Origin of the sequence: Sulfitobacter brevis, assembly GCF_900112755.1 — a bacterium.
Lineage (GTDB): Bacteria > Pseudomonadota > Alphaproteobacteria > Rhodobacterales > Rhodobacteraceae > Sulfitobacter > Sulfitobacter brevis.
Genome location: NZ_FOMW01000009.1, coordinates 113,872 through 171,542, shown reverse-complemented (window position 1 = coordinate 171,542; position 57,671 = coordinate 113,872). Strand labels below are relative to the sequence as shown.

Sequence of the window (57,671 nt, the reverse complement as noted above, 5' to 3'; positions counted from 1 at the left end):
GATCTCAATGCTAAAACGCGCACTGCCCCAATCGCCGCGCAAAAGCGCAGTGTCTTGCCGACACATCTGTGCAGCTGCGGCGCCAGTCACGGCCCATACAGCGATAGCGGCGCCTGCTAGATACCTTTGCCAGACGCGACTGTTAGAACTGTTTCCCATGCAAGCACCTCTGCGGCCATCTGACCCCGTTTGCCTTCAATGACGCGCATGGCAAGCGCCTCACCGGGTTGCAGGTCGGACAGGCCGGACTGGCGCAGAACCTCAACATGCACAAACACATCTTCGCGCTTGCCAAAGACATTGGCAAACCCGAAACCTTTAGACTTATCAAACCATTTAACACGTGCAGGCTCCAAGGGGGCCGCGGCCACAACGGCGGCGTCCAAACCTTCGATATCGGCCAGAGCAGCAGTATGCGCCCCCTCCGGCGGATGGATGGCACCCACTGAAACCGCTTGAATACCGCGCTCGGTTTTTTGCGCGTAAAGGTCGATCCGCGCGCCATCAGCGACGGAGCTTTGCCCGAAATTGCGCAGGACGTTGACGTGCAGAAGGATATCGGGCCCGCCCGTATCCGCCACAACAAATCCAAACCCTTTGACTGGATCAAACCACTTTACCACGCCCGACAGAAAAGACCCCAGAGCGGGCATCTGTGACTGTTCAGCTTCAATTTTCTCTTCTGTCGGCATTTCAACCTATGTCACTAATTCCGGACGGCGAGCGCCCTTATGTTAATATAATGTGTCGTTGCCGTCGATTCACGATGATGACGGCGATAAAATCTTAAGGATTAAGTCGTGTGACGCCCCAAGGCGCCGTTAGTGTTTCACGCCGCCACTGAAAACGGTCGTGTAGGCGAAAATCGCCATCTGCCCAAAACTCCACTTCAAGTGGCGCCAACCGGTATCCACCCCAAAATGGTGGGCGTGAAGGGTTGGTGCCATGACGCGCGGTGACCAATGCCACCTCCGCCAAAAGCGCCGCACGACTGGCCAAGGGGCGCGATTGTTGTGACGCCCAAGCCCCCAAGCGGCTCTGCAAGGATCGTGACGCGTAATATGCGTCAGCTTGCGGCCCGTTTTCGCGGCTGATCAGGCCCCGCACCCGCACCTGGCGGCGCAAGGATTTCCAATGCATTACAAAAGCGGCCTTTTGGGCTTGATCAAGCTCCGCGGCTTTTGCGCTTTCATAATTGGTGTAGAAAACGAAAGCATCCGCCTCGATTTCTTTCAACAACACCATCCGCGCATTTGGCATGCCGTCTGCATCTACGGTCGAAAGAGCAATCGCGTTGGGGTCGTTAGGCTCGCTACCCGCTGCCTCACCCAGCCAACGCTGCGCAATCTCGAAGGGATCCTGCCCTGCAAATATGCCCTTGCGCTGTTCCATAACCCGCATCGATACCAATTTTTGCACCATTCCAATCCCCTTATCCCGTCTTGCAGTGGGTTTCGCAAGCATGGATGCCGCATTTTGGTACCGACTTTTGCCTGTCTGTGCCGCATTTGCCATACGTCCATCATTTTGAAGCCGGTCTTGATGGTGCTAGAACTTTGCCATAAAGCTGAAAAACGGCGATAGAAATCAGGGGCGGACAGATGAGCAACCAGTTAATGGCAGGAAAACGCGGGCTCATCATGGGCCTTGCGAATGATAAATCTATCGCTTGGGGCGTGGCAAAGGCCCTCTCCGAAGCAGGCGCCGAGCTTGCATTCTCCTATCAGGGCGATGCGCTGAAAAAACGTGTCGATCCGCTGGCGGCCCAGCTTGGCAGCGATATCGTTCTGCCTTGCGATGTCGGTACCGAGGCGTCAATAGATGCCCTTTTCGATGGATTGAAACAGCGCTGGGACAGCCTTGATTTCGTCGTGCATGCCATTGGATTTTCCGACAAGAACGAACTGCGTGGCCGCTATGTTGATACCAGCCGCGCCAATTTCACGATGTCGATGGATATCTCTGTCTATTCATTCACGGCTGTGATGCAGCGCGCCGAAAAGATGATGGCCCCCGGCTCCGCCGCCGTGACCCTCACCTATTACGGTGCCGAAAAAGTCATGCCCCACTATAACGTGATGGGCGTCGCCAAAGCCGCACTTGAGGCTTCGGTGAAATATCTGGCCGAAGATCTTGGCAAAGACGGCATCCGCGTCAACGCCATCTCCGCCGGCCCGATCAAGACACTTGCGGCCTCCGGTATCGGCGATTTCCGCTACATTATGAAGTGGAACGAATACAATTCGCCCCTGCGCCGCAACGTGACCATCGAAGACGTCGGCAAATCAGCCCTATATCTGCTCAGCGATCTTAGCTCCGGCACCACCGGTGAAAACCTGCATGTCGATGCGGGCTATCATGTGGTCGGCATGAAGGCCGTCGACGCGCCTGATATGGCCAAAGAGTAAACCGCCGCTGCCCGCCGCCCCATCTGGCGCAACCCCTCTGCTGCAAAGGGACCATCATGACCACTGACAACCGCCTGCCCCACGAAAAAGGCTTTCACATCTCTTGGGATCAAATCCACCGCGACAGCCGCGCGCTGGCATGGCGTCTTGATGGCGAAGGTCCCGATAACGGGGCTTGGCGTGCTGTGGTCGCAATCACCCGCGGTGGCATGGCGCCGGCAATGATCGCCGCCCGCGAACTCGATATCCGCACCGTTGATACCATTTCGGTCAAATCCTACGATCATCAGGATCAATCCGAAGCCAAAGTGCTGAAAGCACCTGACGCGCAATTGATGGGCGATGGCACCGGCATCCTGATCATCGACGATCTGGTTGATTCCGGCAAAACCCTCGAAGTTGTTCGCGCTCTCTACCCCAAGGCTCATTTTGCCACCGTTTACGCCAAACCAAAGGGCCGCCCGCAGGTCGATACTTTCATCACCGAAGTCAGTCAGGACACCTGGATTTTCTTCCCCTGGGACATGGCCCTGCAATATGTCGAACCCTACCGCGGCAAGGACTAACCCGCCTGCCCGCACCTTTTGACTAGAAATATCCCCGCCGGAGGCTCCGATCCGCGCCACAAGGACCACAGTTATGACACTGCCGCGTACCGCTACGACCTTCGCCCCTCCGGTGATGGAGGCGCGGCGCTGGTTGTCCGACGTCACCTTTACCGCCGACCGCCCGCTGATCAACGTCAGCCAAGCCGCGCCCGTCGATCCGCCCCCCGCTGCCATGCGTCAAGCCATGGCCGAGGTGGCGCTGAATAATGACGAGGCACATCTCTATGGGCCTGTGCTTGGTTTGCCAGAACTGCGCAGCGAGCTGGCCCGCCAGACCTCGACCCATTACGCCGGAACCATCGCTGACGATCAGGTCTGCATCACTTCGGGGTGCAATCAGGCATTTGCCGCCGCCATCGCCACACTTTGTGCCGAAGACGATGAAGTCATCCTGCCAACCCCATGGTACTTCAATCACAAAATGTGGCTCGATATGTCGGGCGTCACAGCGGTGCCGCTGCCTACGGGCGATGACCTACTCCCCGATCCCGAAGCCGCCGCAGCGCTGATCACGCCGCGCACCCGTGCCATCGCCATCGTCAGCCCCAATAACCCCGGCGGTGTCGAATACCCCGCCGAGCTGGTGCAGGCCCTGTTCGATCTGGCGCGCAAACATGGCATCGCGTTGATCCTTGATGAAACCTATCGCGATTTTGACAGCCGCTCCGGCCCGCCGCATGCTCTGTTCCAGGACCCCGACTGGCAAGACACGCTGATCCATCTCTATTCCTTCTCGAAGGCTTACCGACTGACCGGTCACCGCGTTGGTGCAATGGTCGCCAGCGTGGCACGCCTTGCCGAAGTGGAGAAGTTTCTCGACACCGTGGCAATCTGCCCCGCGCAGATCGGCCAGCACGCCGCGCTCTGGGGCATGCAAAACCTTAGCCAGTGGCTCGCGGGCGAACGCGCCGAAATTCTCGCCCGGCGCGCCGCGATCACCGCGCAGTTTCCCCGCCTCGAAACACAGGGGTGGCGGCTCTTGGGGTTGGGCGGCTATTTCGCTTACGTCGAGCATCCCTATGATATGAGCTCGGCTGATCTGGCGCCGAAACTGGTGCGCGATGCGGCTGTGCTGTGCCTGCCCGGCACCATGTTCTGCCCCGACACCGACCCGCGCGGGGCCGCGCAACTGCGCATTGCCTTCGCCAATCTCGACGCTGCGGGCATCACGGTGCTGTTTGATCGCCTTGCGGCGCTGCGCCTGACCGCATAGACACACCAAAACGCGCATAAAGGAACGGACATGGCCAAAGGCTCCAGCATCACCAAAACCGCCGTATGGATCCTGATGGGCATGCTCATCCTCGGTCTTGGGGGCTTTGGCGCCATCAATCTGAGCGGGAGTGTCCGCTCGATCGGCAGCGTCGGCGACAAAACCCTTTCGGTCGACCAATATGCCCGCGAGCTAAGCCAGGAAATCCGCGCCATCGAAGCGCAAAGCGGCCAGCAGCTGCCCTTTGCGCGTGCCCAGCAGATCGGTCTCGATCGGGCCGTGCTGCAACGGCTGGTGCGCAACCGCGCTTTGGACAATGAGACTGCCCAGCTTGGTCTGTCGATTGGTGATGTTGCCCTGCGCGAAGAAATTTTGAAAATCAGCGCCTTTCAGGGGGTTGATGGCAAGTTTGACCGCGAAGGCTATCGCTTTGCCCTTCAACAGGGGGGCGTCAGTGAAACTGCCTTTGAGACCTCTCTGCGCGAGGAAGCGGCGCGGACCTTGCTGCAAGGGGCTGTGGTCGGTGGCGTGAAAATGCCGCAAACCTATGCCCAAACGCTGGTGTCCTACGTCGGCGAAACGCGCAGCTTTACTTGGGCGCTGCTCGAAGCTGACAATCTGACCGATCCGCTTGCCGCGGCTACAGACGAAGAACTGCAAGCCTATTACGACGCCAATACCGATGATTTCATGCTGCCCGCAGCCAAAAAGATCACCTATGCTTGGCTCTCGCCCGATGCGATGACCGATGAGGTTGACGTCCCCGAGGACGAGGTGCGCCGCGTTTATGAGGATCGCGCCGACCAGTTCAACCAGCCCGAGCGCCGTTTGGTCGAACGTCTGGTATTTGCGGATCAGGATGCCGCCGATCAGGCTGCCGCATCGCTCGAAGTTTCCGGCACCACTTTCGACGCATTGGTAGAAGAACGCGGTCTGAAGCTCGCTGATGTCGATATGGGTGATGTCGGTCAGGGCGATCTCGACAGCGCTGGCGAGGCGGTTTTTGCCGCCGAAACCGGCAATGTTGTCGGCCCGCTGCCGACCTCGCTGGGTCCGGCCCTCTTCCGCGTTAATGGCGTGCTGCCCGCACAGAGCACCTCCTTTGAAGATGCGCGCCCCGATCTGGAGGCCGAGCTTGCCTCCGCCCGTGCGGTGCGCGCTGTCGAAGCCCGCGCGCAAGACCTTGATGACCAGCTTGCTGGCGGTGCAACTCTGGAACAGCTGGCCAAAGAAACCAAGATGACGCTGGGCACCATCGAATGGACCCAGGACAGCAGCGATGACATCGCCGCTTACGCCGGCTTCCGCGTCGCGGCGGCTGCCTTGAAAGAGGGTGATTTCCCTAAAATTATTCAGCTTGATGACGGCGGCGTTTTTGCGATGCGTCTGGACGAAGCGCTCGACGCCCGCCCGGAGGCGTTTGATGCTGCCAAAGACGCGGTGCGCGACGCTTGGCAGACTGGGCAAACTGTCGAAGCTCTGAAAGCGCAGGCCGATGCATTGATTGGTTCACTGGCTGGCGATGCTTCATTCACCGAAGCGGGACTTGAGGAAAAGCTCGAAGAAGGCCAAACCCGCAGCGGATTCATCCAAGGGACGCCGGATGCGTTCATGTCGCGTGTGTTTGATATGGCCGAAGGCGAAGTGGCCGTCATCGAGGGTGAGACGTCGGTCGCAATCGTGCGTCTTGATGCGATCACCCCTGCGGCTGACAATGACGACAACGCCGCTTTGCTGGCCCAGTTGGGGCAGCAGCTTGATCAGGACCTCGCCGACGACCTCTTCGCCATTTACGCCGATCAAGTCGTGCGTGACGCGCGTCCGCAGATCGACCAGCAGGCGCTGCAGGCCGTGCATGTCAACTTTCCCTAAGGCACCGCCCGCATGACCCTGACACCGGATTTCGACAGCTTTTCGGCCGCCTATTCGGCCGGAAGAAACCAGATCGTCTATACACGGCTCGCCGCCGATCTGGACACGCCGGTCTCGCTGATGCTGAAACTGACGGGCACCGCAAAGAATGCCTTTGTGTTGGAATCAGTAACCGGTGGCGAGGTCCGCGGGCGCTATTCGATCATCGGCATGAAACCCGACCTGATCTGGCGCTGTCGCGGCGAGACCGCTGCGATTAACCGCGCGGCGCGATATGATGCCGATGCTTTCGAGGATGTGGCAGGCAATCCTTTGGATACCCTGCGCAGTCTGATCGCCGAGTCGCGAATTGACCTGCCCGACGACCTGCCACAAGCCGCCGCCGGACTGTTCGGATACCTCGGCTATGATATGATCCGGCTGGTCGAACACCTGCCAAACGTGAACCCCGACCCGCTCGGCCTGCCCGATGCGTTGATGCTGCGGCCTTCGGTGATTGCAGTACTCGACGGGGTCAAAGGCGAAGTTACCATCGTATCGCCCGCTTGGGTGTCAGACGGGCAGAACGCCCGCGCCGCCTATGCTCAGGCGGCGGAACGTGTGATGGATGCGGTGCGCGATCTGGAACGCGCCATGCCCGGCACCAGCCGTGATCTCGGCGATGCCACACCGGCAGCCGAGCCTGTCAGCAATTTTACCCCTGATGCCTACCGTGCCGCCGTGGAGAAAGCCCGCGACTACATCGTGGCGGGTGATATCTTCCAAGTGGTCCCCAGCCAGCGCTGGCACCAGCCGTTCGAGCTACCGCCCTTCGCGCTCTATCGCTCGCTACGGCGTACCAACCCCTCTCCCTTCATGTTCTATTTCAACTTTGGTGAGTTTCATGTTGTCGGCGCGTCGCCAGAAATCCTCGTGCGGGTTTTTGGCAACGAAGTCACGATCCGCCCGATTGCCGGCACCCGCAAGCGCGGCGCCACGCCCGAGGAAGACCGCGCTCTCGAAGCCGATCTGATGGGGGACGAAAAGGAGTTGGCCGAGCATCTGATGCTGCTTGATCTGGGCCGCAACGATGTGGGCCGCGTCGCAAAGATTGGCACCGTGCGCCCGACCGAGGAATTCACCGTTGAGCGCTATAGCCACGTCATGCACATCGTTTCCAACGTGGTGGGCGAATTGCGTGAGGATTGCGATGCGCTGGATGCCTTTTTTGCAGGCATGCCCGCCGGCACCGTCTCGGGCGCGCCAAAGGTCCGCGCGATGCAGATCATCGACGAGCTGGAACCTGAAAAACGCGGCGTCTATGGCGGCGGCGTTGGCTATTTCAGTGCGGGCGGCGATATGGACATGTGCATTGCGCTGCGCACGGCCGTGATCAAGGACGAGACGCTTTACATGCAGGCGGGCGGCGGCGTGGTTTACGACAGCGACCCGCAGGCCGAGTACATGGAAACCGTGCACAAGTCCGGCGCAATCCGCCGCGCGGCGGCCGATGCGTCGCGCTTTGGCGGCGGCGGGCGGAACTGATCATGCCAACGCGGCTCTCCTTCGAGATTTCCGGCCAGTCGGTCGCCCCCGGGTCCCGCAAGGAAATCGACATGCCAGTGTCGATCCTGCCGGATCACACGCCCGTTGGCCTGTCGATGGAAGTGCTGCACGGCAAGGTCGAAGGACCGACGATGTTTGTCTCGGCTGCCGTGCACGGCGACGAAGTTATCGGCGTCGAGATCGTACGCCGCCTGCTGCGCGCGCCCCAGCTCAAGTCGCTGCGCGGTACGCTGATGGTGGTGCCGGTGGTCAACTCCTTCGGCTTTCTCAATCGTTCGCGCTACCTGCCTGACCGCCGCGATCTGAATCGCTGCTTTCCGGGCCATCCGTCAGGATCGCTCGGCGCGCGACTTGCGCATATCTTCCTCAACGAAGTCGTGCTGCGCTGCGATTTCGGCATTGATCTGCACTCCGCCGCGATCCACCGTACCAACTTGCCACAAGTCCGCATCTCCCCCTCTGATGCGATGACCCGCCGCATGGCATTGGCCTTTGGCGCGCCTGTGGTGCTGACCTCGCCGCTGCGCGAAGGTTCGCTTCGGGCCGTTGCCTCGTCGCGCGGCACGCCAGTCTTGCTTTATGAGGCGGGCGAAGGCCTGCGGTTTGACGAAATGGCGGTGCGTGCGGGACTGGCGGGTATTCTGCGGGTCATGCACGACCAGCAGATGTTGCCTGCCAAAGGCATCGCACCTGCCCGCAAAATTCCCCATGTCTGCGCCTCGTCCAGCTGGCTCCGCGCCCCTGTGGGTGGACTGCTGCGAACCTTCCGGGGTGAGGGCGAGATGGTTGTTGAAGGTGATGTTCTGGCGACAATCTCGGACCCATTCGGTAAGGTCGAGCATGATGTGGTCGCCCCGTACGAAGGCATTTTGATCGGTCGCGCGATCCTGCCTATTGTGAACGAAGGCGACGCGATCTTCCATTTGGCCAAGCTGCTGCCTCGTGCGGTGACCGATACGGTCGAGACGATGATCGAACAGCTGAACGCGGACCCATTGTTTGACGAGGACGAGATCATCTGATCCCGTCCCTGCCATCGATCAATTGTCGCGCAGAAGCACCGCCGAGACCGGGACCAGCGCAACCTGACCGGCACGGTCTTGCAGACCCCATTGCAACAGCGCGGTGATGGTATCAGGGCGCAACCGGCCCAGCATGATGACAGCACCCTCTTGGCCCGCCTTGAAAGCCGCCTGATCCAGAAAACGCCGGATCACGGTGGCGGTCTGGCCCTTACTGTCAAAGTCGCGAAACACCGGAGCTGCTGGAACGCCGTCTTTGCGCGCCAGTTTCGGCATCGTATTCAAGCCCTTATCCTGCGTGACCAGCCCATGGCCCGATTGGGCAAGGATCGCCGTCACCTGATCGGACACCTGTTTAGAACCTTGGAAGCCACTATCGACCCCCTCCAGAACGCCGACAACTTCGGTGAATTTCGGCAAGGTGACGCCAAAGGTGGTTTCGGCATCCGAGGGCTGCGCACCGTTGGGCAGGTTGATCATCGCCAGCACTTCAAAGCCTTCGGCACGGTAGAGCGCCATGCGCTCGGCGGCATCGGCTTTTCCGGTGTCGACCGCGAAAGTCAGCGGATAGGGGAAGCTGCGCAGCGCTGCCAGCCCCGCCGCGCCCTGCGTAAGATTGCTACCGTCGTCGATCAGCACCACACTCATTAACGGCTTATCGCCCTCGATCTCGACCGGCTCGGAAAATTGTTCCAGCGGACGGCCCGTAGGGATTTCTGCTGCTATCTCTGGCGCGTCCTTGACAACAGCGACTTCAGCCGTCGCATCAGCACCGGGGCGGTTGATCGTCACGCCTGACGTACGCTCGGTCAGGGTCATCGCGGGGGTGCCGATCGCAGGACGGTCTGGAGCGTTGGGGACGACGGCGGAATATTCTGTCTGAGGCACCGGATCAGGATTATCGGCCTGCTTCAATACAATCGCCGGCGGCGGGGTCACGGAGGTTTCCGGCGCAGTCACAGCCTCGGAAACTTCCGGTTCGGGGGCGACATCCGGCAGAATTTCGAACGCCAAAGTGCCTGTTTCCTGCGTGGCATCGACCTGCGGCGCGGGCTCCTGAGCCAATACTTCTTGGTCCGGAGATGTCACATCCGTCACTACATCTTCAGTCGGGGCCATTTCAGGCGCGTCATCGCCTGCAGGGGCGTCCAAACTGTCCATAGCAACATCGGGCAGTGCCTCGGGCTGCGCGGGCGTTTCAAAGGCGCCTTCGATCTCGGCCACAGCCGGGGCTGGCGGCTGCGCAGGTTCGGTGCTGATCGACAGCTCGTCGGCGGGTGCAGGCTCCATCGGGGCCAGCGCTTGCGGGTTGGGTAGCACCGGTTCATCGCCCTGCAAGACCGTCGCGCCACTTTCGGTTGCCGCAGCGGGGGTCTCCAGTTTTTCGGCACTGCCGGTTTCCGGCTGGATCGCGGTGATGGTGGTCGCAGGATCAACGGCCAGCGTGTCACGCTCCGGTTCCGGCGCTTGCGGCGCGACCTGTCCCGTCACGGGCGCGCGGTCGCTCGCGCTGCCCGCCTCGCCGCTGTCGCCTTGGGTGATGCGGTCGGGTGCCTCTGCCGCACCGGGGGCGGCATCGCTTAATTCCGGCGGCAAGGGTGGCGGCGCCAGAATGGAAATCGCGCCCACGATGCTCAGGCTGGCAACGCCGCCCATCAATGCTCCGGTTAAAACTCCGCGTGCCATTCCGACGTCTCCTGCTGTCTTCCGCATAGGCTGCGCCTTGCGGGTTCTTTTGCGCGTCCAAGCTTGCGGGGATGCCCTTGACGCGCCGCGCCAAGCCTGAACATGTATGCGCTACATATACCTCGCGAAGGCGATGGTTCTCTAGACCTAATGCCCCGTTAAAAGACAAAGAATCTGCCATTGTTGCTGCTTATCGATAACTACGACAGCTTTACCTATAATCTGGTGCATTACCTTGGCGCACTGGGAGCGGATGTTGTCGTGCACCGCAATGATCAATTGAGCGTTTCTGACGCGATGGCGATGCGTCCAGATGGCATCCTGCTGTCGCCAGGTCCTTGCGACCCCGATCAAGCTGGCATCTGCCTTGAGATCACCCAAGCCGCAGCCCAAGCCCGCGTGCCCCTGCTCGGTGTGTGCCTTGGCCATCAGACCTTGGGTCAGGCCTTTGGCGGCAAGGTGGTGCGCGCAAAAGACATCGTGCACGGCAAGATGGGCCAGATGCACCACGAAAACACAGGCGTATTCGCCGGATTGCCCAGCCCGTTTGCCGCCACGCGCTATCACTCACTGGTCGTTGAACGTGAGAGCCTGCCGGATTGCCTGAAGATAACCGCAGCGCTGGAGGACGGCACCATCATGGGGCTGCAGCACCGCGAACTGCCGCTGCACGGCGTGCAGTTCCATCCGGAATCGATCCGCTCGGAGCACGGCTCTGCCCTGCTCCAGAACTTCCTGAACGAAATGAAAGTGGCTGCATGAGCGACGCGCTGAAACCCCTGATCGACGCCGCCGCCAATGGCCCGCTAAGTCGTGCTGATGCCGCAGTTGCCTTCGAAATACTGTTTGACGGCGAAGCCACGCCCAGCCAGATCGGCGGCTTTTTGATGGCGCTGCGAACCCGTGGCGAGACCGTTGATGAATACGCAGCCGCCGCCAGTGTAATGCGCGCCAAGTGCCACCCTGTCAAAGCCCCAGAGGGCGCGATGGACATTGTTGGCACCGGCGGCGATGGCAAGGGCACGCTCAATATCTCGACTGCGACCGCCTTTGTGGTGGCCGGAGCGGGCGTGATCGTGGCCAAACACGGGAATCGCAATCTCAGCTCGAAATCCGGCGCCGCTGATGCGCTTGGCAAGATGGGCATCAATGTCATGGTTCATGCCGATGTGGTGGAACGCGAGCTCGCCGAGGCAGGCATCGGCTTTATGATGGCACCGATGCACCACCCCGCCATTGCCCATGTCGGGCCGACGCGCTCCGAGCTCGGGACCCGCACGATCTTTAACATTCTGGGGCCGCTGACCAATCCGGCGGGCGTCAAACGCCAGTTGACCGGCGCTTATCGCCGCGAACTGATCCGCCCAATGGCTGAAACGCTCCAAGCTCTCGGCTCGGATGTTGCATGGCTTGTGCACGGCTCGGACGGCACCGACGAGCTGACGATCACCGGCGTAAGCTGGGTCAGCGCGCTAAGAGGCGGCGTCGTCACAGATAGCGAGATCCACCCCGAGGATGCAGGCCTGCCAGTGCACCCGTTTGAGAATATCGTCGGCGGCACACCGGATGAGAACGCAGTGGCCTTCAACGGGTTGCTGAACGGCGAACCGTCTGCCTACCGCGACGCTGTGCTGCTGAACGCCGCTGCCGCCCTTGTGGTCGCCGACGCCGCCCCCGATCTGAGGACCGGCGTCGAAATGGCTCGCACCAGCATTGATAGCGGTGCGGCGCGTGAAAAAATAACCGCCGTTGCGGCAGTGAGTCAGCGTAAATGAAATCAGCCTCCCTCTCCCAACTTGGCAATTGGGCCGATCTGCCGTTTTTCACCGATACATGGCCGAAGATCGACGCCGCTTTGAAAGCGGAAAAGCGTCAGATTTTCCCGCCCGAGAACCAGATATTCGCGGCACTCGAGCATGTCGCGCCAGAAGACGTGCGCGTGATCATTCTGGGTCAGGACCCCTATCCGACACCGGATCACGCGCATGGATATGCGTTTTCTGCCTCCGAAGACACGCGGCCACTGCCGAAATCTTTGGCTAATATTTTCAAAGAGTTGCGGACCGACGTTGGGTCTGCGCCCGGCAGTGCCGATCTGCGGTTCTGGGCCGATCAAGGGGTACTGCTGTTGAACACCGCGCTTACCGTGCCCGCGGGCGAGCCCAAAGGCCACGCGCATTTGGGGTGGCAGGAACTAACGCAACAGGTTCTTGCGCGTTTGGCAGATCGCCCCCGCGCCTATATCCTCTGGGGAGAGAGCGCGCAGAAGGTGGCCGCTGCGGTGGACGCCGATCGCAATCTAAAAATTCAGTCCGGCCACCCTTCGCCATTGTCAGCCAGTCGCGGGTTCTTTGGCTCGCGCCCGTTCTCGCAAGTGAACGACTGGTTGCACGCGCAGGGGTTGGCGACCATAAACTGGACCGACACATAAGGCAGCCCAATGACTATTCTCGACAAGATCAAGGCCTATAAACTCGAAGAAATTGCGGCAGACAAAGCCGCGAAACCACTCGCCGATGTGGAAGCAGAGGCAAAAGCCGCCTCGCCCGTGCGCCCCTTTGCCGAAGCCCTGCATGAAGCCTCCCGCGAGGGCTACGGATTGATCGCTGAGATCAAAAAAGCCAGCCCGTCCAAAGGCCTGATCCGCGCAGACTTTGACCCCGCGAGCTTGGCCCAAGCCTATGCCGCAGGCGGCGCTGCCTGCCTTTCGGTCCTGACCGACACACCTAGCTTTCAGGGCGCCAAATCCTTCCTCACCGAGGCCCGCGCCGCCTGTGATTTGCCGGTACTGCGTAAGGATTTCATCTATGATCCCTATCAGGTCGCCGAAGCCCGCAGCCTTGGCGCCGACTGTATCCTGATCATCATGGCATCGGTGTCTGACGCTCAAGCCGCCGAGCTTGAAGCGGCTGCGAGCGCTTGGGGCATGGACGCGCTGATCGAGGTGCACGATGCCGAAGAACTCGAGCGCGCAACCAAGCTGCAAAGCCGACTAATTGGAATAAACAATAGGAATCTCAATACCTTTGAGACCACTCTTGATGTAACCAAGAAATTGTCGAAGCGGGTACCAGCTGAAAAGCTTATCGTCAGCGAATCCGGTCTTGCGACCCCGGCAGATTTGGCAGATATGGCCCTCTATGGGGCACGGATTTTCCTAATTGGCGAAAGCCTGATGCGACAGTCAGACGTCGCGCAGGCGACCCGCGACCTGCTGGCTAATCCGCTAACGTCCGGAGGCATGTGATGGCGCTGACGCATTTTGACGCCAAGGGCGATGCCCAGATGGTTGATGTCTCGGACAAGGCTGTGACCAACCGCATTGCCACGGCTGAAAACTACGTGAAGATGCAGATGGAAACCTTTGATATTATTACAGAAGGACGCGCCAAGAAAGGCGATGTACTGGGCGTTGCCCGACTTGCTGGGATTATGGCCGCCAAGCGCACGTCTGATCTGATCCCGCTCTGCCATCCACTTCCGATCACGAAAGTAACGGTTGATCTGGTTCCTGACGCCACCTTGCCGGGGATCCGCATCACCGCGACAGTCAAGACTACCGGTCAGACCGGTGTCGAGATGGAGGCGCTCACCGCCGCCTCCGTCGCCGCGCTGACAGTCTATGACATGGCCAAGGCCGTCGACAAAAGTATGGAGATCGGCGGCCTCCGTGTTGTTTTGAAAGATGGCGGAAAATCAGGCCGTTACGAGGCGACATGATCAGCGTAGAGCAGGCGCTCACCCATCTGTTTGCTTTGGTGTCACCGCTCCCCCTTGAGGTAGTCTCGCTTGGCGACGCCCAAGGCCGTGTGCTGGCCCGAGATGTTGTCGCAAGCCGTACCCAGCCGCCTTTTGCCGCGTCTTCGATGGATGGCTACGCCTTGCGCCGCGCCGAGGTCGAACCGGATGCGATGTTCAAGGTCGTTGGCGAATCTGCCGCAGGTCACCGTTTCGAAGGCACCGTAAAAGCCGGCCAAGCCGTGCGCATATTTACCGGTGCCCCCGTTCCGGAGGGCGCTGATTTCGTGGTGATCCAAGAGGACGTCACCCGTCGCGGCACGCTCATCACGCTCGGCCATCGCATTGCTGACAAAGACAATATCCGCCCCGCTGGCGGTGACTTTATGCAAGGCGAAACCTTTCCCGCGCCACGCCGTCTGCGCCCTGCGGATATCGCGCTGCTGGCCTCGATGAATGTGTCAAAGGTGCCGGTCACGCGCAAACCACGGGTGGCGATTTTGGCCACCGGAGACGAGCTTGTTCAACCCGGTGAAACGCCGGGGCCGGACCAGATCATCGCCTCCAACAGCCATGGCCTTGCGGCGATGTTCGAAGCTGAAGGGGCGCGCGTGCAATTGCTGCCCATCGCACGCGACACCCGCGCCTCCTTGATGCAAGCTTTCGCATTGGCGAAAGACGCTGACATGATCATCACCATCGGTGGTGCGTCGGTTGGTGATCATGACTTGGTTGCTCCCGTGGCCGCAAAGTTGGGTATGGAGCAGGCGTTTTACAAAGTCGCGATGCGCCCGGGCAAGCCGCTGATGGCAGGCCGGATGGGTGATGCCGCGATGATCGGGCTGCCCGGCAATCCGGTATCTGCCATGGTCTGTGGTACGGTGTTTGTGGTGCCCCTGCTGCGCAAAATGCTCGGGTTGGGTGAGAAATGCACCCCTGTCAGGCACGCATCGCTCGGTGCGCCGCTTGCCGCAAATGGCCCGCGCGCACATTATATGCGTGCAGGATTTGTCGATGGACGCCTTATCGCCGAAGACCGGCAAGATTCGTCCCTGCTAACTGTTCTGGCCCGCGCTGACGCCCTGCTGGTGCGGCCTGTTGATGATCCGGCGCGCAAAATTGGTGATTTGGTAGATTATCTCCCGATTTAAGCGGCTTGGCATGATTTTGCCCTAACCGGCGGTTGACACAAAACAGGAACATCCCTAGAACAAAGCGAAACAAGCTGCGGAGGGACGGACGCGATGCTGACAAAGAAACAACTCGATTTGCTGGCTTTCATACATAAACGGGTGCAGCGCGATGGCGTCCCGCCCAGCTTTGACGAAATGAAGCTGGCGCTGGATTTACGCTCGAAGTCGGGCATCCATCGGTTGATCACAGCTTTGGAAGAGCGCGGCTTTATCCGGCGGTTGGCACATCGGGCGCGCGCCATCGAGGTTGTAAAACTGCCCGACAGCCTGAGCGGTAAGTCAGGTTTCGCGCCAAGGGTGATCGACGGCGACCGTCCTGATATGCCACCGCCCTCTGCCGCCCGCGAAGTTACAACCGCTGCGGCGATAGAACTTCCCGTGATGGGCCGCATCGCTGCCGGTGTGCCGATCGAAGCAATCAGCGAAGTATCCCATTCGGTAGCGGTGCCCAGTGGCATGGTTGCTGGCAAGGGCCAGCACTATGCGCTTGAGGTCAAAGGCGACTCGATGATTGATGCGGGGATCAACGATGGCGATGTTGTTGTGATCCGCGAAACATCTGTGGCGGACGATGGCGATATTGTCGTCGCTTTGGTGGAAGATGCCGAAGCCACGTTGAAACGCTTCAGACGGCAGGGCACGTCCATCGCGCTGGAGGCTGCGAACCCAGCCTATGAAACACGCGTACTGCCCGCGAGTCACGTCAAGGTTCAGGGCCGTTTGGTCGGGTTGATCCGCACGTATTGATCCGGTTGCGGCTTTGGCCATCGGGTCCAAAGCCGCTCTCCGGTTCTCTCGCGGGCAGTGGTGATTTGCCAACCTGTGTCGCTTTGCTTCATGGACAGTGCGCCCGTGTGTTTGAGACGGCTTGGATCGAACACCTCGCAGGTCGCTTGGGCAAGATGAGGCGCATCGACCGAAGCAATCACGATCTGAAGACCAGCGCATCCGGCAAACCCTGCCACTGCGCGTTTGCCGGATAAATGTATAACCGGCCCCTCGGACCAGCGCGCAGCCGCAATGTATTGCGGCGCGCCATCCCCGTCATTCTCAAGCCAGTTGCGGGCCACGAATCCCGCGCCTTTTTCTTTGCTAAGGGCTCTGCCTTGGGGTGTCATCAATCCAACTAGACCCCCTGTATCGGCAACCAAAACTTCAGGCCGCGCGGTTCCGTGCCACATCACAAAAGCTGCGGCCATCATCGGCAGACCGACAAACCGCAATCGCCCCTGCCACAATACCAGAACCAGGAATCCCAAGGCCAGCAGCGGTAGAACCCACCCCCCCCGGCCCCGCCACATAGCTTTGTGCGTCCTCCAATCCGGCGATGAATTCGGCCACCCCCAATATCCAGCGCAGGCCGAGCCCCATGAACCACAACGCGATCCAGTCGAGCCCCAAGGGCGCGAGCACCAAAGCAACTACCGCCGCCGGTATGACCAGAACACCCATAAGCGGCACCGACGCGAGATTGGCGATCAGCCCGTAATGCGAAATAGTGTTGAAATGTGCAGCCCCGACCGGTGCTGTTGCCATCCCCGCCACCGCAGAGGAAATGACGACGGCCAACACCGGCTTTAATAACCGCGGCACACGGTCCGTCTGCACGTTGCGCAGCCAGCCAAACACAGCGACAAGCGCTGTCGTCGCGGCAAAGGACATCTGGAATCCGGGACCCGTTAATGCTTCCGGCCTAAGCGCCAATACAATAATCGCTGCAATTGCCACCGCTCTAAGCGACAAAGCCCGCCGACCGATCATCAACGCGCCCAAGGCCACAGCAACCATAATATAAGCCCGCTCCGTCGCCACATTGCCACCTGACAGCATCAGATAGCCTGTCGCGGCAATGAGCGCTCCGACAGCCGCGATTGATTTGGTCGGGAGGCGCAATGCTGTGCCAGTATGGAGCGACAGCAAAATTCGCAATCCTCCTAGAACGACAGCCGTCAACAACCCCATGTGCAACCCGGAAATAGCCAAAAGATGGGCAAGGTTGGTGACGCGGAGGTTTTCTAACGCCATACGCGAGATGGCGCTGCGGTCCCCCGTGGTGATCGCTGCTGCGAAGCCCCCAATGTCGCCCGGCAAAGTACGTTGAATGCGCGCCGAGGCGGCCATGCGGATCCTGAAAACCCCCATGCCTGTGTGCCCCTCGCTGGCCTGCGCCATCGCCAGCAGCGGTACACGGGTATAGCCGACCGCACCGAGGCTGACAAACCAGGCATGGCGCTGAAAATCAAATCCGTCAGGTTCGACCGGACCTGAGGGCGGCGAAAGGTGGCCTGTGGTCATCACGCGCAAACCCGGCTCAGGGGTTACGCTGGCGCTCTGATCGCCGTGCAAGGAAATGCGGACATTTTTAGGGGTCCGATCGGGCGTCACCCTGTCCAGCCGGACCTGATCAAGGGTCAACCGCAGCGCGTCGGACTGGCTGCGGTCAATGGCGACAACGCGCCCCTCAATCGGGCCGTAATACCGCCAGCCCAGCACCGGACCAGCAACAGAATGGGCGCGCACACCTGCAAGTAAAAAACCGGTCAACCCCAGGGCGACGGCAATGGCGAGCGGTGAGGCCGCCTCGGGCAGGAGCTTCGCAAAGGCCAGCATCACGGCAATTATGCCCGCGACAGCAAGATAGAAGACCAAGCTCGGCTCATACAAGATTGAGAAATAGCTGCCGATCCCCAATGCCAGAAAAACCGGTATCCAGCCGACAAGTTCTCCGCGTTGCTGCAGCATGATCTGTGCGAGCTGCCGCATGCTTGCCCCCCCCTGCTGCACTGGCTAAATAGACTACAAAGTGTAGGTGGTTCGAGGTTATCAAATGATTAACCCGCCTTGTGACCGACCCCTCCGGCCTGAAAGAAAGACAACGCGCCCATGACAACTCCTGTAGTTACCCGATTTGCTCCGTCCCCGACCGGTTATCTTCATATCGGCGGCGCCCGCACGGCGCTGTTTAACTGGCTTTACGCCCGTGGGCGGGGTGGCAAGTTTCTCCTACGCATCGAAGATACAGACCGCGCCCGCTCCACCCCCGATGCGACTTCTGCAATCTTGCAGGGCATGAAGTGGCTTGGGCTGGATCACGATGGTGAGATCGTCAGCCAGTTTGAAAACGCGCCGCGCCATGCTGCAGTGGCCCATGAGCTGCTGGCAAACGGCAAGGCGTATAAGTGTTTTGCCACGCAGGAGGAAATCACTGCCTTCCGCGATGCCGCAAAATCCGAAGGCCGCAGCACGCTTTACCGCTCGCCTTGGCGTGACGCCGAATCTGCCAGCCATCCCGACGCGCCTTACGTGGTGCGCATCAAAGCGCCGCTGGAAGGCGAGACGAAAATCCGCGATCAAGTGCAGGGTGATGTGACCATCCGTAACGACCAGTTAGATGACATGGTGCTGCTGCGCTCGGATGGCACCCCGGTCTATATGTTGGCGGTGGTGGTCGATGATCATGACATGGCCGTAACCCATGTGGTGCGCGGCGATGACCACCTGAATAATGCCGCGCGGCAGATGATGATCTATGACGCGATGGGCTGGGACGTGCCGGTTTGGGCGCATATTCCGCTAATCCATGGTGCTGACGGCAAGAAGCTCAGCAAACGCCACGGTGCTTTAGGCGCGCAGGAGTATCAGGTGATGGGCTATCCCGCAGCTGGCATGCGTAACTACCTCGCCCGTCTGGGCTGGAGCCATGGGGACGACGAGTTTTTCTCCGATGCGCAGGCCCAGGACTGGTTTGATCTGGATGGCATCCGCCGCAGCCCCGCCCAGTTTGACCTGAAAAAGCTCGAAAATATCTGCGGTCAGCACATTGCCGTCGCAGATGACGCTGCGTTGCGGCAAGAATGTGAATCTTATTTGGATGCCGCCGGCCTGCCCGCCTTGACCAAGGACCAAGCCGAAGGATTTCAAAGAGCGCTATATTGTCTCAAAGAACGCGCGAAAACATTACCCGAACTGCTTGAAAAAGCTCATTTTGTTCTCACAAGTCGTCCGATTTATGTTGACGAGAAGGCTACAAAAAATTTGGATGAAGATGCACGTAATATGCTCGCCGAATTGACGCCGCATCTGCAAAATGTTAGCTGGGACAAAGAAACGCTGGAGACGGTGCTGAATGGTTTCGCTGAAGCCCAAGGCACCAAATTCGGCAAACTTGCGGGGCCGCTACGGGCTGCCCTTGCAGGGCGCGCGGTTACCCCTTCGGTCTTTGACATGATGCTGGTGTTAGGACAGGACGAAACGCTCGCCCGATTGAAGGATGCCGCAGCCTGAGCGGGGCGATACCCCCGCTGCAAGGCGCAACAGAATAATGAGACAGGTGCCACCCCCCGAGGGGCGCGCGCCGGATGCGGGAAGCCCCCGCGATACACACGGGAAGGGACCTTATGGCCGAGAGCACGAAATCCGCAAAGCTGATCATTGATGGCAAAGAATACGAACTGCCGATCTATACGCCGACTGCGGGACCCGACGTCATCGACATCCGCAAGCTTTACGCACAAGCGGACGTTTTCACCTATGACCCCGGCTTCACCTCGACGGCGGCGTGCGATAGCACAATCACCTTCATCGACGGCGAAGAAGGTGTGTTATTGCACCGTGGCTATCCGATCGATCAGCTGGCGGGTAAATCGCATTACCTCGAAGTCTGCTATCTGCTGCTTTACGGCGAACTGCCTTCCCCTGCAGAGCTGGAAGATTTCGAGCACCGCGTGACAAACCACACCATGCTGCACGAGCAGATGATGAACTTCTTCCGTGGTTTCCGCCGCGATGCGCACCCGATGGCTGTGATGGTCGGCGTCGTCGGCGCGATGTCGGCGTTCTATCATGACAGCACAGACATCACCGACGAATGGCAGCGCGAGGTCGCCTCGATCCGTCTGATTGCCAAGATGCCGACGATCGCTGCGATGGCCTATAAGTACACGGTCGGCCAGCCTTTCGTTTATCCGCGCAACGATCTGGATTACGCCTCGAACTTCCTGCGCATGTGCTTTGCTGTACCTGCCGAGGAATATGTCGTCGATCCGATCCTTAGCCGTGCGATGGACCGGATATTTACCCTGCACGCAGATCATGAGCAAAATGCCTCGACCTCGACCGTGCGTCTGGCATCATCTTCGGGCGCCAACCCTTTTGCCTGTATCGCTGCGGGTATCGCCTGCCTTTGGGGTCCCGCCCACGGCGGCGCGAACCAAGCCTGCCTAGAGATGCTCAAGGAAATCGGCACGCCGGACAAAATTCCGGAGTATATCGCCCGTGCCAAGGACAAGAATGATCCGTTCCGCCTGATGGGCTTCGGTCACCGCGTCTATAAGAACTTCGATCCGCGCGCGACCGTGATGAAGGAAAGCGCCGACGAGGTGCTTGAATTGCTCGGCGTTGAAAACAACCCGATCCTTCAGGTCGCCAAAGAGCTTGAGAAACAGGCGCTGGAAGATCCGTATTTCACCGAGAAGAAGTTGTTCCCGAACGTTGATTTCTATTCGGGCATCATCCTCGAAGCGATGGGTTTCCCCACTTCGATGTTCACGCCGATCTTTGCGCTGAGCCGCACAGTTGGTTGGATTTCACAGTGGAAAGAGATGATTGCCGATCCACAGAACAAGATCGGACGTCCCCGCCAGCTTTATCTTGGCGAGACCAAGCGCGACTACGTCGATATCGAAAACCGCTGAATTATCTGATGAGACAGCCAGAACGCCCCGCAGAGATGTGGGGCGTTCTGCGTTGAAAGCATTCTGGTCGTTGTTCGCGATAACGCAACAGTGGGAAGCGTTTCTGGGCTGTTGAAGGGCTTGCGAGTGGACTTCGGCGGGAGATTCTCACCTTAAAAGACCTCCAGTTAGCCGTTCAAATACGGTCATTTGGTTTGCATGCAAACAAATTGGACCGAATCAACTTTCCCGCCATCCTACAGCACTCCGTGCATAAATCCCCAAGAAGCCCCCCACTGTTTCCAACGCGAAATGCTCAATTCGAAACACCGAAGGCCGAAATCGGGCAAAACTGTGGCATTGTTTCTGCCAGCCTGACAATGGCACAGCCGACTTGACCGGCGCCTATACGAATGGATAGCTTGAAGTGAGTTCAGGTAAATAAGGGCATGGGTTGTTGGTAATTGTAAGTTTGGTTTTGTTTCTGGCAGGGGTCACACTTTGCTGTGTCGCCGCGCCTGCGCCATCGACCTGTGCCGCGTGCCGTAAGGGACCGACACCCCGCAATCGGGAGCTAAGCCAATGACCGAAAGACGCACCACCGGCCACCTAGACTGGACCTGCGCAGCAAGTCTGATGCCAGTCTCCGCACCTGCGCAGGCGGGCCCGCAGGGCGCATTGGTACCCGACACCCTGCACGACTGCGATCAGATCGCCGTGGTCTATGACAAGGGTGATACACCGCCAGAAATCACCATTCGCGAAGTTTCAGGCTCGGTGCATACGGTGCTGGCCAATGGAATCGCTGTGGCTGTGGTGGCGCGGGCCTCAGGCCCCGCGCCAACGGTAGATGATGTGCTGCTGGTTGAGCGGTCCTGCTAGGGGGTAACTCGAATGAAGCCGCTTACCTGCCTTCAAACTTGGCAGCACGTTTTTCGCTAAAGGCCAAAACGCCCTCTTTGAAGTCACGTGACTTGCCGCATTTGCCCTGCTCTTGCGCCTCCAGCGTCAGTTGATCTTCGAAGGAATTATCCCAAGATCCACGGATCGCTTTTTTCGCAGATGCGTAGGCAGCTGTGGGTCCAGCAGCCAGATGTGCCGCTTTGCCGCGCCAGTTTGCCTCGAAATCGGCCTCGGCCACAGCTTCCCAGATCATCCCCCAGTCATCCGCCTGGCGCGCCGAGATTTTATCGGCGAACAACGCCGCGCCCATCGCCTTGGCGGTGCCCATGCTGCGCGGTAAGGCGTAGGTGCCGCCGGCATCCGGAATCAGGCCGATGCGCGTAAATGCCTGCATGAAATAAGCATTCTCGCGGGCGATCACCACATCCGCTGCGAGCGCCAGATTGGCCCCGGCTCCCGCTGCTGGCCCGTTCACGGCTGCAATCGTCGGCACCGGACAATCGACAATGGCGCGCAGCATTGGGGCATATTCGTCCCGCAAGGTCCGCTCCAGATCGACCGACGCGCCCGATGCGCGGTCGCCCAGATCCTGTCCAGAACAAAACGCGCGTCCGGCCCCAGTCAGCACGACGACACGGCCCTCCTGCCCGCCGGTTTTGACAGCATGGGCGATTTCAGCCCGCATCTGGGTGGTGAGCGCATTCATCTTGTCGGCGCGGTTCAAAGTGATTAGGGCGACCCCGTCTTCAAGGGCATAGGTGATTGTCTGATAGTCCATCTGCGGGTTCCTCGCGCTAATACCGGTTAGGCGCACCCTATCAAAGACTTGCCCCGCGACCAGCAGAACCGCACGTCAAACCGTGAGAATTCAGCGGTCGAGAATATCGCGCAGCCGCGCCTCTTCGTCAGCGTTCAGCGGCGCGTCACCCGTAGCAGTGGCCCGTGACCGGCTGCGCAGGTAACCAAAACCAACGCCCCCCGCCAGCAGCAGCATCAAAGGTCCCGCCAGCCACAACAATCGGTTCGCCCCGCGCGTGTCAGGCTTGAGCAGCACATATTCCCCATAGCGGTTCACGATAAAGTCGACCGCTTGCTGATCGCTGTCGCCCGCCACCAAGCGCTCGCGCAGCAGCAGGCGCAGGTCCCGCGCAAGGCTCGCATTGCTTTCGTCGATGCTCTCGTTACGACACACGAGACAACGCAGTCCTTGGCTGATCTCCCGCGCCCGCGCCTCAAGTGCCGGATCGCTGAGTACCTCGTCGGGCTCCACCGCTGCCAAAGGGGAGGCCAAAAGCAGGAGTATAAAGATGAGGCGCTTCATTCGGCAGGCTGCGCAATCGGAGTTTTCCGCGCACCCGCTGCTACACGGAAACGACGGTCGGTCAGGCTCAGAATGCCGCCAAGTGCCATCATCCCGCAGCCGATCCAGATCCAGATTGTCATCGGTTTAATATAGGTTCGCACCGCCCAGCCTCCGCCCAGCTGTTCGTCACCGATCACTACATAGACATCGCGAGCGAAGTTATAGTGGATTGCGGCCTCCGTTGTCGGCATCTGCGCCACCGGATAAATCCGCTTCTCCGGGAACATCTGCGCAATCTTGTCGCCATCTTTGCTCAAAGTGACATCAGCTATCGTAGCAAGGTAGTTCGGGCCGCGGGTTTCTTCGACCCCATTGAGCGTCAGCGTATAGGCACCGACCGTGAAAGGCGCGTCCACCTTCGCCACACGGATATCATCGACCGCCCAAGCTGTTAGTCCCGCGATCCCTGCGATGGTCACGCCCAGCCCAGCGTGCGCCGTCGCTTTACCCCAGTCCGCGCGCGGCAAGCGCCCCAGCCTGCGCCAGTCGCTCCGACTGCGCTGCCAAAGTTCAACGGCCGTACCAGCCACCAGCCAGGCGCCAAGAAACAACCCCATTGGGCCCAGAAGGCTTCGCCCGCTTTGAACGACAAAGGCAAAGCCTGCCAGAGCGATAGCCAGAACAAACACATACCGCAGCGGACGCAATGCCCGCATAAATCCCGCCCGCTTCCATGGCATCACACTGCCGATCGGCATGACCAGCCCCAGCGCGACCATAAAGGGCGTGAACGCCGCGTTGAAGAATGGCGGGCCAACGCTCAACTTCCGGTCAAAGAACATCTCAGCGACCAGCGGCCACATTGTTCCGACGAAAACCACAAAGCACGCAACCGCCAACAACAGGTTATTCACCACCAAGGCCGACTCGCGGCTGACCAGCCCAAAGACACCGCGCGCCTCCATTACACCGGCACGCAGCGCAAACAACAACAGCGCGCCCCCCATGAACACCGCCATGATCGCTAGAATGAAAACTCCGCGTTCGGGATCGGTGGCGAAGGCATGCACGCTGGTCAAAAGCCCAGAGCGTACAATAAAGGTTCCGATCAGCGAGAAACCGAATGCGAGGATTGCCAACAGGATTGTCCAGCTCTTCAGGCTCTCACGTTTTTCCACGACAATCGCGGAATGCAGAAGCGCGGTGGCCAGAAGCCATGGCATAAAGCTCGCGTTTTCAACCGGATCCCAGAACCAGAAGCCGCCCCAGCCAAGCTCGTAATAGGCCCACCATGATCCCAGCGCGATCCCGATGGTCAAAAACACCCAGGCGGCCAAAGTCCACGGCCGCACCCAGCGGCCCCAAGCGGCATCCACGCGGCCTTCGATCAGCGCGGCAACAGCAAAACTGAACGACATGCTCAGGCCCACATAGCCGAGGTACAGAAACGGTGGATGAAACGCGAGACCGGGATCTTGCAACAGCGGGTTGAGATCCTGCCCGTCAAAGGGCGGTGTCGCAAGACGCAGAAACGGGTTTGACGTCAGCAAAATGAATGCCAGAAACGCTACTGCAATCGCGGCCTGAACCGAAAGCACCCGCGCCCGCAGCGAGGGCGGAAGGTTGCCGCCAAACAGCGCCACCATTGCACCAAACAGCGACACAATCAGCACCCAAAGCAGCATGGAGCCTTCATGATTGCCCCATGTGCCGCTGATTTTATAAAGCATCGGCTTGGCCGAGTGGCTGTTTTCAACGACCAGTCGCAGCGAGAAATCGGAATTGATAAAGGCCCACATCAGCGCACCAAACGACAGCGCAATCAGCGCACATTGCGCCGCCGCGGCCGGTTCGGCCATGGCCATCCATCCAGGCAGCCGCCTGTGTGCCCCGATCATCGGAATGATCATCTGAAGTACTGCGACGCCAAAGGCGAGGATCAGCGCGAAATGTCCGAGTTCTGTAATCATGCAATCGTTATAGGGGGCCAAAGCCCCCTACGCCATGATAGTTTATCACTTAGCCGTGGATGAATTGACGCAGTCAGGCCGCCGCACGTTTCCATGCTTCCAGCGCCGGATTATCATCGGGTTGCACCGCCGAAACAGACAGACGCGCATCCTCGCCAGTGTCCGCTATCATCACTGCGTCTGCCCGCAATTCGCGGATTTGTGCGATGTTATCCAAAACCTGCGGAACGTGCACCATTGTGCCAACAATTTCACGCTGGAACTGCTGCGCTTTGACCTGATGGCGCGCGCCGAAATAAAACGAAACGATCACACCGAGCAACCACCACAGGGGTTCTGGCACCAAGGCAATCCCCTGCATCCGCTCAGAGAACCACAAGGGGTTTACCATCGCCGAGACGAACAGCCCCAAGGTTCCAAGCGCCAACATCGGGCGCGGAAGCCGGTTGATCGCATCCATGAAGCGGTCAAACCATCCCATACGCAAAACTGCAAATTCTTGCCCGTATTGCGCCATCGCTTGCCCTTGCAACTGCGCGCCCCGCGCGGCACCCGCCTCGGCGTTTTCACGGAAGACTTCCACAGTTTCACGCACCACGTTGCTGCCACCACCGAATACAAACCCGAAAAGTTTTTCAATCACCCCCATGCTGCCACCCGCTGCTGAAAGGCGGCTTTGCTCATGTGGTACTGCGCTGCAATGAATTCCTCGGCCCGCAAAATCCAGCCGCCCTTCCCGCCTGCCCGCGTTCGTGCATATTTGCGACTGGCGGGCCGGCGATCAGCAAGGCGGAAGTAATAATTGCGCCGCGCGATCCCATAGGCATTCACAAAATGATCAGGCGCCGTGGCCATCGCGCTCCTCACAGCGCCAAGACTTTGGGGACCAAGGGCGCCATCGACAGCGACAGGCCGGCCCATATCGCACAGCAACTGCTGCAAGATTTTAACCGCGTTGCTGCCGGCATTGACGTACATATCAAACACCGTTGCCTGCAAAAGCGCAGGCAGTTCGGCAATCAGCGGACCCTCAAAATAGTGGCGGATGAAAATCTCGGTCGCCTGCGCTTGGGTCAGTGCACGCACATCTGCCACGCCGATTTCGCCATCTCCGGTCAGGTCCAGCCCCAGCCTGCGCAAAGTATGGATCGTTACGCCGTGTTTTGTTGCGCCTCCCGGATCATCGGGATCATTCACAAAACCACCTTCACGCGCCACGATCTCCGCAGCAATTTTTCGCACCGTCGTCATATCCAGCCCCTTGCTATTGCGTCCAGCAAATTTGGGCAGAAATTAGTTAATAAGGCGAAAGACGAGCGTACGGTCTCAGCTTTCAGGCTCTTTATAAACGCCTTGCTCTTTCAGCGCATCCACGACCTCTTTGGGCATGTAATTCTCATCATGTTTCGCAAGAATTTCAGAGGCTTCAAAGACGCCATTCACGTAGCGTCCGGTGCCAACCATGCCCTGATTCTCCTCGAAAAGATCAGGCAATACGCCGGTAAATACGACAGGAACGGTCGCGCCACCATCGGTCACGCTAAAACGGATTATCTCGCCCTCGCCGCGCTTCAGGCTGCCTTCTTCGACCAATCCGCCAATGCGAAACACCTCAGTTGGTTGCGGAGGTTCAGCCATGACCTGCGAAGGCGCGCGGAAGTAGTTGATCCCGTCACGCAGTGCATATCCGATTAGAGCCGTTGATAGGACCAAGGCCACAATCGCAACCGAGACCAACTGGATACGACGTTGTTTTTTAAGGCTTTTCATTGGCTCACGGGAACAGCGGGACAGCCATCAGGCCGTCGGTTTCATCAAGACCCAACATTAGGTTGGCGTTCTGCAACGCTTGCCCGCTGGAGCCCTTCGTCAGATTGTCCAAGGCGGCGATAACAATGGCACGGCCTTCAATCCGGTCTGCGACCACACCGATATGGCAGAAATTGGATCCCCGGATATGCCGCGTGCTCGGTGCTTCGCCTTGCGGCAACACAACGATGAAAGGCTCGCTTTCATAGGCATTTTTCAAAGTTTCGTGAATGACTTGCGCGTCACCCTTAACGTAGATTGTCGCGAGAATACCGCGGTTTGCCGGAACCAGATGCGGCGTGAACTGCACCTTGACCGGACGTCCCGCAATGGCCGAAAACTCTTGATCAAACTCGCCTAAGTGGCGATGCGTTCCGCCAATTGAATAGGCGTGATATCCTTCGGACAATTCGGCATGCAGTAGGTTTTCCTTCAACGACCGCCCCGCACCCGACACGGCGCACTTCAAATCCATGATGATCTCATCCAGATCGATCACGCCCTTTTCAATCAGCGGACGCAGTGCAAACTGTCCCGTCGCGGCATTACAGCCAGTTCCCGCCACCAGCCGTGCCTTGGCAATCTCCTCACGGTAGAACTCGGTCAGCCCGTAGACCGCCTCCTCCTGTTGCTCCAGTGCAGCGTGTTTGTTGCCATACCACTTCGCATATTCTTCAGGGTCGCGCAGACGGAAATCGGCGGAAAGGTCCACAATCTTGAGCGCTTTCGGCAGCTTGGCGATCACCTCTTGCGAGGTCTTATGTGGCAACGCGCAAAAACACAGGTCAATATCGGCAAAATCGATATCCTCGATCAGCACAAGATCAGGCAAGTCGAGATGGCGCAGATGCGGAAACACATCTGCCAACCGCTGCCCGGCTTTCGAATTCGCGCCGAGCGCTTTGATTTGCATCGAAGAATGTCCGGCGATGAGCCGGATCAGCTCCGCCCCAGTATAGCCGGATGCACCGAGGATGGCGATATTATGGGTCATGTCTGGTTCCCGTAGGTAGAGTATCAGTGTGCTGTCAAAACAGCGATCAAGCGGCCGTAAAGGTGATCGGTCGTCGCAAAAACTGCGTTGCGCGGGTGCTGACCCGTGCGGGGTCGCCTGTAGTCAAAAACGCCGCCGCTCCCGTGCCCATCATCCCTGGATGTCGCTCAAGATAATCAGCCAAGGCGTCTGCAACAAGCGTGGCTTGTGAAAACACCTTCACGTCCGCCCCCAAAGCTTCCTGAAAAGTATCCTGCATCAGCGGATAATGGGTACAACCCAGAACCGCCGCATGGGGTTCCGGCATTTTACGCTTCAGGGCATCGACGTGGCTGCGCACCAATGCCTCGGCCAAAATGAAATCACCGTCTTCGATGGCATCGACGACACCACCGCAAGCCTGCGCCTCGACGTCCACGCCGATTGCGCGGAACGCGAGTTCCCGCTGAAACGCACGGGTGGCGACAGTCGCCGGAGTAGCAAAGAGCGCGACATGTTTCAGCGCCACTTCGCGCGGCGGAGAATTATCCCCCCACTGCCGTTCGGTCATCGCCTCGATCAGCGGCACAAACACGCCCAGCACACGCTTGTCACGCGGCACCCAGCCCTCCTGCATGCGCCGCAGCGCCGCAGCAGAGGCGGTGTTGCACGCCAGAACTACCAGATCACAGCCCGCATCAAAGAGCCGCTGAGTGGCAGCACAGGTCAGATCGTAAATATCATCCGAGGTCCGCACCCCGTACGGCGCATGGGCGCTATCGGCCAGATAAGCAAATTCCACCTCTGGCAGACGCGCCTGCACCGCGTCGAGCACTGTCAGGCCGCCGAGGCCTGAGTCAAAAATTCCAACTGCCATATTACCCTGTCACCGTTCGGCGCGATGCCGTTGCTCAAACTCAAACCCCAGATCGAAACATCGGTCCGGGTCCGGAGACAACTCATAAGTGGCTTTGCGCAGGAAATCCATCATCTGTTTACCGTCGCACGCCAGCGGCGCCAGCACATCGCGGCCAATCGGCGCACCGATTGCTACGCGCACCGGCGTGTCCACCCGCTTGCGAAACTCCTTGATCAACAGGCCCAGTCGCAGGGTAGAATGCAAATGGCTGGCGATCTGGAATATCCGGCTGGTGTGGCCATCAAAGAAGATCGGCACAACGGTCGCCTCGGATTTCGCAATCATCCGCGCGGTAAAACTGCGCCAGCCCGGATCCATCGGGCGCGAAAACGGCTTGGCGCCGGTGCTGACAGTCCCGCCGGGAAAGATCCCGATGCACCCACCCTGCCCCAGATAATCGAGCGCAGACTTGCGGGTCGCAATATTGAGCGCCAGCGCGTCTTTGCTGGTGCCGAAATCTATGGGCAGTAAATGCTGGTGCAAATCCGGTGCCCGGCTGAAAACCGCATTTGCCATGATTTTGAAATCTCCCCGCGCGACCGACAAGATTTGGCCTAACATCAACCCATCGAGAATGCCGTAAGGATGGTTCGCGATCACGATGAGCGGACCCGTACGGGGGATATTGGCGAGACTTCCGCCCACGACCTCAAGGCTTAGCCCATAGCGCGTCGCCATCACGTCGAAAAACGTCCGTCCTACACTGACTTCGCTCTCATAGCCCTGCGCCCGCTTTATCAATTTCAAACGACCGGTGGAGTTCTCCATCAACCGGATCAGAGCCCGCCCGCCCTTGGTCGCGGCGGACCCTGCATAGCTGATATCGCGGGCAGTCGCGGGAGAGGTGTGATCCATCCAAAGCTCCGAAAAGGAATGATCAGGCGCAGGTATTACGCTGCGCCCGATATAGAACCGTTCCGTGTCTGTTGCATGACAAAGTTGACGGGGCGTTACTCTGCGGCCTTCGCCGTGGCATTTCCGCCCGCTTTGATCACGCTCAACAGTTCTTCGCGGCGTTTTGCAGCCTTCAGCTCATTGGCCTGCTTGACCGGCCCGAACCCACGGATTTGCAAAGGCAGCTCCGCCAGTGCGACAATCGCCTCACGGGTCTGGTCGGTCAGCTTGGGCAATACATCCCTCATATCCGCCTCATATTGCGCAATCAGCGCACGTTCCATGCGGCGTTCCTCGGTTTTGCCAAAGGGATCAAAAGCGGTGCCACGCAGGAATTTGAACTTCGACATCATCTTGAGCGGGCCGAGCAGCCATTCGCCAAACTCACGCTTGAGCGGACGCCCGTCTGGCCCCTCTTTGGAAATGATCGGCGGGGCCATGTGGAAAGTCATCTTGAAGTCGCCATCAAAGCCCGCGCGGGCCTTGTCACCACTGCGCAACAGCAGCCGGGCAACTTCATATTCGTCCTTATAGCTCAGCAGCTTATGATAGCCCATTGCCACCGCAGTCTTCACCGCGGGATCACCGATGCCCTCAACCATCCTGAGATAGCGGTTAGCGAGCTTCTTGCTCTGATAGCCTGTTAGATGGTCGACGCGATAGGCGATCTTGTCGTCCAATGTCTTTGGCAGAGCGATCACCTTGGGCTGGTGCACCTGTGCGGCGTCTTCAGGGTATAGTGCAGCCCAACGCCCGATCTCGAAGGCGCGCAGGTTGCGATCAATCGCCGCCCCGTTCATCCGGATCGCCTCCTGCAAGCTCTCAAGGCTCAGTGGCAGCAGGCCCTTTTGCCACGCAGCGCCAAGGATCATCATGTTGGAGAAGATCGAGTCGCCCAAGGCGGCCTTTGCCAACTCGGACGCATCAATCATCGACACGCGATCCTGCAAACGCGCTTCCAGCGCCAGCGACAGGCGGTCATAGGGCAGCTGGAATTCGGTGTCGCGGGTGAAATCGCCGGTGATGATCTGGTGCGAGTTCACCACGGCACCGGTACGGCCCTGACGGGTCAGCCCCAGCGTTTTGTGCCCGGCAGAGACCACGAGATCGCCCCCGATCAACGCATCCGCCTCACCGGTTGCCACACGAATGGCGCTAATATCTTCGGGACGCTCGGCGATGCGGCAATGGATATGCACCGCGCCACCTTTTTGAGCCAGTCCGGCCATCTCCATCATGCCCGCACCTTTGCCATCCAGCTGTGCTGCCTGTGCCATCAGCGCACCAATGGTCACCACGCCGGTGCCACCGACGCCGGTGATGACCACATTGTGGGTGCCGTTGATGACGGGCAACTGCGGGTCGGGCAATGCGGGAATCGTGATCTCGGTCGTCGGATCCTTGCGGACTTTCGCGCCTTCAAGCGTTACGAAAGACGGGCAGAAACCCTTGAGACAGGAGAAATCCTTGTTACAGGACGACTGATCAATCGCACGTTTGCGGCCCAGCTCGGTCTCGTTCGGCACGATCGACACGCAGTTGGATTGCACTCCGCAATCGCCGCAGCCTTCGCAGACCTCTTCGTTGATAAAGACCCGCTTGTCAGGGTCCGGGAACAATCCGCGCTTGCGACGCCGCCGCTTCTCCGCCGCGCAGGTCTGGATATAGACGATTGCACTCACACCCTCATGGCCGCGGAAGGCTTTCTGTACGTTATCCATCTCGGCGCGCTCGTGCACCTCGACACCTTTGAACTGTGCCAGATCAACGTCTTCTTTCTCGTCATAGACCACGGCCACGTTCTTCACGCCCATCGCCTTGAGTTCCTTGACGATGCGGTAGGCATCAAGGTCGCCCTCGTTGTGCTGGCCGCCCGTCATCGCAACCGCATCATTGTAGAGGATTTTGTAGGTAATATTGGTCCCCGCCGCCAAGGCCGCGCGGATCGCTTGCACGCCGGAGTGGTTATAGGTGCCATCGCCGAGGTTTTGGAACACGTGCTTGGTATTGGAGAACGGCGCCTCGCCGATCCAGTTCGCGCCCTCGCCGCCCATATGGGTAAAGCCGGTGGTTTCGCGGTCCATCCACTGCACCATGTAGTGACAGCCGATCCCTGCATAGGCGCGCGATCCCTCGGGCACCTTAGTGGAGGTGTTATGCGGGCAACCCGAGCAGTAATAGGGCAGCCGTGCCGCGATATCTTCGGCGTTGTCCGACCGCCGTGCCTCGTCGAGCTTTTCGAGCCCTGCGCGGATACCGTCAGTTTCGCGGCCCTCCTCCAGCAGAATACCGCCAAGCTTTTCGGCAATCCAGATCGGGTCCAATGCGCCACGTGTCGGGAACAACTCTTCGCCGTGCTCCATGCCAGCGCCACCTTTGTGCCAGCCATAGACGCGGCGATGGGTGTCGGAGAACAGCGCTTCCTTGATCTGGATCTCGATCAGCTTGCGCTTTTCTTCAACCACAACGATCAAGTCCAGACCGTCGGCCCATTCATGGAAGCCCTGCATGTCGAGCGGGAAGGTTTGCCCGATCTTATAAAGCGTCAGCCCAAGCCGTTCGGCCTCGTTCTCATCAATATTCAGCAGGTTCATCGCATGAACCAGATCGAGCCAGTTCTTGCCCGCCGCCGCGAAGCCAATCTTGGCACCGCGTTTGCCCCACATGCGCTTGTCCATTTTGTTGGCATGGCTGAAGGCTTCGGCAGCAAAGCGTTTATAGTCGATCATCCGCGTTTCTTGCAGGTGTGGTGTGTCTTGCAGGCGGATGTTCAGCCCGCCTTGCGGCATAACAAATTCTGGCGTCACCAGATTCATCCGGTGCGGATTGCCATCCACCACGGATGTCGCCTCCACCGTGTCCTTCATCGTCTTGAGACCGACCCACAGGCCAGAAAACCGCGACAGCGCCCAGCCATAAATGCCGTAGTCCAGAATTTCTTGTACGCCAGCCGGGCTGACGACCGGCATATAGGCATCCACCATTGCCCATTCAGACTGGTGCAACACAGTTGAGGATTCACCGGTGTGATCATCGCCCATCGCCATAAGCACGCCACCCTGCGCGCTGGTGCCTGCCATATTGGCGTGCCGCATCACATCGCCTGACCGGTCCACCCCAGGCCCTTTGCCGTACCACAGCCCGAAAACGCCATCATATTTGCCCTCGCCGCGCAGCTCTGCCTGCTGGCTGCCCCAAAGGGCCGTTGCTGCGAGGTCTTCGTTCAGGCCGGGTTGGAACTTGACGTTATAGCCAGCCAGTAACTTTTCAGCTTTGGCCATCTGCAAGTCGACTGCACCGAGCGGGCTACCGCGATACCCGGTCACATAGCCTGCGGTATTCAGCCCCGCCGCCTTGTCGCGCGCGCCTTGCATCATCATCATCCGCACAAGCGCCTGCGTGCCATTCAACAGCACTGGCGACTTCTCCAGATCAAACCGGTCATTAAGTGAAATTTTCTGGACTGACATGGTGGAACCTCCCTGAACCCGCAATTTGCATTGCGCCATTTCCCTTCTATATAGGTCACAATTGCTGACCTGTATAGGTAGTTTTTTCCTTGCCTGCGTCAGTTCGCGCAGATCAGGGCCTGTCATTTTCCTGCAATTAAGTTAGGACATAGGTCACCTTTAGAAAGTAGTGTCATCCGATGGATTGGGATAAGCTGAGAATATTCCACGCAGTAGCAGACGCGGGGTCCCTGACCCACGCGGGCGACAAGCTTAACCTGTCGCAATCTGCCGTCTCGCGACAGATCAGGGGGCTTGAGGAACAGCTTAATACAAATCTGTTCCACCGCCATGCCCGTGGGCTGATCCTCACCGAACAAGGTGAGCTACTGTTCGACGCGACCTCCGCGATGAGCCGACGGCTTGAAACAGCCGCTGCCCGTATCCGCGACAGCGAAGAAGAAGTCTTTGGCGAGTTGCGCGTGACCACGACCACCGGCTTTGGCACGCTTTGGCTGGCGCCGCGCCTGCCCAAACTCTACGAGAAATACCCCGACCTCAAAGTCGATCTGATGCTCGAGGAGCGTGTTCTCGACCTGCCGATGCGCGAGGCCGACGTCGCGATCCGCATGAAAGAACCCAGCCAGGCCGATCTGATTCGCAAAAAGCTGATGATGATCAAGATGTGCATGTATGCCTCTCCGGCCTATCTGGCCGAGAACGGTACCCCACAACGGCTGGAGGATATGGCGTCACACCGTTTGATCTGTCAGAACACTGACAGCGATCAAGTCGGTGCCGGCCTGCAACTCGTGCAGCAGCTGATGATGCACGACGTGCGCTCGCTTTTGACGGTAAACAACTACTTCGGCGTACTACAGGGTGTGTTGCACAATCTCGGGATCGGCGTGCTGCCCGATTACTTGATTCAGGATTTCCCTGATCTGGTTCAGGTTCTGCCCGATACGGAATCAGCCGATGTACCGGTTTTCCTCGCCTATCCGGAAGAGTTGCGCCAATCCAAGCGCGTCGCAGCCTTCAAGGATTTCGTTCAGGATGAGATCATAACCTACCGCAAGCTGCTGCGGGAAAAGGCAAATGGTTAAGATATGCATAAATTGCATATCTGGCATGCCTTCGCACATGCAGAATTTGCCTTGATCGACGCCGATACGCTGCCTATTTGGGCAGTATGAAGATTGAGGCGCCCGAGGGTGCCATGCTTCATACCTCCCTGTTGGACTTGGCCGAGCTTTTACAGCTCGGCCTTTTTTTCGCCGCTTTTCCGGGGCGTCCTAAGACATAGGCGAAAGCGACTTATGCCGGTTCGCTGACATACCGCAGTGCCGCGCATTCCCCGATATACACGATTCTTTTGCCTTTTCCCCGTGCCCCCCTTGTTCTAAGAGATGCGAAATCGCCACCGTCGGGGGACCAGACCATGCAAGAACCAGCTATCACCCAAGATCTGATCGAAGCACATGGCTTTACCTCCGAGGAATACGCCGAGGTGCAAAGCATTCTGGGCCGCGAACCGAACTATACCGAACTGGGTATCTTCTCGGCGATGTGGAACGAGCATTGCTCTTACAAGTCCTCCAAGAAGTGGCTGCGCACCCTGCCCACCGAAGGTCCACAAGTGATCTGCGGTCCCGGTGAAAACGCGGGCGTCGTCGATATCGGCGACGGTCAGGCGCTGGTCTTCAAAATGGAAAGTCACAACCACCCTTCCTACATCGAACCCTATCAGGGCGCGGCGACGGGTGTGGGGGGCATTCTGCGCGATGTCTTCACGATGGGCGCACGCCCGATCGCGGCAATGAACGCGCTGAGCTTTGGCCGTCCCGACCACCCCAAAACGCGGCAGCTGGTGCACGGCGTTGTGGCGGGCGTTGGCGGCTATGGCAACTGTTTTGGTGTGCCCACAGTGGGCGGCGAGGTCCGCTTTGATACGGCCTATGATGGCAACTGTCTGGTCAATGCCTTCGCGGCCGGCCTCGCGGACGCCGACAAGATCTTCTACTCTGCGGCATCCGGTGTTGGCATGCCCGTTGTCTATCTGGGCGCGAAAACCGGCCGTGACGGGGTTGGCGGGGCTACCATGGCCAGCGCCGAATTCGATGACACCATCGAAGAAAAGCGCCCGACCGTTCAGGTTGGCGACCCTTTCACCGAAAAGCGCCTGATGGAAGCGACGCTTGAGCTGATGGCAACCGGTGCGGTGATCTCGATCCAGGATATGGGCGCTGCGGGCCTGACCTGCTCTGCCGTAGAGATGGGCGACAAAGGCCGTCTCGGCGTCCGGCTCGACCTTGAAAAGGTGCCGGTGCGCGAAGAAAACATGACCGCCTATGAAATGATGCTGTCAGAGTCGCAAGAACGTATGCTGATGGTCCTGCGCCCCGAGCTTGAGGCAGAAGCCAAGGCCGTGTTCGATAAATGGGACCTCGATTTCGCCATTGTCGGCGAAACCATCGCCGAGGACCGCTTCCTGATCTTGCTGAACGGCGAAATGAAGGCTGACCTGCCGCTGTCCAAACTGGCCAGCACAGCGCCTGAATATGACCGCCCTTGGGTCGAAACCCCACCCGCAGCACCTTTGGGCGAAGTTGGCGAAGTCGATCCCATCGAAGGCCTGCGCGCCTTATTGAGCGATCCGAACTACGCCTCCAAAGCTTGGGTTTACGAGCAATACGATACGATGGTGATGGGCGATACTGCACGTATTCCCGGCTGGGGCGCGGGCATTGTGCGGGTGCATGGCACTAACAAGGCATTGGCCTTCACCTCCGACGTGACCCCGCGCTATGTCAAAGCAAACCCGTTCGAGGGCGGCAAGCAGGCCGTAGCCGAAGCCTATCGCAACCTCTGTGCTGTCGGTGCGCGGCCTTTGGCAACGACAGACAACCTGAACTTCGGCAACCCGCAAAAGCCTGAGATTATGGGCCAGCTTGTTGGCGCGATCAAAGGCATCGGTGCGGCCGTGGCGGCGCTGGATATGCCAATCGTATCGGGCAACGTGTCGCTTTATAACGAGACTGACGGCACTGGCATCCTGCCAACTCCGACCATCGGCGCCGTGGGCCTGATCGACCATGTCGACCAGATCATCGGCAATGTGGTGCGGGACGGTGATGTGGCTTTGGTGTTGGGCGTGAGCCATGGACACCTGGGGCAATCGGCTTTGTTGTCCTGCATGTTGAATCGCAGGGACGGCGACGCCCCGCACGTCGATCTGGCGGCGGAAAAAGCCCATGGCGAATTTATCCGCGCCAATGCCAGACAGATCGGTGCCTGCACCGACCTGAGCGATGGCGGCCTCGCCCTTGCGGCCTTTGAAATGGCTGAAAAATCGGGTCTTGGGGTCGCATTGGAGATGGCCGACACTGGTACACTTTTTGGCGAGGATCAGGCACGGTATCTGATCGCTTGTTCCGCAGATCAAGCGGAAGTGCTGGGCGAAGCGGCCAAAGCTGCTGGCGTGCCTGTGCAAAAAGTAGGCCAGTTTGGCGGCACCGATGTGCGCTTTGGCTCTCACAACGCATCGCTTGCCACGCTGCAAGCAACCTACCGCGATACCTTTGCCGCTTTGTTCGCGTAAACCTGCCAAGGTCGATGATTGAGAATTTGAGGCCGCGCTCGCAATCGGGTGCGGCCTCAGTCGTTGAACATCCGCATAAGCCGGGCTTTCTCACCGCTGTCATCGGGGCTGGAAATCGCCTCGGCCAGCGCTTCGAGCGAGGCAATGGAATGACCGGCGCGAAAGCTGTCCACATGGGGCAGCATCGCCCTGATACCCGCCGCCTTGGGTGCAAACCCGTCCCATCGCAGTAATGGATTAAGCCAGATCAGCCGCCGCGCGGTAAGTTGCAGACGCTGCATTTGACGGGCGAGGTCTTCGGGCGCGTCGCGGTCCAACCCGTCGGTGATCAGCAGCACCACCGCGCCTTGCCCCATGACCCGCCGCGACCAGTCGCGGTTGAAGGCTTCCAGACAGGCACCGATCCGCGTCCCACCTTCCCAATCCTGCGCCTGCGCCCCTGCGGCGGCCAAGGCTGCGTCCACGTCTCGGGTGGCGAGGTGACGGGTGATATTGGTCAGCCGTGTGCCAAAGGTGAAGGCATGCACCTTGGCCCAGCCCGCACCATTGGTATTGGATACAGCATGTAAAAAATGCAGGATGACGCGGGAATAGTGGCTCATGGAGCCGGAAATATCGCAAAGAACCACGAGGTTGGGATAGCGCGGGCGCGGCTTTTTAAACACCAGCCGCTCCATCTCTCCACCACGGCGCAGGGCCGCGCGCAGGCTGCGTGCCGCGTCGATCCGGCCTTGAGGCGCCACCATGGCACGGCGGGACGGCATCGGCTTTACCGGCAGGCTCAACCGCGCCAACATGCGTTTCGCTTCGGCCATTTCGGCAAGGCTCATCAGTTCGAAGTCAAGGCTGCGCAGACGCTCGGCGCTGGACATGGTCAGGCTGGCGTCAACCTCGATCAAGGTATCCTCGTCCGAGCTATCCGGCCCCTCCTGATCAGGCGCCTGCGCGCCATCAAGCAAAGCCTCGGCGGCGCGTTTTTCGGCAGGTTTTGCGGGCCGGTCCTCTTGAACGCCGCGAATTGCAGGCAGCAGTGCGGCCATCATATGCTCAAGGTACCGCGGATCGCGCCAATACAGCCGAAACAATTGCGCAAAGATAACCCGATGTTCGGGCCGGTTGACGAAGCAGGCGTGTAGCGTCCAGTAAAAGTCGCGTTTTTCGCTGAAGCCCGCAGCCTCGACCGCGCGGATTGCATCGATGACCCTACCCGGGCCAATCGGCAGGCCAGCGCGGCGCAAAGCACGCGCAAAATGGGTGATGTTACCGACCAGTTTCGGATCGTCGGGGAGGTTGAGCGGAAGGTGTTCAGCCATGGGTGGTAGTGCGGGAGCGCTGCCCCCGGACCCCTGGCATATTCCCCGTCAATACGATGTTCATGCGGGTTCGAGCGAGGCTTTGGCCTGATCCAGAATGCGTTTGGCCTCAGAACCGTGTAGCTTCGCAATGTCGTCTTGGTACTTCAGCACTGCCCCGAGGGTATCGGCGATGACTTCTGGGCTGAGGGTGAGCACATCAAGCGCCAGCAGGCATTTTGCCCAATCGATGGTTTCGGCAACGCCGGGTTTTTTAAACAGGTCTTCAGTGCGCAATTGTTGGACAAAAGCGACCACCTGACGGCTGAGCGCAGCAGAGGCTTCGGGGGCCTGAGCGGTGAGAATTTCCATCTCGCGGTCGAAATTAGGGTACTCGACCCAGTGGTAGAGGCAGCGGCGTTTGAGCGCGTCGTGGACCTCGCGCGTTCGGTTCGATGTAAGGATCACGATGGGCGGCTCAGGAGCGACGATGGTGCCCAGTTCAGGGATGGTAACCTGAAAGTCCGAGAGTGCCTCCAGCAGAAACGCTTCAAACGGGGCATCTGTCCGGTCAAGTTCGTCGATAAGCAGGATCGGGGCGCCATTCGCATCGGGGCGCATAGCCTGCAGCAAGGGACGCTCGATCAGGAATTCATCGCTGAACAGATGGGTATTGAGCTTGGCCGCATCGGCGCTTCCAGCAGCCTCGGCGGCACGGATGGCGACCATCTGGGCGGGGAAATTCCACTCATAGACCGCCGAGGAGGCATCAAGCCCTTCATAGCACTGCAGACGGATCAGGCGACGGCCCAGCCCCTTGGCGAGCGCCTTGGCGATTTCGGTTTTACCGACCCCGGCCTCGCCTTCAAGAAACAACGGACGGCCTAATTTGAGGCTGAGAAATACCACTGTTCCAAGGGCGCGGTCACTGACATAGCCTTGCTGGCTTAACATGGTCTGCACGGCATCGATGCTGGAGATATCGGTCATGGAGGCTCCCTTTGATCGTAAAGGTGCATGTGATGTGCGAATGGTCAAGGGCGCGCGGGTGCCGATTTGTCACGCAGCAGACCGGCAGACCTGTAAATATTGACGCGATTCCGTCGCCCTGCCATAGTCTGCCTGAATTAACAGAGGTATCGGGGCATGTTTCCCGACCCAGAGGCAGACATGAAACAGACCCCATCCACCACCAATCCGGCGGGAAACTGACATGCGGATCACTGCCGTCACCTGCGTCAAGAACGAGGGTCCCTTCTTGCTGGAATGGATCGCCTTTCATCGGGTGATCGGGGTGACGGATTTTCTGTTTTATCACAACGATTGCAGCGACCGCACGGTCGAGTTGCTGGAAGCGTTGCAGCAGCAGGGGGTGGTCGCGCATCTGCCCAACCCCGCCACCACACGTAACTATCAGATGCAGGCCCTCAAGCAAGCGAAGGACCATCCCCTGATCTGTGAGGCTGATTGGGTGTGGGTCGCTGATGTAGACGAGTTTTTGAACATCCATGTCGGCGACCATTCGATTCCGGCGCTGATCAAAGCCTGTGGCAACCCGCAGGCAATCTCAGTGACATTTCAATTCATGGCGAATGGAGGGATCGATGCATTCGAAGATGTTCCTGTAATTAGCCAATTCACCAAAACCCACAACCCGGATATCTGGTGTGGCGAGGCCGCTATCGAAGTTAAGTCACTCGTCCGTAAAGATTTTCCTCTGGGCTATTTCGGCGCGCATCGGCCCTTTCATAACGACAAAAAGGCCCAGCCAAGTTGGACCGATGGGGCGGGTCGTCGGGTCCCTCCTCCGTTCCGGCGTTTGGCCAATAAACGCCGTGTTCGCGCATTTCCAGCCAAGGGCGCCCGCAAATTTGCAACGCTGAACCACTATGCCTTGCGGTCGCTCGACAGCTATCTGGTGAAGAACGACCGCGGTGATGTGAACCGCGAGAACCGCGCTTTTGATGACACCTATTGGCGCGAGCGCAACGATGCGGCTTTTGTCGACGACAGTATTCTGCGCTACGCTGCACCGCTACGCGCCGAGATGGCTCGGCTGATGGCGTTGCCGGGCGTTGGTCCGCTGCACCAGGAGGCTGTGGCGTTGCACCGCGCCAAGCGGGACGCGCTCCTGGCTCAAGAAAGCTACCGCGAGATGCAGGCGAAACTTCGTATTTCTTCGCCCTACTCTGCCGCCGAAGCCGCACTCCGTGCCGAACTGGGGCTGACATGAGCCGCACCCATATAGTCAATCTGGGGCTGCCCAAGACAGGCACAACCACCCTGACGGATGCACTGCGGCTCGCGGGCCTGACGGTTGCAGATTGGAAAATCCGCGACGGACAAAGTGCAAACCCCGAGATCAAGGGCATGCATGTCGGCAAGATTATCTATGCCGATTACTTCGTGAGTGGTGATCCTTTAGCGCGGTTGGATGAATTCGACGTGATCAACGAGATGTCGGCGGTGCGCCATGATCGCAGCCTCTGGCCACAGACCGATTGGGGCCTGCTTTCGGCGATTATCGAGCACCATCCGGGCGTGAAGTTTGTGATGACATGGCGCGATCCGGCCAAAACTGCCAATTCGATGATGCGCTGGAATAACCTGGGTAAACGCCGCCTGCCGCAAGCTGATATTCCCGGCCTGCCGCGGGGATTTGGCAGCACAGAGGCCGAGCTGGCCCGATGGCTAGAGGGGCACTACCGGTTCTGCCGACAGGTCTTTAAGGGTGCCGACAACTTTCTGGAATACGATATCGAAGCGCCAGATGCGCAGGCGCGGGTTGCCGGGTATCTCGGGCTTGATTTGCCGTGGTGGGGTCAAAGCAATGTCGGAAAGCCGGAACATCCGGATGAGGTTGTCTAAATGCGTCTGACCCTTTTGATCGGCCCAACCGAAGCGACCGCTGCGCGCTTTCGTGACATATTCAGCGAGAAGGCCGCGACCCTGCTCGAGCAAGGCGTTTTTGCACCCGATTGGAACATTGTCCGGCTATACGCGGCATGTGCCGATCCGGAGGAGATCGGAGTTTTGCGCTTCAAACGCGGGCTCGATAACCCGCTGGTGCAGCGCACGCTCACGTCAGATTTCAGCAGTTTGATCCCTTTTGATCTGAAAGCTGTTGCAGCTCGCCATGTGGTGGTGAGCGCTGCACAGCTTGGCAGCTTGCTGCATACGCCCGCAGAGCTGAAGCGCCTGCATGATCTGTTGTCCCCACATTTCGATGATATACGAGTTGTGGCGCATGTTGATGAGCAAGCCAGACTGCTGGCCGCGCACTATGATTACGCAGTCGGCGAAGGGCGCCGGCACGGGCTGGACCAAGAAATCACCCTCGCGGCACGGGCAGATTGGTGGCAAGGCGCACTGGCGCTGCGCGGGCAGAACGAACCCTATTTCGGCTTGTTTAATGATGTGCAATGCCCTCCCCAATGGCTTGATTACACCGCGCTTCTCTCGCTTTGGGAGGATGTTTTCGGCGCAGGAAATGTCAGCTTACTGCCGCTAAACACAGCCAGATTGTCCTCTGAGGATGGCGCTGTGGTCGTCGAAGAACTTTTGGAGCTCAACCGGTCTTTAGGAAAAGTTAAGTCGAACGGCTTATCCATCGTGCGCTCGGCGGCGACACTGGCGCGAATGCGTGCGTTTAATGATCTGTTGATCCGTTTGTGCCAGATACGCGATGTCGCCTGCCCGCGTGAACTCTGGGCCCAGATGTTAGGCAGCCTGAGTATTTCGGGAAAAACCATTCAACCGGGGAGCCTCCACGCGGTATCGGAGCACTTTCGCACCGAGAACGCGGCGTTGATTGCGCGGTTCCCCGATCTGGAAGCGGCGCTCACACCGGATGCGCCGCTGGCTCCCTACCAAGAGGCCGATACCGAATTTGGTTTCCGCGCGACGCAGTATCTCGCCGCCTACGACTTTCATCTGCGCAATCAATCTCCCTCGCTGGAGAAAAAGCGGGCCGAAGTGCGCGAGGCCGAAAGGGCAGCGGCCAAATTCGAAACTCTACTCGACGTGCAGGCCGGTACGCCTGCGCAAGTGAAAGAAACCGCCTGCTTGCTGGACCGCATCAAGGTGAACCACCAGATGGTGATTTCCGGCCAGTTTCGCCCGCACAATGATCTCGGTGCGGTCGACGACGAGGTTATTTCCCCGGCCTACGCCCCCGCCGCGCCCCGCAAACTGCCGCAAGGCAGCAGCGGTAATGTCATCGTTGGCTGCATGAAAAACGAGGCACCCTATATCCTCGAATGGATCGCCTATCACCGCGCCATCGGCGTCGATAACTTCCTGATTTACACCAATGATAGCACTGATGGCACCGATGAGATTTTGGGCCGTCTGATGGAGATGGGCGTTGTCGAACATCGAAATAACGACAACTGGAGAGGCAACTCACCCCAGCAGCATGCGCTGAACCAAGCGCTGAAAGAACCGGTGATCCAGCATGCCGATTGGATCATCCACATTGACGTGGACGAGTTCATGAACATCCGCACCGGCAATGGCACGCTTGAAGACCTCTTTGCGGCCGTTCCCGAAGCCACCAATTTCGCGATGACATGGCGGCTGTTTGGCCATAATGGCGTGACCGAGTTGAACGACCGTTTTGTAATTGAGCAATTCGATACATGTGCGCCAAAGTACTGCCCAAAACCACATACTGTTTGGGGCTTCAAGACGATGTTCCGCAACCTCGGAGCCTATGCTAAAATCTCGTGCCATCGCCCCAATAAACTCTCGGAGGAGTTTGAAGACAAAGTAAAATGGGTCAACGGTTCAGGGCAGGACATGACCCGGGACGCTGCACATAACGGCTGGCGCTCCTCGAAATCCAATATCGGCTATGATCTGCTGCAGCTCAACCATTATGCCCTGCGTTCAGCTGAGTCCTTTCTGATCAAACGCCAGCGAGGCCGCGCCTTGCATGTCGACCGCTCGATCGGAATTAACTACTGGATCCGCATGGATTGGGGCGATTTCCGCGACATTACCATCCAACGCAACCTGCCCCGCTTGCAGGCAGAGTACGATGGCCTGATGGTTGATGACATCCTGCAACATCTCCACCGCAACGGGCTTGCATGGCATCGGGCCCAAGCTGACGCCTTACACAAACTACCCGAATTCGGTGATCTCTACCGTCAGGCGTTGCGCATTAAACTCAATGAAACCGAGCGGGTCGCCTTTGCGCTCTCGCTGGATACGGAGAGCTGACCATGACCGCTGAACCCCAATCAGACGCGACCGCCGTTTCTGTCAAGCTAAACTACGCCACGCGCGGGATGAAATTTCCCAATGATCCTGAAATTATTCGGGGCCGGGTTCGCAAACTGTTGCGCAATAACCAATATGAACTTAAGGAAACCGACGCCGTCCTGCGCATCGTGAAAGAGGGCGATGTGGTGATGGAGCTGGGTGCGGGCATCGGATATATGTCAACGCTGGTCGCAACAAAGCGGGCGATAAAGTCGGTCCATTCCTTCGAGGCAAATCCAAATCTCATTCCCTACATTCAATCAGTTCACGCCGCGAACGGCGTCACCAACGCAACAGTTACAAATGCAGTTCTCGGCAAGCGCAAAGGCAAGGTCGACTTTTACGTGCGCGATGATCTGCTCGGCTCATCCATGACTGTGCTGGAGGGCGAGATCGACCCGCCAGGTATCAAAGTTGATGTGTTGAACACGCGGCAGGTCATGAAGGACATCGCCCCCAATGTGCTAATTTGTGACATCGAAGGGGCCGAGGTTGACCTGATCCCGGAAATGGATCTGACGGGCCTGCGCGCCGCTGTTATCGAGTTGCACCCCCAGTGGATCGGGCCTGAGGGCGTCAACAAAGTGTTCCGCGCCTTTATGGAAGCAGGGCTCGCCTATTATCATCGCGGATCACAGGGCAAGGTCGTTTGCTTTCGCAGCGAATGGTAATGATTTGACCCATCTGGCCCTGCTCTGTGTGCGCAACGAAGGTGCGTTCTTACTAGAATGGCTGGCGCATCACCGCGCTGTTGGCTTTAATAATTTTGTCGTTTTTTCGAATGATTGCGACGATGGCACTGATGAAATTCTTGATCGGCTGGCGGCAATGGGCTGGCTGACCCATGTGCGCAACGACGGCCCCTACGATAAAGGCGGCATCCAGTTTACCGCGCTCAAAGCGGCAGCCAAACTCCCCGATCTGCAACAAGCCGAGTGGATCTTGCCGCTCGATGTTGATGAATTTGTCAATATCCATACGGGTAATCACACCCTGCCCGCCCTGCATGCAGCCCTGCCCGACGCGACAGCGATCACCCTGACATGGCGGCTGTTCGGCAATGCCGGACAGGTGCGCTTTGCCGATGCCCCCGTCACTGAAACCTTTTCCCGCTGTGCGCCTACGCGGATGTTCTGGCCGTGGCGTGCGGCGATGTTCAAAACGCTATACCGCAACGATGGCACCTACCGGAAACCCGGCGTGCATCGGCCCCGCGATCCCGACAAGGCGAAGCTCGACGCTGCACGCTGGTTTGACGGGGCTGGCCGGCCGCTAACCGAGATGTTCAAAACGCGGCGGATTTTCTCCGATTACGGGCAGGACAACTACGCACTGGTGCAGCTCAATCATTATCCGCTGGGTGCGATGGAAAGCTATGTGCTCAAGGCGGACCGTGGTCGCGCCGTGCACTCTGACGACCTGCTCGGCCTCGATTATTGGGTCGAGCGGAATTTTAACACGGACATTGATGATACCGTCAATACGCTCGCACCCGTGCGTGACGCCCATTTGGCCGAGCTGAAATCCGATCTCGAATTGGGACGCCTACACGACGCAGCGGTTGCATGGCGACGACAGCGTTTCGATGCACTGATGCTGCAAGAACCGTTCCGGGCCTTGATGGGGCGCTTGATGATGACAGCGCCGAGCCAACCACTCCCCCTGAAAGCCGCACAATTTCTGGTGCGTCACGCGACGCTTGCGCGCGACCAATCTGAAAACTAGCATCAACTTCGCAAAATTTTTCCGCATTTTCGCCGCATTGCCTTGGTATCCCATCGGCAACCCGCGCCCGAAAATCGCGCAGGACAATGGATTGAGGATGCGGTCATGACGGATAAATCGCCCACGCTCGCCACGTCGTTGGTGGATTTGCCAAAGCGCGAATGGCTTTCAACGCTCGCGGTTATTGCCGAAGAAGACGGGTATTTTCAAAAGCTTGGCAAGCGGCACTTTGCTGCATTTGTCGAAGAAGGCACCTCGCTGCTGGTCACCTTCGAGACCATTCAGGGCATGCATGCCCTCTCTGAGCGCGCCCAGCCTTTCGGGTGGGAAATGGTGCAGGCACATGGCTGGTCACATTTATGCCTCGCCAGCGATGGCGACACGTGGTTTCGCGATGATGCGGTGATCGGCTATTTTGACCGGCTGATCGACGACGGTTTCTTTGATGAATTCGACAACGTCTTGTTTTACGGCGCAGGCCCTTGCGGCTATGCTGCCGCGGCCTTTTCGGTCGTGGCCCCGGGGGCGCGGGTCATCGCGATCCAGCCCCAAGCCACCCTTGCCCCCCGCATGACCGAATGGGACGACCGCTTTACCGATATGCGCAGCCTCGATTTCACCTCACGCTACGGCTATGCCCCCGATATGCTGGAGGCCGCAGACCGTGCCTTCGTGCTTTATGATCCGCGCGAAAAGCTGGACGCGATGCACGCCGCGCTATTCACCCGTACCAATGTCACCAAGCTGCGCATGCCCTTTATGGGGGCCGCGTTGCAAACAGACTTGATGGAGATGGAGCAGATCTCCCCGCTTCTTAACGCCGCTATGGAGGGCACGCTGACTGAGGCCGTTTTTGCCCGCCTGTACCGTGCTCGGCGCGATCATCGAACCTATCTGCGCAATCTACTGGAGGCAATGGAGGCCGGAGATCGGATCAAATATGCAATTGCTCTGTGCCGCAATGTCAGCTCGCGGATGGATGCACGCCACTTTGCAAGCCGCCTTTCTGCCCTGCAAGGTCATGCGAAAGGTACCCAAGTGCCGGCGCGAATGTCCGCAGAAGAAGACTAGAAGCAGACGCGCGGCTATGCTAGCCCGCGCATATGACACAAACACTGACAATCCGCCGCCCCGACGATTGGCATCTTCACCTGCGTGACGGCGACATGCTGCGCAGCGTGCTCCCCCATACCGCCACTCATTTCGCCCGTGCGATCATCATGCCCAATCTGGTGCCGCCTGTCGTGACAGGCGCGCAGGCCGCCGCCTACCGCGACCGGATCCTTGCCGCTCTGCCGGAAGGCGCGGATTTCACCCCGCTGATGACCCTCTATCTGACCGAGGACACCGATCCCGCAGATGTCGCCGCCGCTCATGCAAGCGGGCTGATCCACGCGGTCAAACTCTATCCTGCCGGTGCCACCACCAACTCCGCCAGCGGCGTCGCCGATTTCGCACGTGTCGCCCCTGTGCTGGATAAAATGGCCGAGATAGGTCTGCCGCTTTGCACCCACGGAGAAGTCACCGACGCCACTGTCGATATCTTCGACCGTGAGGCCGTATTCATCGACCGTGTGCTCGACCCGATCCGCAAGGCCCATCCAGCGCTACGGGTGATCATGGAGCATATCACCACCGCCGAGGCCGCTGCCTATGTGCAAAGCGCCCCCGAAGGGCTGGCCGCGACCATCACAACCCATCATCTGGTGATCAACCGCAATCACATCCTCGCGGGGGGCATCAAGCCGCATTACTACTGCCTGCCCGTGGCCAAGCGCGAAACCCACCGTCTGGCGCTGCGGGCTGCGGCGACATCAGGCGATGCGCGGTTCTTTCTGGGCACCGACAGCGCCCCGCATACGGATGCCAACAAACTGCTGCCCTGCGGCTGTGCAGGCTGTTTCACCGCGCCGAACACCATGTCGATCCTGGCCGAAGTCTTTGAACAAGATGGCGCGCTCGACAAGCTTGAGGGCTTTACCTCACTGAACGGTCCCGCCTTCTACGGCTTGCCCGCGAACGAGGGCACCCTGACACTGGTGCGTGAAACGCCGGAATTCCCGACCCATATCGACACGCCCGACGGGCCTGTCACTGTTTTTGATCCGGCCATGCCGTTGCACTGGACCGCCTGAACCGCTCTACTCTCTCATCCTGAAGGACACGCCGATGATTCCCACCAGCTTCCCCCCCGCCGAGGAAATGTCCCGTTTGACTGCGCGGATGTTGCTGGAAATCGGCGCTGTACATTTCAACGCTGAAACGCCGTTCACCCTTGCTTCCGGCCTGCCGAGCCCGACCTATATCGATTGCCGCAAGCTGATCTCCTATCCGCGCATCCGCGCTACCCTGATGGACTTTCTAACCGTCACCGTCATGCGCAACGCCGGATTTGAGGCGTTCGACAATATCGCGGGCGGTGAAACGGCAGGCATCCCCTTTGCCGCTATGGTCGCCGAACGTATGGCACTGCCAATGACCTATGTGCGCAAGAAGCCCAAAGGCTATGGCCGCAATGCCCGCATTGAGGGTGTGATGACCGAAGGCCAGCGGGTTTTGCTGGTTGAAGACCTCACCACCGATGGCGGTTCCAAGCTCAGCTTTGTTGACGCGATCCGCGAGACCGGTGCGACCTGTGGCCATACGGCGGTGATCTTTTACTACGGCATTTTCCCGCAGACCGAAAAGACTTTGGGCGATCATGGTGTTGCCCTGCATGCGCTGTGTACATGGTGGGACGTATTGGCCGAGGCCAAGGCGCAAGGCAGCTTTGACGAAGCGACACTTGCGGAAGTCGAGGCATTCTTGAATGCCCCTAAAGACTGGCAAGAATCCCGCAAAGGTTAACGCTAAACGCCCAGCATATTGACGCGAGGTGTCCCCTTGGGGCAATATGTAGTGGCGCAAGGGCTGTTCTTAGATATCCACAAAGATATACAATTTGCGCTGACCCGCCCTGCTGGATATGACAAGAGCGGGCACCAAGGGGTAGATTGATGAACGAGATAACGTCGCTGAATGCGAACCAGATCGCTGTGCAGGCACCGGAAACGATGCCGCATTCGACCGAGGCCGAACAGCAACTTTTGGGCGCAATCCTGACCAATAACGATATCTTTGATCGCATCGCGTCCATCATCGGCCCCAAGCATTTCTATGACCCTGTACACGCGCGCATCTTCGATATCGCCGCCGCACGGATCGCCAAGAACAACCTTGCCAGCCCCGTGACGCTTAAGGCGTTCATGGAGGACGACGAGGGCCTGAAAGAGCTGGGCGGCCCTGCCTATCTCGCCCGTCTTGCCGGCGCTGCGATCAGCGCCTTTGCCGCGCGTGATTATGCCCAGATGATCTATGACCTCGCGGTGCGCCGCGAATTGATCCAGCTTGGCCGTGACATTGCCTCCAAGGCCGCACAGGTCAACGTGTCCTCCGAACCGCGCGAGCAAATCGTCGAGGCAGAACAAGAGCTTTACCGTCTGGCGGAGCAAGGCCAGACAGAAAGCGGATTTCAGAGCTTTCTCAAAGCTGTAACCGACGCAGTTAATGTGGCAAATACGGCCTATCAGCGCGATGGCGGCCTTTCCGGCGTCTCGACGGGTTTGATTGATATGGATAAAAAGCTCGGCGGGCTACACCGCTCTGACCTTTTGATCCTCGCGGGTCGTCCCTCTATGGGGAAAACATCGCTTGCCACCAACATCGCGTTCAATGTTGCCAAAGCCTACAAACGCGGCATGCGCCCTGACGGCACCGAAGGCGCGATTGATGGCGGCGTGGTAGGGTTTTACTCGCTGGAAATGAGCGCCGAACAGCTTGCCGCGCGTATCCTCTCGGAAGCCTCGGAAATTCCCTCCCAGCAAATTCGGTCGGGCGATATGTCCGAAGCCGAATTCCGCCGCTTTGTTGACGCCGCCAAATCGTTGGAAGCCTGCCCGCTGTTTATTGACGACACGCCTGCCTTGCCGATCAGCCAGTTGGCCGCCCGCGCCCGACGGCTCAAGCGGACGCACGGGCTCGATGTCTTGATCATCGACTATTTGCAGCTGGTTCGGGGCACCGGAAAGTCGGAAAACCGCGTTAACGAGATTTCCGAAATCACCATGGGCCTCAAAGCCATCGCCAAGGAGCTCGACATTCCGGTGATCGCGCTGTCGCAGCTTTCGCGTCAGGTTGAGAACCGCGAAGACAAACGCCCACAGCTGAGCGATCTTCGTGAATCGGGTTCGATTGAGCAGGATGCGGATGTGGTGATGTTCGTTTTCCGTGAGGAATACTACAAAGAGCGTGAAAAACCCGGTGACCACGAGCTTGAAAAAATGGCCGCGTGGCAGGAAGAGATGGAGCGGCTACACGGCCGCGCCGAGGTGGTCATTGGCAAGCAGCGTCACGGTCCCATCGGCACCGTCGATCTGAGCTTTGAGGGCCGCTTTACCCGCTTTGGCAACCTCGTCAAACCTTGGCAGCAAGGCAACGACGATCAGGAATTCTAGTCTCGGTAGCGCGGTTGCGTGCCGCCCTAATGCTAACTTACCGCAGCGCGGGCGATTTCGGCTTCTGAGAGCTCGTATTTCGCCGCAAACCGTTCTCGCGCTGCGATCAGGCGCGGGTCATCGGGGCGCATGCCCAAGGTACGGATAAACTCGACCCTTTGCTGGGATTTCAACGCCTCGCGGTCGATATCGGTGCCCATAGCGCGGTCGATAATCTCGCCACCGGGGCTGACGTGAAACCATTTGCTGAAGTCGCGAAAGTGGTGCTGGTTATGCAGGCGCGTCACATGCCGCTCCAACGCTGTTTTCGGCAGGGTCAGATGGGCGGACATGTGAAACCACTCATAGGTCAGAAATGTGATGATCCCACCGACCGGCACCACCGCCACCGCAATCCAAAGCGCTGCCGGCAGCCCCAGCAGCGTTGTAACTGCCCAAACGAGGATGAAATTCCCGATCAGGATCGGCAGCGCCACCCAGACCGGCACAAAAAACAGCCCGTGGTTGGTAGGAAAGTCATGGTGCCCATAGTGCGCACGATAAAGCAAATCAAACCGCCATTGCTGGCGTGGCGGGGCCAGGTGAAACACAAAGCGGTGCAGGCTGTATTCATTCAGCATCTGCGCGCCGATGCCTAAGGGCACCAAAAACCAGACCCAAAGCGGCGCGGCCCAAACCATTGCCACAAGCCCGATCGCGCAAGCCAGTGCCATTGTGCCAACGCCGTCATGGCCGAACATGATCCGCAGACGTATCATCCCCTTTTACCCGTCATCCTCTGGCACCGCCGGCCTTACTCGCCCGCAGCCCGCCGCTCGTAAAGTAACCCTTTGGCAGTACCCTTGGCAAAACCCTTCCAATAGGTGTGATCGGGCTTCTCGCTGCCATCTTCAGCGACCGACCAGATGCCAGCGTTGGAATCCTCGGTCAGGTCGAGGTATCCGGCTTTTTCACTGTCGCCCTTCAACTCAAGATCGAGCCATGCGGTGACAAAATGCTGAGCGATGTTGTTCATCCGCGCCGTGTCCCAGACTGGATCGGTGTAATGCTCGGAGACGTTAAAACCCAAGGCATCGTCGTCGCGAAAGCTCTCTTGCGGGGCGGGCATGGGCGCGCCGGAGTTGTGCCCCCCGTTGACATAGGTCAGCAGAGCGCGATCCACGCCGGTGGTATTTTCCCAGATTGCCCGCACGCCTTTTTCGTAAAGCGATACATCATCTTGCGAGCCCGCGATAAATAGCATCGGGATCTGGACCCCGGAAAGACCTTCGGCGTCCCAGAAGCCGGTGTTCATCCCCCATGGGCCAAAGGCGACTGCGGTCTTGATCCGTGCATCGGGAAGATTTTTATGCGTCTCGCTCCCCGCCTGATGCTGCGCGAGCGTGCCATGCGGCGCGCCCCATGCATATCCCACCGACGCTTCGGTCACACCGCCGCCAGCGGTGATCACTGCGCCGTATCCGCCCATAGAATAGCCGATCAAGCCGGTGTTGTCCGCGTCCAGCAGCCCATTCAGAAATCCGGCTTCGGCGCTCAGACGTGCCATTTCGTCCAGAACAAACAATTGGTCGAGAGAGCGATTGACCAAGGTCGAGCCAAAGGCCGCCTTATCGCTGTACGTTGAATCGGTGTGGTCAATCGACGCCACGACATAGCCCTTGGAGGCGATATTTTCAGCCAGATGCGACATCAGGAACCGGTTTCCCGGATAGCCATGGCTGACCAGCACCAGCGGGTAGACGGTGCCCGAAGCATCAGGCTCGGCATCGCGCACAGCGCGCCCCTCAAGTGCTACCGCAGTGGTTCCATCGCGCGCCACTGTCTGCAAGGTCGTACTGCCGCTGGCCCCTGCCGCTGCTGGATACCAGACTTCGACCGTCACGGGCCGGTCGTAGGTCGGCAGCGGGTCGGGCTTGGCAGCGGCGGGATCAATTGCGAGGATTTCAATACGGCCGGGATCGCTCAGATCAATCTGGCGCACCCCGACGGGCAAGCTGCCATAGGCCGCCAATTCCGGCGCCGAAGGTAATTGTGTGTCGATCCGGTTTTCGGCATGGGCGGGTAGCGTGGCCGAGAGCCCGATGACCATTGCAGTCGCTGTGGCAGATTTTGAACGATAGAACATAAACAAACCTTTGCTGAAAAAATCAATGCACTTGCCGCCAGAGTAACCGGACAGGTTTTTCAAACAAGGATTTCGTTGGCTCTACACCGTCTCTGCCGCAACGTCAGATTCTTCAGCGTGTGTGGTTTGGGTGGCCTTGACGTGGCTGCGCATCCTGTCAGAACCCGCAGCATGACAACATCCAAATTGACAATCGATCTGTCCGCAATCGTCGCCAACTGGCAGGCTTTGAACGCAATGACCCAAGTCGAGACCGCCGCTGTGGTCAAGGCTGATGCCTACGGGCTGGGCATCGCGCGTGTGGCGCCGGCTTTGGCGTCTGCGGGTGCACGGCAGTTCTTTGTCGCCTGCGCCGAAGAAGGTGCTGCCCTACGCGATATCCTAGGGCCCGGCCCCACCATCAACATTTTCTCCGGCCATATGGCGGGAGATGCCGGGATGATCGGGGGTGCCAAGCTGACCCCGATGTTGAACTCGGTCGACCAGATGCTGCGCCACGTCGAATCCTTGCCCGGTCATCCCTTTGGCCTGCAGCTCGACACCGGCATGAACCGTCTGGGGATGGAGCCGGCGGAATGGTCGGCGCTGCGCGATATCGCATTGGCGCAACGGCCCGCGCTGATCATGTCGCATCTGGCCTGCGCCGATGAACCTGCCCACCCGATGAACCCTGCGCAATTGCAGGCGTTTTACGAGATGACGGATGGTATCGATGCGCCTTTGTCGCTGAGTGCGACGGGCGGCATTTTTCTGGGCAGAGATTACCACTTCGATCTGACCCGCCCCGGCATTGGCCTGTATGGCGGGCTACCATTCACCGAAGCCCTGCCGGTTGTCACGCTGGACGTGCCGGTCATTCAGGTGCGCGAAGTCTGGGCGGGCGAAAGCGTGGGCTATGGCAATGCATTTGTTGCCACTGAGGACATGCGCATCGCGACCGTCGCGGCAGGTTATGCCGACGGGTTGCCCCGCGCGATCGGACCAAATGCGCGCTTTACGCTGGACGGGCGCCACGTATCCGCTGTTGGACGGGTATCAATGGATCTGATTACGGTTGACGTCACCGGCCACGATGGCACCCCCGAATACCTGCAACTCATCGGCCCGCACCAATCTGTCGACACGGTGGCAGATTTTGCCGAGACCATCGGCTATGAGATTCTCACATCTCTCGGGTCGCGGTACAGCCGCGCCTATGTTGGATGAGGACCGGGCTGCTCACGCTGCTGAACCTTGCCTTGTTGATTTTATTTCCGGTTTCGTGGGCTGCACCACTGATGCGCGCTGGCATGCTGCCGCTCTTTGCGCTGAACGAGATCTCGGTCCTGACCGGCTTACAGGCGCTGTGGCGGACGGATGTGTTTCTGGCTGCACTCGTCACCCTTTTCGCGGTGGTAGCGCCCTACGGCAAAACCGTGACGCTCGCGCTTATGCATTTCGAAATTCTGAGCCTGCATGCCTTGCCAGTGCTGCGCCTGCTCGGAAAGCTGGCGATGGCCGAAGTCTTTCTGCTGGCGCTCTATATTGTCCTTATCAAAGGCACAGGATTCGGGCGCATCGAAGTCGGCTGTGGGCTTTATCTATTCACAGCCTGTGTCCTTGCCTCGTTGGGCATAAGTTGGGCAACGAAACAAACTGACACAAATTGAACGATTGTCTCGCTTTGAGCAACAAACAGCAATTTCAGTTGTGATAAAAACAGCGAAGTAAAGTTTTTCGTCGAATGAGCGGAACTTTACCATGGAAATCGCCGTTGGTCGGCATAAACTTGCCGATAACGCTTTGCCCCGGGGGGAAATAGCCGTGACCCAGATCCGATCATTCACCTACCTCATCCAATTCATCTTCCAGCGTCTCGCTTTGGCGACATTTGCCATTGCCGCGCTCGCGATGCTGGGAGCCACGCTAATGGCCACTTTTGGCCTGTGGTCGTGGATCAGCCTTGATGTTCAATATCAGGGTGCGCCTGTCGAGAACGCTGGCATGTACGCCCAGATCGGGTTGACCGTTCTGGCCATCGGAATTTGCTTCTTCCTGCCATCTAACAGCCGCGTTATGCAGCTGGAAAACTCGCACCGGTCTTTCTCCATCGGGATGAACGACGTGTCGCGGGCCTACGCTGCGGTTCACGCTCAAGACCGTGCTCAAACCTTCCAGCTTAGCTCCGAGTTTGATGCGGTGCGGGAGCGTTTGGCCTATCTGCGCGATCATCCTGATCTCAGCACGCTCGAGCCTTCGTTGCTTGAAGTTGCGGCACAGATGAGCCACATCAGTCGCGAGCTTGCGACCGTCTACTCCGACGACAAGATCAAGCGCGCCCGTGACTTCCTCAAGCAGCGCCAGCAAGAGCTTGAGCTTTTCAACTCGCGCCTTGATCAGGCAAAAGGAATCTCCAACGACCTTAAGCATTGGGTCCACGAGATCGAGCTTGAAGAGAGTGTAGCCGCCGCCCAGCTTGACCGTCTGCGCGAAGAAATGCGCGAGATCATGCCCGAGCTTGGCCTTGAAACCGTGGTGCGCACCAACCCCTCTGCGTTGGACAATACTGTCGTCGAGATGCCACCAAAGGCTGCCGAGTAACTCCGGCACGCCCGCAACGCGGCTCCCCCCCGCACGGCAAACTGCATCGGGTCCCCCAACCCCGCCAATACAATCACCCGTTCGCGGGTGATTTTCCTTTGACGCGCCGCCCACGGTCAGACAAAAGGCGCCATGGCTAAACCCGTCAAGAATTTCAGCTGCACCGCCTGCGCTGCCAGCTTCAACAAATGGTCGGGGCGCTGTGATGCCTGCGGCGAATGGAACACCATTTCCGAAGACAAAGGAATCTCCGCCGGTCCGCCAAGCAAATCGCTCGGTGCGAAACGCGGGGCGACTGTGGCGCTCACTGACCTATCTACCGAAGAATCACCGCCCCCACGCAGCCTGTCGGGCATCGGCGAGCTTGATCGGGTATTGGGCGGCGGTTTGGTGCCAGCTTCGGCGATCTTGGTCGGCGGCGATCCGGGTATCGGCAAATCCACTTTGCTGTTGCAAGGCGCGGCGCATTTCGCCCGCAAGGGTTTGAAAACCATCTACGTCAGCGGCGAGGAAGCCAGCGCACAGGTCCGCATGCGCGCGCAACGTCTAGGCTTGGCCGATGCGCCAGTGAAGCTCGCCGCCGAAACAAATCTGCGCAATATCCTCACCATGCTGGAGACCGAGCGCCCTGATCTGGCGATTATCGATTCGATCCAGACCATGTGGGCGGATAACGTTGAAAGCGCGCCGGGCTCTGTCTCGCAGGTCCGTGCGGCGGCCCATGAGTTGACCAGCTTTGCCAAGCGGCGCGGCGTTTCTGTCGTACTGGTCGGCCACGTCACCAAGGAAGGCCAGATCGCGGGCCCGCGCGTTGTCGAACACATGGTCGACACAGTGCTTTATTTTGAAGGCGAACGCGGCCACCAGTTTCGCATTCTGCGCAGTGTTAAGAACCGCTTCGGCCCCGCCGACGAGATCGGCGTATTCGAGATGACCGGTGCGGGCCTTGCCGAAGTCACCAATCCCTCTGCCCTGTTCCTCAGCGAACGCGGCGGGCCTGCGGCAGGATCTGTGGTCTTTGCAGGCATCGAAGGAACCCGCCCCCTCCTGGTCGAGCTTCAGGCTCTGGTTGCCCCCTCACCCCATTCGCAGGCACGCCGTGCGGTTGTTGGCTGGGACAGCGGGCGGCTGGCGATGATTCTTGCGGTGCTGGAGGCACGCTGCGGCATTCCGTTTGCTGGGCTTGATGTTTACCTCAATGTCGCTGGCGGCATGAAGATCACCGAACCTGCCGCCGATCTGGCGGTTGCGGCGGCGTTGCTTAGTGCGCGCGAAGATGTGGCACTTCCGCCCGAAACCGTGGTTTTCGGCGAAATCAGCCTGTCTGGGGGCTTGCGTCCGGCGTCCCAGACCGAAAACAGGTTGAAAGAGGCGCAGAAACTTGGTTTTACCAGCGCGATTGCTCCGTCCGGAGGGAAACCTGTGGGCGTTTCTGGAATCACGCTGAATACGATGGGCGATCTGACCAACTTCGTAGGCGAAATTTTTGGGGCCGGCTAAGCGCCCCCAGTAAAAGGCAAGACGCATGGACGGTTTTACGATCATCGACGGGGTTGTCGCACTGGTTATCGTGCTCTCTGCTCTGCTGGCCTACGGGCGCGGGCTGGTACGTGAATTGATGGCGATTGTCGGCTGGATCGCTGCGGCGATACTTGCCTTTCTCTTCGCCCCGCAGGTAGAGCCGCTGGTCCGCGAGCTTCCCGTCGTCGGCGAATTCCTCGCCGATAGCTGTGAGTTGTCGATCATCGGCGCCTTTGCGCTGGTCTTTGCCGCAGCCCTTATCGTGATCTCGCTGTTCACGCCGCTGTTTTCGTCACTGGTTCAACGTTCGGTTCTGGGCGGTGTCGATCAGGGTCTTGGTTTCATCTTTGGAGTGGCGCGCGGCATCCTCTTGGTCGCCATCGCTTTCTTTGTTTATAAAACCGTGATCACCGGCCAAGAGATCACCGTCGTTGACGAAAGTCGCTCTGCCGCTGTGTTTGGGCGCTTTACCGACCGGATCGAAGAGCAGAACCCCGAGGATGCCCTTGGCTGGGTGACCACCCGCTATGAAGCTCTCGTGGGCAGCTGCGCCGAGTGATCGACCTCTGCGGATTTGCCCATCACAAATCCGTTGCAATAGCGCCGGTACGGGGTGACACCCGTGCCGCGACCGCCTATATCACCATCTAACGTTGCCGGATCGGAGCTGTCCACAGTGCCCAAAAACGTCCCCGATGTCCCCACCAAGATCATGCCACCCGCCAATCCGTTTGATACGTCCTATCTGCGGGATGCAGGCAGCGAGGACAAATTGAAGGAAGAATGCGGTGTCTTTGGCGTTGTCGGCGTGGCCGATGCCTCCAACTTTGTCGCCCTTGGCCTGCACGCTTTGCAGCACCGCGGTCAGGAAGCAGGCGGCATCGTCAGCTACGACCCCGCCGCCGGTTTCCAGTCTGCCCGCCGCTTCGGCTATGTCCGCGATAACTTCACCTCACAGTCGGTGATGGAGACCCTGCCCGGCGAATTGGCCATCGGCCATGTCCGCTATTCCACCTCGGGTGCCAAAGGCCAGACCGCGATCCGCGATGTGCAGCCGTTCTTTGGCGAGTTTGCTATGGGTGGCGCCGCAATTGCGCATAACGGCAATATCACCAATGCCGTTGCCCTGCGCCGCGAGTTGATCGAGCGCGGCTCGATCTTTCAAAGCTCCAGCGACAGCGAATGCATCATCCACCTGATGGCCCGCTCGTTGCAGCAGAACATCCCCGAACGGATGGAAGACGCGCTGCGCCGTGTCGAGGGTGCGTTTTCAATCGTCGCCATGACACGCACCAAGCTTATCGGTGTACGCGACCCGCTGGGTGTGCGTCCGCTGGTGCTCGGCAAAATTGGCGATGGTTGGGCGCTCAGCTCCGAAACCTGCGCGCTTGATATTATCGGTGCGGAATTTGTACGCGAGATCAAGCCTGGCGAAATGGTGGTCATTACTGCCGATGGCGTTGCCTCGCACTTTCCGTTCCGTGCCCAGCCGTCGCGTTTTTGCATCTTCGAACACGTCTATTTTAGCCGTCCCGACAGTATTCTCGGCGGCCGCTCTGTCTATGAAACCCGTGAGGCGATTGGCCGCGAACTGGCCAAAGAAAGCCCTGTGGATGCCGATCTGGTCTGTCCGGTACCTGACAGCGGCACTCCTGCTGCCATCGGTTTCTCGCTGGAATCAGGCATTCCCTACGCGATGGGCATCATCCGCAACCAGTACATGGGCCGGACGTTTATTGAGCCGACCGAACAGATCCGCAACATGGGCGTGCGGCTTAAACTCAACGTCAACCGTGCGCTGATCAAGGGCAAGCGGGTTATTCTGGTGGATGACAGCGTCGTGCGCGGCACCACCAGCCGCAAGATCAAAGAGATGATTTTGGATGCCG

The 57,671-nt window shown here is 59.0% G+C and carries 51 protein-coding genes and 1 pseudogene (2 of these 52 only partly in view); 33 read left to right on the top strand and 19 right to left on the bottom strand.

Annotated elements, in window-relative coordinates; translation table 11 throughout:
- From BM174_RS13620 to pdxH, 3 genes are all read right to left on the bottom strand, one after another.
- A protein-coding gene (locus BM174_RS13620) for a DUF192 domain-containing protein (protein WP_245766372.1) crosses the window boundary here: on the bottom strand, positions 1-66 show its 5' end (the start). Its footprint begins 345 nt before the window's first position; only the first 66 of its 411 coding nucleotides appear in the window; its start codon is at positions 64-66; its stop codon lies beyond the left edge, outside the window.
- A gap of 50 nt (positions 67-116) precedes the next feature.
- Positions 117-653 carry a cold-shock protein gene (locus BM174_RS13615; protein ID WP_245766373.1) on the bottom strand — a complete coding sequence of 179 codons (537 nt, stop codon included), beginning with the start codon at positions 651-653 and terminating at the stop codon, positions 117-119.
- A gap of 133 nt (positions 654-786) precedes the next feature.
- Entirely contained in the window at positions 787-1,392 is a 606-nt protein-coding gene (gene pdxH / locus BM174_RS13610; RefSeq protein ID WP_093924453.1) for a pyridoxamine 5'-phosphate oxidase, read from the bottom strand.
- 209 nt (positions 1,393-1,601) lie between these two features.
- Between pdxH and fabI the strand changes: the two genes are divergently transcribed.
- The 6 genes from fabI (at position 1,602) to BM174_RS13580 (ending at position 8,668) form a co-directional block, all read left to right on the top strand.
- Complete coding sequence (fabI, locus tag BM174_RS13605) at positions 1,602-2,408, top strand: enoyl-ACP reductase FabI (RefSeq protein ID WP_093924401.1); 807 nt, start codon at positions 1,602-1,604, stop codon at positions 2,406-2,408.
- A 56-nt stretch (positions 2,409-2,464) separates the two neighbouring features.
- Positions 2,465-2,974 carry a xanthine phosphoribosyltransferase gene (gene gpt / locus BM174_RS13600; protein ID WP_093924400.1) on the top strand — a complete coding sequence of 170 codons (510 nt, stop codon included), beginning with the start codon at positions 2,465-2,467 and terminating at the stop codon, positions 2,972-2,974.
- Between the two features lie 73 nt (positions 2,975-3,047).
- Positions 3,048-4,229, top strand: a complete 1,182-nt coding sequence (locus BM174_RS13595; protein ID WP_093924399.1) for an aminotransferase — start codon at positions 3,048-3,050, stop codon at positions 4,227-4,229.
- Positions 4,230-4,259: 30 nt separating this feature from the next.
- Positions 4,260-6,101 carry a peptidyl-prolyl cis-trans isomerase gene (locus tag BM174_RS13590; RefSeq protein ID WP_093924398.1) on the top strand — a complete coding sequence of 614 codons (1,842 nt, stop codon included), beginning with the start codon at positions 4,260-4,262 and terminating at the stop codon, positions 6,099-6,101.
- Positions 6,102-6,113: 12 nt separating this feature from the next.
- Positions 6,114-7,625 carry an anthranilate synthase component I gene (gene trpE / locus BM174_RS13585; protein ID WP_093924397.1) on the top strand — a complete coding sequence of 504 codons (1,512 nt, stop codon included), beginning with the start codon at positions 6,114-6,116 and terminating at the stop codon, positions 7,623-7,625.
- A gap of 2 nt (positions 7,626-7,627) precedes the next feature.
- Positions 7,628-8,668, top strand: a complete 1,041-nt coding sequence (locus BM174_RS13580; RefSeq protein ID WP_093924396.1) for a succinylglutamate desuccinylase/aspartoacylase family protein — start codon at positions 7,628-7,630, stop codon at positions 8,666-8,668.
- Between the two features lie 18 nt (positions 8,669-8,686).
- On the opposite strand, the gene BM174_RS13575 is transcribed toward BM174_RS13580, so the two are convergent.
- Positions 8,687-10,354: a divergent polysaccharide deacetylase family protein gene (locus tag BM174_RS13575; protein ID WP_177209486.1), complete on the bottom strand. Its 1,668-nt coding sequence runs from the start codon at positions 10,352-10,354 to the stop codon at positions 8,687-8,689.
- A gap of 180 nt (positions 10,355-10,534) precedes the next feature.
- Here BM174_RS13575 and BM174_RS13570 point away from each other — a divergent pair, with 180 nt between their 5' ends.
- From BM174_RS13570 to lexA, 7 genes are all read left to right on the top strand, one after another.
- Positions 10,535-11,116: an anthranilate synthase component II gene (locus BM174_RS13570; RefSeq protein WP_093924394.1), complete on the top strand. Its 582-nt coding sequence runs from the start codon at positions 10,535-10,537 to the stop codon at positions 11,114-11,116.
- The gene (trpD, locus tag BM174_RS13565) at positions 11,113-12,129 is read left to right on the top strand and encodes an anthranilate phosphoribosyltransferase (RefSeq protein ID WP_093924393.1); all 1,017 of its coding nucleotides are present in this window, start codon (positions 11,113-11,115) and stop codon (positions 12,127-12,129) included. The genes BM174_RS13570 and trpD overlap by 4 nt, the downstream gene beginning before the upstream one ends.
- Complete coding sequence (locus BM174_RS21100) at positions 12,126-12,785, top strand: uracil-DNA glycosylase (RefSeq protein WP_177209485.1); 660 nt, start codon at positions 12,126-12,128, stop codon at positions 12,783-12,785. Before trpD ends, BM174_RS21100 begins: the two co-directional genes overlap by 4 nt.
- A gap of 9 nt (positions 12,786-12,794) precedes the next feature.
- Entirely contained in the window at positions 12,795-13,601 is an 807-nt protein-coding gene (gene trpC / locus BM174_RS21095) for an indole-3-glycerol phosphate synthase TrpC (RefSeq protein ID WP_177209484.1), read from the top strand.
- The gene (gene moaC, locus BM174_RS13555) at positions 13,601-14,074 is read left to right on the top strand and encodes a cyclic pyranopterin monophosphate synthase MoaC (protein ID WP_093924392.1); all 474 of its coding nucleotides are present in this window, start codon (positions 13,601-13,603) and stop codon (positions 14,072-14,074) included. The genes trpC and moaC overlap by 1 nt, the downstream gene beginning before the upstream one ends.
- The gene (locus tag BM174_RS13550; protein ID WP_093924391.1) at positions 14,071-15,243 is read left to right on the top strand and encodes a molybdopterin molybdotransferase MoeA; all 1,173 of its coding nucleotides are present in this window, start codon (positions 14,071-14,073) and stop codon (positions 15,241-15,243) included. The genes moaC and BM174_RS13550 overlap by 4 nt, the downstream gene beginning before the upstream one ends.
- Before the next feature lie 93 nt (positions 15,244-15,336).
- Positions 15,337-16,032 carry a transcriptional repressor LexA gene (gene lexA, locus BM174_RS13545; protein ID WP_093924390.1) on the top strand — a complete coding sequence of 232 codons (696 nt, stop codon included), beginning with the start codon at positions 15,337-15,339 and terminating at the stop codon, positions 16,030-16,032.
- Here lexA and BM174_RS13540 read toward each other — a convergent pair.
- Positions 15,996-18,048 (bottom strand): annotated as a pseudogene (locus BM174_RS13540) (ComEC/Rec2 family competence protein). The gene lexA and the pseudogene BM174_RS13540 overlap by 37 nt on opposite strands.
- Before the next feature lie 120 nt (positions 18,049-18,168).
- On the opposite strand from BM174_RS13540, the gene gltX reads away from it, so the two are divergent.
- From gltX to BM174_RS13525, 3 genes are all read left to right on the top strand, one after another.
- A complete protein-coding gene (gltX, locus tag BM174_RS13535) occupies positions 18,169-19,569 on the top strand; it encodes a glutamate--tRNA ligase (protein WP_093924389.1) in 1,401 nt (466 codons plus the stop codon).
- A gap of 113 nt (positions 19,570-19,682) precedes the next feature.
- On the top strand, positions 19,683-20,978 hold the full coding sequence (gltA, locus tag BM174_RS13530) for a citrate synthase (protein WP_093924388.1): 1,296 nt from the start codon (positions 19,683-19,685) through the stop codon (positions 20,976-20,978).
- Positions 20,979-21,539: 561 nt separating this feature from the next.
- A complete protein-coding gene (locus tag BM174_RS13525) occupies positions 21,540-21,839 on the top strand; it encodes a hypothetical protein (RefSeq protein ID WP_245766371.1) in 300 nt (99 codons plus the stop codon).
- Positions 21,840-21,861: 22 nt separating this feature from the next.
- Here the strand turns inward: BM174_RS13525 and BM174_RS13520 are convergent, their stop codons facing one another.
- The 10 genes from BM174_RS13520 to BM174_RS13475 form a co-directional block, all read right to left on the bottom strand.
- The gene (locus BM174_RS13520) at positions 21,862-22,638 is read right to left on the bottom strand and encodes an enoyl-CoA hydratase-related protein (RefSeq protein ID WP_093924387.1); all 777 of its coding nucleotides are present in this window, start codon (positions 22,636-22,638) and stop codon (positions 21,862-21,864) included.
- A gap of 90 nt (positions 22,639-22,728) precedes the next feature.
- Positions 22,729-23,181, bottom strand: coding sequence for a cytochrome c-type biogenesis protein (locus tag BM174_RS13515; RefSeq protein ID WP_093924386.1), 453 nt, complete (start codon positions 23,179-23,181; stop codon positions 22,729-22,731).
- Positions 23,178-25,133, bottom strand: coding sequence for a heme lyase CcmF/NrfE family subunit (locus tag BM174_RS13510; protein WP_093924385.1), 1,956 nt, complete (start codon positions 25,131-25,133; stop codon positions 23,178-23,180). The genes BM174_RS13515 and BM174_RS13510 overlap by 4 nt, the downstream gene beginning before the upstream one ends.
- A 73-nt stretch (positions 25,134-25,206) precedes the next feature.
- Complete coding sequence (locus BM174_RS13505; RefSeq protein WP_093924384.1) at positions 25,207-25,782, bottom strand: holin family protein; 576 nt, start codon at positions 25,780-25,782, stop codon at positions 25,207-25,209.
- A complete protein-coding gene (locus tag BM174_RS13500) occupies positions 25,773-26,384 on the bottom strand; it encodes a holin-associated N-acetylmuramidase (protein WP_093924383.1) in 612 nt (203 codons plus the stop codon). Before BM174_RS13500 ends, BM174_RS13505 begins: the two co-directional genes overlap by 10 nt.
- A 75-nt stretch (positions 26,385-26,459) precedes the next feature.
- Positions 26,460-26,903, bottom strand: coding sequence for a cytochrome c maturation protein CcmE (gene ccmE, locus BM174_RS13495; protein ID WP_093924382.1), 444 nt, complete (start codon positions 26,901-26,903; stop codon positions 26,460-26,462).
- Positions 26,904-26,907: 4 nt separating this feature from the next.
- On the bottom strand, positions 26,908-27,936 hold the full coding sequence (gene argC, locus BM174_RS13490) for an N-acetyl-gamma-glutamyl-phosphate reductase (protein WP_093924381.1): 1,029 nt from the start codon (positions 27,934-27,936) through the stop codon (positions 26,908-26,910).
- 46 nt (positions 27,937-27,982) lie between these two features.
- Complete coding sequence (locus BM174_RS13485) at positions 27,983-28,792, bottom strand: glutamate racemase (protein WP_093924380.1); 810 nt, start codon at positions 28,790-28,792, stop codon at positions 27,983-27,985.
- A gap of 9 nt (positions 28,793-28,801) precedes the next feature.
- Complete coding sequence (locus BM174_RS13480; RefSeq protein WP_093924379.1) at positions 28,802-29,689, bottom strand: lysophospholipid acyltransferase family protein; 888 nt, start codon at positions 29,687-29,689, stop codon at positions 28,802-28,804.
- A gap of 95 nt (positions 29,690-29,784) precedes the next feature.
- Positions 29,785-33,198 carry an indolepyruvate ferredoxin oxidoreductase family protein gene (locus BM174_RS13475; RefSeq protein WP_093924378.1) on the bottom strand — a complete coding sequence of 1,138 codons (3,414 nt, stop codon included), beginning with the start codon at positions 33,196-33,198 and terminating at the stop codon, positions 29,785-29,787.
- Between the two features lie 179 nt (positions 33,199-33,377).
- On the opposite strand from BM174_RS13475, the gene BM174_RS13470 reads away from it, so the two are divergent.
- Entirely contained in the window at positions 33,378-34,283 is a 906-nt protein-coding gene (locus BM174_RS13470; RefSeq protein WP_093924377.1) for a LysR family transcriptional regulator, read from the top strand.
- Between the two features lie 335 nt (positions 34,284-34,618).
- Positions 34,619-36,778, top strand: coding sequence for a phosphoribosylformylglycinamidine synthase subunit PurL (gene purL / locus BM174_RS13465; RefSeq protein ID WP_093924376.1), 2,160 nt, complete (start codon positions 34,619-34,621; stop codon positions 36,776-36,778).
- Between the two features lie 56 nt (positions 36,779-36,834).
- Here purL and BM174_RS13460 read toward each other — a convergent pair whose 3' ends face one another.
- Both BM174_RS13460 and BM174_RS13455 read right to left on the bottom strand, forming a co-directional pair.
- A complete protein-coding gene (locus tag BM174_RS13460) occupies positions 36,835-38,091 on the bottom strand; it encodes a vWA domain-containing protein (protein WP_093924375.1) in 1,257 nt (418 codons plus the stop codon).
- A 60-nt stretch (positions 38,092-38,151) separates the two neighbouring features.
- Positions 38,152-39,060 carry an AAA family ATPase gene (locus tag BM174_RS13455; protein ID WP_093924374.1) on the bottom strand — a complete coding sequence of 303 codons (909 nt, stop codon included), beginning with the start codon at positions 39,058-39,060 and terminating at the stop codon, positions 38,152-38,154.
- A 223-nt stretch (positions 39,061-39,283) separates the two neighbouring features.
- On the opposite strand from BM174_RS13455, the gene BM174_RS13450 reads away from it, so the two are divergent.
- The 9 genes from BM174_RS13450 (at position 39,284) to BM174_RS13410 (ending at position 49,556) form a co-directional block, all read left to right on the top strand.
- A complete protein-coding gene (locus BM174_RS13450; protein ID WP_093924373.1) occupies positions 39,284-40,303 on the top strand; it encodes a glycosyltransferase family 2 protein in 1,020 nt (339 codons plus the stop codon).
- Entirely contained in the window at positions 40,300-40,938 is a 639-nt protein-coding gene (locus BM174_RS13445; protein ID WP_093924372.1) for a sulfotransferase family protein, read from the top strand. The genes BM174_RS13450 and BM174_RS13445 overlap by 4 nt, the downstream gene beginning before the upstream one ends.
- Positions 40,939-43,296, top strand: coding sequence for a glycosyltransferase family 2 protein (locus BM174_RS13440; RefSeq protein WP_093924371.1), 2,358 nt, complete (start codon positions 40,939-40,941; stop codon positions 43,294-43,296).
- A gap of 2 nt (positions 43,297-43,298) precedes the next feature.
- A complete protein-coding gene (locus tag BM174_RS13435; protein ID WP_245766370.1) occupies positions 43,299-44,009 on the top strand; it encodes an FkbM family methyltransferase in 711 nt (236 codons plus the stop codon).
- 4 nt (positions 44,010-44,013) lie between these two features.
- Complete coding sequence (locus BM174_RS13430) at positions 44,014-45,063, top strand: glycosyltransferase family 2 protein (protein WP_093924370.1); 1,050 nt, start codon at positions 44,014-44,016, stop codon at positions 45,061-45,063.
- A 105-nt stretch (positions 45,064-45,168) separates the two neighbouring features.
- Positions 45,169-46,134 carry a phosphoadenosine phosphosulfate reductase gene (locus BM174_RS13425; protein WP_093924369.1) on the top strand — a complete coding sequence of 322 codons (966 nt, stop codon included), beginning with the start codon at positions 45,169-45,171 and terminating at the stop codon, positions 46,132-46,134.
- Between the two features lie 32 nt (positions 46,135-46,166).
- Positions 46,167-47,198: a dihydroorotase gene (pyrC, locus tag BM174_RS13420; RefSeq protein ID WP_093924368.1), complete on the top strand. Its 1,032-nt coding sequence runs from the start codon at positions 46,167-46,169 to the stop codon at positions 47,196-47,198.
- 34 nt (positions 47,199-47,232) lie between these two features.
- A complete protein-coding gene (locus tag BM174_RS13415; protein ID WP_093924367.1) occupies positions 47,233-47,910 on the top strand; it encodes an orotate phosphoribosyltransferase in 678 nt (225 codons plus the stop codon).
- A 149-nt stretch (positions 47,911-48,059) separates the two neighbouring features.
- Positions 48,060-49,556, top strand: a complete 1,497-nt coding sequence (locus tag BM174_RS13410; protein ID WP_093924366.1) for a replicative DNA helicase — start codon at positions 48,060-48,062, stop codon at positions 49,554-49,556.
- A 32-nt stretch (positions 49,557-49,588) separates the two neighbouring features.
- Here the strand turns inward: BM174_RS13410 and BM174_RS13405 are convergent, their stop codons facing one another.
- Both BM174_RS13405 and BM174_RS13400 read right to left on the bottom strand, forming a co-directional pair.
- Positions 49,589-50,314 (bottom strand): sterol desaturase family protein, encoded by a 726-nt coding sequence (locus BM174_RS13405; RefSeq protein WP_093924365.1) that lies wholly within the window; start codon positions 50,312-50,314, stop codon positions 49,589-49,591.
- A 35-nt stretch (positions 50,315-50,349) separates the two neighbouring features.
- Positions 50,350-51,645 (bottom strand): alpha/beta hydrolase family protein, encoded by a 1,296-nt coding sequence (locus tag BM174_RS13400; protein ID WP_218152935.1) that lies wholly within the window; start codon positions 51,643-51,645, stop codon positions 50,350-50,352.
- A 207-nt stretch (positions 51,646-51,852) separates the two neighbouring features.
- Here BM174_RS13400 and alr point away from each other — a divergent pair, with 207 nt between their 5' ends.
- The 6 genes from alr to purF form a co-directional block, all read left to right on the top strand.
- Entirely contained in the window at positions 51,853-52,887 is a 1,035-nt protein-coding gene (gene alr, locus BM174_RS13395; protein WP_093924363.1) for an alanine racemase, read from the top strand.
- Positions 52,884-53,330, top strand: a complete 447-nt coding sequence (locus tag BM174_RS13390) for a paraquat-inducible protein A (protein WP_093924362.1) — start codon at positions 52,884-52,886, stop codon at positions 53,328-53,330. The genes alr and BM174_RS13390 overlap by 4 nt, the downstream gene beginning before the upstream one ends.
- A 154-nt stretch (positions 53,331-53,484) precedes the next feature.
- Positions 53,485-54,261, top strand: coding sequence for a DNA repair protein (locus BM174_RS13385; protein ID WP_342742066.1), 777 nt, complete (start codon positions 53,485-53,487; stop codon positions 54,259-54,261).
- A gap of 132 nt (positions 54,262-54,393) precedes the next feature.
- On the top strand, positions 54,394-55,761 hold the full coding sequence (gene radA, locus BM174_RS13380; RefSeq protein WP_093924361.1) for a DNA repair protein RadA: 1,368 nt from the start codon (positions 54,394-54,396) through the stop codon (positions 55,759-55,761).
- A 25-nt stretch (positions 55,762-55,786) separates the two neighbouring features.
- Positions 55,787-56,341 (top strand): CvpA family protein, encoded by a 555-nt coding sequence (locus BM174_RS13375; RefSeq protein WP_093924360.1) that lies wholly within the window; start codon positions 55,787-55,789, stop codon positions 56,339-56,341.
- Positions 56,342-56,494: 153 nt separating this feature from the next.
- On the top strand, positions 56,495-57,671 hold the 5' portion of the coding sequence (purF, locus tag BM174_RS13370) for an amidophosphoribosyltransferase (RefSeq protein WP_093924450.1). It continues 308 nt past the right edge of the window; only the first 1,177 of its 1,485 coding nucleotides appear in the window; it begins with the start codon at positions 56,495-56,497; the stop codon falls past the right edge of the window.

Excerpts from the sequence above, each read along its gene's own strand:
- BM174_RS13615 (WP_245766373.1), bottom strand. The coding sequence starts at position 653 with ATGCCCGCTCTGGGGTCTTTTCTGTCGGGCGTGGTAAAGTGGTTTGAT.
- pdxH (WP_093924453.1), bottom strand. The coding sequence starts at position 1,392 with ATGGAACAGCGCAAGGGCATATTTGCAGGGCAGGATCCCTTCGAGATT.
- fabI (WP_093924401.1), top strand. The coding sequence starts at position 1,602 with ATGAGCAACCAGTTAATGGCAGGAAAACGCGGGCTCATCATGGGCCTT.
- gpt (WP_093924400.1), top strand. The coding sequence starts at position 2,465 with ATGACCACTGACAACCGCCTGCCCCACGAAAAAGGCTTTCACATCTCT.
- BM174_RS13595 (WP_093924399.1), top strand. The coding sequence starts at position 3,048 with ATGACACTGCCGCGTACCGCTACGACCTTCGCCCCTCCGGTGATGGAG.
- BM174_RS13590 (WP_093924398.1), top strand. The coding sequence starts at position 4,260 with ATGGCCAAAGGCTCCAGCATCACCAAAACCGCCGTATGGATCCTGATG.
- trpE (WP_093924397.1), top strand. The coding sequence starts at position 6,114 with ATGACCCTGACACCGGATTTCGACAGCTTTTCGGCCGCCTATTCGGCC.
- BM174_RS13580 (WP_093924396.1), top strand. The coding sequence starts at position 7,628 with ATGCCAACGCGGCTCTCCTTCGAGATTTCCGGCCAGTCGGTCGCCCCC.
- BM174_RS13575 (WP_177209486.1), bottom strand. The coding sequence starts at position 10,354 with ATGGCACGCGGAGTTTTAACCGGAGCATTGATGGGCGGCGTTGCCAGC.
- trpD (WP_093924393.1), top strand. The coding sequence starts at position 11,113 with ATGAGCGACGCGCTGAAACCCCTGATCGACGCCGCCGCCAATGGCCCG.
- BM174_RS21100 (WP_177209485.1), top strand. The coding sequence starts at position 12,126 with ATGAAATCAGCCTCCCTCTCCCAACTTGGCAATTGGGCCGATCTGCCG.
- trpC (WP_177209484.1), top strand. The coding sequence starts at position 12,795 with ATGACTATTCTCGACAAGATCAAGGCCTATAAACTCGAAGAAATTGCG.
- moaC (WP_093924392.1), top strand. The coding sequence starts at position 13,601 with ATGGCGCTGACGCATTTTGACGCCAAGGGCGATGCCCAGATGGTTGAT.
- BM174_RS13550 (WP_093924391.1), top strand. The coding sequence starts at position 14,071 with ATGATCAGCGTAGAGCAGGCGCTCACCCATCTGTTTGCTTTGGTGTCA.
- lexA (WP_093924390.1), top strand. The coding sequence starts at position 15,337 with ATGCTGACAAAGAAACAACTCGATTTGCTGGCTTTCATACATAAACGG.
- gltX (WP_093924389.1), top strand. The coding sequence starts at position 18,169 with ATGACAACTCCTGTAGTTACCCGATTTGCTCCGTCCCCGACCGGTTAT.
- gltA (WP_093924388.1), top strand. The coding sequence starts at position 19,683 with ATGGCCGAGAGCACGAAATCCGCAAAGCTGATCATTGATGGCAAAGAA.
- BM174_RS13525 (WP_245766371.1), top strand. The coding sequence starts at position 21,540 with ATGACCGAAAGACGCACCACCGGCCACCTAGACTGGACCTGCGCAGCA.
- BM174_RS13520 (WP_093924387.1), bottom strand. The coding sequence starts at position 22,638 with ATGGACTATCAGACAATCACCTATGCCCTTGAAGACGGGGTCGCCCTA.
- BM174_RS13515 (WP_093924386.1), bottom strand. The coding sequence starts at position 23,181 with ATGAAGCGCCTCATCTTTATACTCCTGCTTTTGGCCTCCCCTTTGGCA.
- BM174_RS13510 (WP_093924385.1), bottom strand. The coding sequence starts at position 25,133 with ATGATTACAGAACTCGGACATTTCGCGCTGATCCTCGCCTTTGGCGTC.
- BM174_RS13505 (WP_093924384.1), bottom strand. The coding sequence starts at position 25,782 with ATGGGGGTGATTGAAAAACTTTTCGGGTTTGTATTCGGTGGTGGCAGC.
- BM174_RS13500 (WP_093924383.1), bottom strand. The coding sequence starts at position 26,384 with ATGACGACGGTGCGAAAAATTGCTGCGGAGATCGTGGCGCGTGAAGGT.
- ccmE (WP_093924382.1), bottom strand. The coding sequence starts at position 26,903 with ATGAAAAGCCTTAAAAAACAACGTCGTATCCAGTTGGTCTCGGTTGCG.
- argC (WP_093924381.1), bottom strand. The coding sequence starts at position 27,936 with ATGACCCATAATATCGCCATCCTCGGTGCATCCGGCTATACTGGGGCG.
- BM174_RS13485 (WP_093924380.1), bottom strand. The coding sequence starts at position 28,792 with ATGGCAGTTGGAATTTTTGACTCAGGCCTCGGCGGCCTGACAGTGCTC.
- BM174_RS13480 (WP_093924379.1), bottom strand. The coding sequence starts at position 29,689 with ATGGATCACACCTCTCCCGCGACTGCCCGCGATATCAGCTATGCAGGG.
- BM174_RS13475 (WP_093924378.1), bottom strand. The coding sequence starts at position 33,198 with ATGTCAGTCCAGAAAATTTCACTTAATGACCGGTTTGATCTGGAGAAG.
- BM174_RS13470 (WP_093924377.1), top strand. The coding sequence starts at position 33,378 with ATGGATTGGGATAAGCTGAGAATATTCCACGCAGTAGCAGACGCGGGG.
- purL (WP_093924376.1), top strand. The coding sequence starts at position 34,619 with ATGCAAGAACCAGCTATCACCCAAGATCTGATCGAAGCACATGGCTTT.
- BM174_RS13460 (WP_093924375.1), bottom strand. The coding sequence starts at position 38,091 with ATGGCTGAACACCTTCCGCTCAACCTCCCCGACGATCCGAAACTGGTC.
- BM174_RS13455 (WP_093924374.1), bottom strand. The coding sequence starts at position 39,060 with ATGACCGATATCTCCAGCATCGATGCCGTGCAGACCATGTTAAGCCAG.
- BM174_RS13450 (WP_093924373.1), top strand. The coding sequence starts at position 39,284 with ATGCGGATCACTGCCGTCACCTGCGTCAAGAACGAGGGTCCCTTCTTG.
- BM174_RS13445 (WP_093924372.1), top strand. The coding sequence starts at position 40,300 with ATGAGCCGCACCCATATAGTCAATCTGGGGCTGCCCAAGACAGGCACA.
- BM174_RS13440 (WP_093924371.1), top strand. The coding sequence starts at position 40,939 with ATGCGTCTGACCCTTTTGATCGGCCCAACCGAAGCGACCGCTGCGCGC.
- BM174_RS13435 (WP_245766370.1), top strand. The coding sequence starts at position 43,299 with ATGACCGCTGAACCCCAATCAGACGCGACCGCCGTTTCTGTCAAGCTA.
- BM174_RS13425 (WP_093924369.1), top strand. The coding sequence starts at position 45,169 with ATGACGGATAAATCGCCCACGCTCGCCACGTCGTTGGTGGATTTGCCA.
- pyrC (WP_093924368.1), top strand. The coding sequence starts at position 46,167 with ATGACACAAACACTGACAATCCGCCGCCCCGACGATTGGCATCTTCAC.
- BM174_RS13415 (WP_093924367.1), top strand. The coding sequence starts at position 47,233 with ATGATTCCCACCAGCTTCCCCCCCGCCGAGGAAATGTCCCGTTTGACT.
- BM174_RS13410 (WP_093924366.1), top strand. The coding sequence starts at position 48,060 with ATGAACGAGATAACGTCGCTGAATGCGAACCAGATCGCTGTGCAGGCA.
- BM174_RS13405 (WP_093924365.1), bottom strand. The coding sequence starts at position 50,314 with ATGATACGTCTGCGGATCATGTTCGGCCATGACGGCGTTGGCACAATG.
- BM174_RS13400 (WP_218152935.1), bottom strand. The coding sequence starts at position 51,645 with ATGGTCATCGGGCTCTCGGCCACGCTACCCGCCCATGCCGAAAACCGG.
- alr (WP_093924363.1), top strand. The coding sequence starts at position 51,853 with ATGACAACATCCAAATTGACAATCGATCTGTCCGCAATCGTCGCCAAC.
- BM174_RS13390 (WP_093924362.1), top strand. The coding sequence starts at position 52,884 with ATGAGGACCGGGCTGCTCACGCTGCTGAACCTTGCCTTGTTGATTTTA.
- radA (WP_093924361.1), top strand. The coding sequence starts at position 54,394 with ATGGCTAAACCCGTCAAGAATTTCAGCTGCACCGCCTGCGCTGCCAGC.
- BM174_RS13375 (WP_093924360.1), top strand. The coding sequence starts at position 55,787 with ATGGACGGTTTTACGATCATCGACGGGGTTGTCGCACTGGTTATCGTG.